Consider the following 55,553-nt stretch of genomic DNA (forward strand, 5'->3'; position numbering starts at 1 on the left):
ACCGCGGCCGCATCACCGACCTGATCGCCTCGAACCAGCTTTTTGACGATCTCGAGCAATCCGGCCTCGATATCGAGACCGACCGCATCATGCTGTGCGGCAGTCCCGCGATGCTGGAGGAGCTGCACGACATGTTCTCCGCACGCGGCTTCGCGGAAGGCAACCATAGCCAGCCCGGTCATTTCGTCATCGAAAAGGCCTTCGTCGAGCGCTGAGGCGCAAATCGCATCCCGGCGACAACTAATTGCTATCGCCGGAAAGCTCCCTGAACAAATCTAATGCAAAGGCGCCGGCTATCGGCGAACCAGGAGCAAGTGATGGCACTAGATCAGATCGTCGACGGACTTTCCGAGGTTTCCTGCGATGTGCTGGTGATCGGCGGCGGCACGGCCGGCCCGATGGCGGCGCTGAAGGCGAAGCTGAAGAACCCGAAGGCCAATGTCGTCCTGCTCGAGAAAGCCAACGTCAAGCGCTCCGGCGCGATCTCGATGGGTATGGATGGGCTCAACAACGCCGTCATCCCCGGTTACGCGACCCCGGAGCAGTACACCAAGGAAATCACCATCGCCAATGACGGCATCGTCGATCAGAAGGCGGTCTATAAGTACGCGCAGAACTGCTACAAGATCATCGAGGAACTGGACAGCTTCGGCATCCGCTTCCTGAAGAACGAGAACGGCGACTACGCCGTCAAGAAGGTGCACCACATCGGCACCTACGTTCTGCCGATGCCGAACGGCGAGACCGTGAAGAAGGCGCTGTACCGCCAACTTCGTCGGGCCCGCATCCTGATCTCCAACCGCTACATGGCGACGCGGCTGCTGAAGTCCGCCGATGGTCGCATCGCGGGGGCCGTCAGTGTCAATACCCGCACCGCCGAGATGCTGGTGATCAAGGCCAAGGCCGTGATCCTCTGCATGGGCGCCGCCGGCCGCCTGGGCCTGCCAACGTCGGGCTACATGTTCGGCACCTATGAGAACGCGGCCAATTCCGGCGACGGTTACGCCATGGCCTATCATGCCGGCGCCGCGCTCGCGAACCTCGAATGCTTCCAGATCAACCCGCTGATCAAGGACTATAACGGCCCGGCCTGCGCCTATGTCGCCGGCCCCTTCGGCGCATATACGGCGAACAACGAGGGCTCGCGCTTCATCGAATGCGACTACTGGTCGGGTCAGATGATGCTGGAGTTCTACAACGAGCTCCTGTCCGGCAAGGGCCCGGTGTTTCTCCAGCTCAAGCATCTCCATCCCGACACCATCTCCGAGATCGAGTCCACGCTGCACAAGGTGGAGCGACCGACGCGCGGCCTGTTCCAGCAGGGGCGCGGCGTCGACTACCGCAGCGAGTCGATCGAGATGCACATCTCCGAAATCGGCTTCTGCTCCGGCCACAGCGCCTCCGGCGTGTTCGTCGACGACAATGCCCGCACCACCGTGCCCGGCCTCTACGCCGCCGGCGACATGGCGAGCGTGCCGCACAATTACATGCTGGGCGCCTTCACCAACGGCTCGGTCGCCGGTATCGATGCGATGGAGTTCGCCGACAGCCATGACTTCGCGGAGTTCGACGCCGCCGACGTCGCGATGGAGCGCGAGCGCGTGATGGCGCCGACCAAGCGCGAGGACGGCATTCCGCCGAACCAGATCGAGTACAAGACCCGGCGCCTGGTCAACGACTATCTCCAGCCGCCGAAGGTCACGCGCAAATACGAGCTCGGGATGCGCCGCCTCGCCGAGGCGCGGGAGGACATGCAGGAGCGCATGATCGCGCGCAACGCGCACGAGCTGCTCCGCGCCCTCGAAGTGCAGTCGATCATGGATTGCGCCGACATGGCTGCGCACGCTTCGCTCTACCGCGAGGAGAGCCGCTGGGGCCTCTATCACTGGCGCACGGATTTCCCGGAGAAGGACAACGAGAACTGGTTCTGCCACACCCTGCTGTCCAAGCGCGACGGCAAGATGACCAGCGAGAAGCGCGCCGTGGAGCCTTATGTCGTGCCGATCGCCGACGACGAAAAGGATCTCTACGACAAGCAGCGCATCCGCGCCTCGGCCTGACACACCAGAACACAGCAACAGGAGACATCATATGCCTCTCGCGTCCTATCAGACATCGGTTCCAGTGGTCGTCGACGACGCCAAATGCATCGCTGACAAGGGTTGCACCGTCTGCGTCGACGTATGCCCGCTCGACGTCCTGCGCATCAGCGACATGACCAACAAGGCCTACATGGCCTATGACGAGTGTTGGTATTGCATGCCCTGCGAAGCCGATTGCCCGACCGGTGCCGTCACCGTCAACATTCCCTATCTGTTGAGGTGATCATGTCGAGCCCGTTCGAGTCCTATGACGACCTCGAAGACGCTGACGAGCGGCTGCAGGCGGCCGATCCCGCCGAGCGTCGGGTCGCCATCATCGCGCTCGGCCATTCCGGCGATCCCGCCGCGGTCGCGCATCTCGCCAAGATGGTTGCCGATCCCGACAGCGGCGTGCGCCAGCAGGTCGCGATGGCGCTCGGCGAGTTCGACGGGCCGGAGGCGGCGAGCGCGCTGGTGAAGCTGCTGGTCGACCCAGAGCGGATCGTTGCGGCGGCGGCGGCCGACAGCATGGCCGAGTTCAAGGATCCGGCCTGCGCCGGGATCATCCTGCCGCTGGTCAAGCACGCGCACGCCTTCGTCCGCATGGGCGCGCTGCGCGCGCTGAAGGAATTGCGCTGCAAGGATACGCTCAAGCCGGCGCTGGAAGCACTCCAGGACACTGACGCCGCCGTGCGCGTGCAGGCGATCGGCGTGATCGGATTCTTGAAGCTTGAGGAATCGATCCCGGCGCTGACCGCGCTGATCAACGATCCCGACGCCCATGTCCGCCGCGCCGCGGTCAGCGCGTTGGCTTTCTCGCAGATGAAGCCCGCGGCAGAGACGATCACGCGCGCGCTGAAAGACCCGGACTGGATGGTCCGCGAGATGGCTGCGGAAACGCTGGGTCTCAACGCCAACGGTTCGCTCGCGGCCGATCAGCTCGTCAGCTCGCTCGCCGACGAATTCTGGCAGGTGCGGCTCAAGGCCATTCGCAGCCTCGGCAAGATGAAGGTCGAGCGCGCGGTGCGCCCGATTGGCAATTGCGTCAACCATGACCAGGCGAACCTGCGCAAGGAGGCGGCCGCCGCGCTCGGCGAGATCGCCCATCCCGACGGCGAGGCGTTCCTGGCCGTGATCGCCGACGATACCGATCCCGATGTCCGCAAGAACGCACGCTGGGCGCTGCAGCAGATCGCGGCCCGCAAGGCGCGGGCAGGGGCATAGCGGCCTCGTTGCCGCTCTGGACTTCCCCCGCCAGACGTTTATTGGTCTTCGCCAATGCGATCGGCCGTCTTCGAGCGCGGCCGGTCCTTAGAAACAGCGAGGACGCCGGCCATGACGACATTGACTGTGAAGGGTCTTCTCCCCGAGGATGGCACGCGGGGAACATTGGCCGGCCGCGTCTGGCTGCCGCAGGTCAATGGTCCGGCCGTGGTCGCCGTGCGCGGCGACGGCGTGTTCGATGTCACCGCCAGATTCCCGACCATCAGCGCGCTCTGCGAAGAAGACAATCCCGCCCAGGCGCTTGCTGCGGCCAAGGGTGAACGCATCGGCGATCTCGAAGCAATTGTTGCCAACACGGCACCGGACGGGCGTGACCCGAAAAAGCCTTGGTTGCTTGCACCGGTCGATCTCCAGACATTGAAGGCTGCGGGCGTCACCTTCGCCATCTCGATGCTCGAACGCGTCATCGAGGAGCGCGCCAAGGGCAACCCGGCCTCCGCCGAGGCGATCCGCAAAGAAGTCACACGGCTGATCGGCGACGATCTGTCCAAGCTCAAGCCGGGCTCGGACCAGGCGATGCACTTGAAGCAGGTGCTGATCGATCAGAACGCCTGGAGCCAGTATCTCGAGGTCGGTATCGGCCCCGACGCCGAAGTCTTCACCAAGGCGCCGACGCTGTCGTCGGTCGGCACCGGCATGGATGCCGGCCTGCATCCGAAATCGACCTGGAATAATCCGGAGCCCGAACTGGTGCTGTTCGTCTCCAGCCGTGGCAAGATCGTCGGCGGAGCGCTCGGCAACGACGTGAATCTGCGCGATTTCGAAGGCCGTTCGGCGCTGCTGCTGTCGAAGGCCAAGGACAACAACGCGTCCTGCGCAATCGGTCCGCTGCTGCGCCTGTTCGACGACAGTTTTACGCTCGACGACGCGCGCAAGCTGGAGATCAGCCTGAATGTCACGGGCACGGACGGCTTCGTCCTCGACGGCCATTCCTCGATCAGCAAGATCAGCCGCGATCCGACTGATCTGGTCGCGCAGACCATCGGCAAGATCCATCAATACCCTGACGGCTTCGTGCTGTTCCTGGGAACGATGTTCGCACCGGTCAAGGATCGCGATGCGCCAGGGCAGGGGTTCACCCACAAGCGGGACGACATCGTCACGATCTCCGCGCCGCAACTGGGCAAGCTCGTCAATCGCATGCGCACCAGTGACGAGTGCGAGCCCTGGACGTTTGGCATCGGCGCGCTGATGAAGAATCTGGCGCAACGGAAGCTGATCTAGTTTCATCGCCTCTCCCCGCACGCGGGGAAAGGCCGACACGCGAAGCGTGGCGGGAGAGGGGACTCTCCACGAGTCGATCTGGTCGATAGGCGCAGAACTCTTCCCATGCGGAGGAGATTGCGAGGCTGTCGGTCACCGTTCTCGCGGACTCCCTCATCCTGGCCGCCCATAATTTTCATCTCCCCGTTGCAGCGCTGGAACAAAATCGCTCTGAGCGTGTCGTAAGACCGTCCATCCCGCCGATCTCTGTCTTCCGTCGAATAGTCAAATAATATGACTAGTCGGAACCCATCTTCCGTGAAATAGTGCCTTCCGCCGCCCCAAAGGCTGGCCTGTGGGTGCCATGATACCAATCGGCATCTCAGATAAACATCTTGGGAGACACGCCTGATGACCCCTAAAGTCCTCTTTGCGGCCAGCGCCGCGGCCGCCTTGTTGCTCGCGCTACCAGCCAGCGCTGCCCAGCTCACCATCGGCTTCTCGCAGATCGGATCGGAATCCGGCTGGCGCGCGGCCGAGACTTCGGTCTCCAAGCAGGAAGCCGCTAAGCGCAAAGTCAATCTCAAGATTGCCGACGCGCAGCAGAAGCAGGAGAACCAGATCAAGGCGATCCGCTCTTTCATCGCGCAAAACGTCGATGCCATCTTCCTTGCGCCCGTCGTCTCGACCGGCTGGGAGTCGGTGCTGAAGGAAGCCAAGGAAGCCAAGATCCCGGTCGTGCTGCTCGACCGCGACATCGACCCTTCCGGCAAGGACCTCTATCTCACCGCCGTCACCTCCGACAGCGTGCATGAAGGCGCCGTCGCCGGCGACTGGCTCGCCAAGACGGTCGGGACGAAGGCCTGCAACATCGTCGAGTTGCAGGGCACGGTCGGCGCCAGCGTCGCGGCCAACCGCAAGAAGGGTTTCGACACCGCCATCGCCAAACATGCGAACCTGAAGGTGGTGCGCAGCCAGACCGGCGACTTCACCCGCGCCAAGGGCAAGGAGGTGATGGAAAGCTTCATCAAGGCCGAAGGCGGCGGCAAGTCGATCTGCGCGGTCTACGCCCACAACGATGACATGATGGTCGGCGCGATCCAGGCCATGAAGGAAGCCGGTCTCAAACCCGGCAAGGAGATCCTCACGGTCTCGATCGACGCGGTCCCCGACATCTTCAAGGCGATGGCCGCCGGCGAAGCCAACGCAACGGTCGAGCTGACCCCGAACATGGCCGGCCCAGCGCTCGATGCCATTGCGGCGTTCAAGGAGAAGGGCACGGTTCCGCCCAAATGGATCCAGACCGAGTCCAAGCTCTATACCGCCGCCGACGATCCGCAGAAGATCTACGACAGCAAGAAGGGCCTCGGTTACTGAGGCGGGCAATGCGCCGGGCTGCTTCCAGCGGTCCGGCCCCCTTCGAAACCGCTGCGCGAACGAATAGGCTGGGCATCCGCATCATAAGCGGACGCCGGTGGGAGTGACGTCGCGATGGAAAACAGTTCCGATCCTGCTTCGCCGCTGCTGGAGGTGCGCGGGATCAGCAAGAGCTTTGGTGCGGTGCGCGCGTTGCAGGAGGTCGACTTCACGCTGCGTGCCGGCGAGATCCATGCGCTGCTCGGCGAGAACGGCGCCGGCAAGTCCACGCTGATCAAGGTGATCACCGGCGTATTCCCGCGCGATGCCGGCATCGTCAGGATCGGTGGTGAAGAGGTCGCGCCGCGCTCGGCCAAGGCGGCGCTTGGGGCCGGCATCGCCACCGTCTACCAGGAAGTCAACCTGGTGCCGAACCTGTCGGTGGCGCAGAACCTGTTTCTCGACCGGCAGCCGATGCGCTTCGGCATCGTGCGAGAAAGCGAGATGCGCCGCCGTGCCAAGGCGCTGCTAGCGGATTTCGGCCTCGATATCGATGTCGCCGCGTCGCTCGGCAACTATTCGGTGGCGATCCAGCACGTCACCGCGATCGCGCGCGCCGTCGATCTCTCCGCGCGCGTGCTGATCCTGGACGAGCCGACCGCCAGCCTGGACCGCCATGAGGTCGAGATTCTCTTCGGCATCATGCGCCAGCTCGCTCAGCGCGGCATCGGCATCGTCTTCGTCAGCCACTTCCTCGACCAGGTCTACGAGATCTCCGACCGCATCACGGTGCTACGCAACGGCCGCCTGGTCGGCGAGCGTGAGACAGTCTCGCTGCCGCGCCTCGACCTGATCCGCATGATGCTCGGTCGCGAGCTTGCAGAGACCACCAGCGCGCGGGCTTCCGTCACCGAGCACAAGGCGCGCGAGATCTGCGCGAGCTTCGAAGGTTACGGCAAGGCCGGTTACATCGCGCCGTTCAATCTCGAGCTGCGCCATGGCGAGGTCGTCGGCCTTGCCGGATTGCTCGGCTCGGGCCGGACCGAAACCGCACGGCTGGTGTTCGGCGCCGAACGCGCCGATCGCGGGCAGGCGACGGTGGAAGGCGCGCCGGTGCGGCTGCAGTCGCCGCGCGACGGCGTGCGCCACGGTTTTGGCTATTGCCCGGAGGAGCGCAAGACCGACGGCATTGTTGCCGAACTCAGCGTGCGCGAGAATATCGTGCTCGCGCTCCAGGCCAAGCGCGGCCTGCATCGTCCGCTGTCGCGCCGCGAGCAGGACGAGATCGCGCGCCGCTACGTCAAGATGCTCGACATCCGTCCCGCCGATCCGGAACGGCCGGTGGGCCTGCTCTCCGGCGGCAATCAACAGAAAGTGCTGCTGGCGCGCTGGCTCGCGACCTCGCCGCGGCTTCTCGTGCTGGACGAGCCGACCCGCGGCATCGATGTCGGTGCGCATGCCGAAATCATCCGCCTGATCCGCGAACTGTGCGACGAGGGCCTGGCGCTGCTGGTGATCTCCTCCGAGCTCGACGAGATCGTGACCTATTCGGACCGCGTCGTGGTGCTGCGCGACCGCGCCCATGTCGAGGAGCTCGCTGGAGAGGCGATCGACGTTGGCAACATTCTCGCGGCGATCGCCGCCGATGGCGCCGCGACTGCGCATGAGGGTCGGGCATGACAGCGCTGCTGCCGCGCCGCGGCCTTGCCCAGGTCCTGGCGTTGATCGTCATCCTGGCGATCGATCGCATCGTATCACCTCAGTTCTTCGACCTGCGCCTGCAGGACGGGCGGCTGTTCGGCAGCCTGATCGACGTGCTCAATCGCGGCACGCCCGTGGCGCTGCTCACGCTCGGCATGGTGCTGGTGATCGCGACGCGCGGTATTGATCTCTCAGTCGGCGCCGTCATGGCGATCTCGGGCGCCATCGCGGCGAGCCTTGCCGACAGCCACGGGCTGCCGATCGTGCTGGCGGCCGCGCTTGGCGCCGGACTCGTCTGCGGTCTGTGGAACGGCTTCCTCGTCGCCGTGCTCGGCATGCAGCCGATCGTGGCGACGCTGATCCTGATGGTGGCGGGACGCGGCATTGCCCAGCTGATCACCGAGGGGCGCATCGTCACCTTTTCCTCACCGGACCTGGTCTGGCTCGGCAATGGCTCGGTACTCGGCCTGCCGGTGCCGGTCGTGATTGCCTTGGGCATGCTGATCCTCACCGCCGCAGTGGTGCGCGGCTCGGCGCTCGGCCTCCTGATCGAGGCCACCGGCGGCAATGCCCGGGCGAGCGAGCTCGCCGGCGTCGGCACGCGCGCCATGATCCTTTCTGTCTACGTCTGGTGCGGCGTGTGCGCCGCGCTCGCCGGCGTGATCGCGGCGGCCGACATCATGGGTGCCGATGCCAACAATGCCGGTCTCTGGCTCGAGCTCGATGCCATCCTCGCCGTCGTGATAGGCGGTACCTCGTTGTTCGGAGGCCGTTTCAGCCTCGTGCTGGCCGTGCTGGGGGCGCTCATCATCCAGACCATGAATACCGGCATCCTGCTGTCGGGCTATCCGCCGGAGTTCAATCTGCTGGTCAAGGCGGTGGTGGTGCTGGCGGTGTTGCTGCTTCAATCACCGAAACTGTCGGGGTTCGCCGGCATTGCCATGCGGCTGCGGAGGACCAAGGCATGAAAGGCCTGCCGCCCGTCCTCATCACGGCCATCGTGCTCGTTGCGGGCTTCGCGCTCTGCGCGATGCAGTTTCCAAATATTGCGTCGACGCGCGTGGTAGGAAACCTCCTCACCGACAACGCCTTCCTCGGCATCGTCGCGACCGGCATGACATTTGTGATCATCTCCGGCGGCATAGATCTTTCGGTCGGATCGGTGATCGGCTTCACCACCGTGTTCGTTGCACTTGCGATCGAGCGCTGGGGCGTGCCGCCACTGGTCGCCTTCGTCGCCATTCTCGCGCTCTCGGCAGCCTTTGGTGCGGCGATGGGTGCGGTGATCCATGTCTTCGACCTGCCGCCCTTCATCGTCACGCTGGCCGGCATGTTCCTGGCGCGCGGCGCGAGCTTCCTGCTCTCGACCGAATCGGTGCCGATCACCGCGCCGGTCTATTCCACCGTGTCGGACTTCGCGCTGCGGATGCCCGGCGGGGGGCGGCTGACCGCGATCGCGATCATCATGCTCGTGATCGTGATCGGCGGCGCCTTGCTTCTGCGTCTCACCCGGTTCGGCGCCAACGTCTATGCGCTCGGCGGCAGCCGGACCACCGCAAGCCTGATGGGCGTTGCCGTCGGCAAGATGACGATCAAGATCTACATGCTGTCGAGCATGCTCGCTGGCATCGCAGGCATCGTCTTCTCATTCTACACCAGCGCCGGCTATTCGCTCTCCGCTGTCGGTGTCGAGCTCGACAGCATCGCCGCCGTCGTGATCGGCGGCACGCTGCTCACGGGCGGCCAGGGCTCGGTGATCGGCACCTTCCTCGGCGTGCTGATCCAGGGCTTGATCCAGACCTACATCAATTTCGACGGCACATTGTCGAGCTGGTGGACCAAGATCGCGACCGGCGTGCTACTGTTCGCTTTCATCGCCTTGCAGCAGGGGCTGGTCGCGCTGGCGCGCCGGCCGGTGGTCAAGAGCGCAGGAGCGGCGTCATGACCTCTCGCATCCTCGTCATCCCGACGCGGCGGGCTCACTCCAACCATGCGGAGGTGGCCCGTTCGATCGGCGTCGACATCATCGCCGGCCGGTATGCGGAAGGCACGCGTCTGCCGGGCGATGCCGAGATGATCGCGATGTTCGGTGTGTCGCGGCCGGTGCTGCGGGAGAGCGTGAAGACGCTGGTCGCCAAGGGTCTGCTCACCACCAAGGCGCGGGTCGGGACCGTCGTGCGCGAGCGTGGCGCCTGGAACATGTTCGATGCGGATGTGCTGGCCTGGCACCTCGACGCCGGCATCGACAAGCGCTTCCTCAACGATCTCGCCGAAATCCGCCTCGCGGTCGAGCCGCGTGCGGCCATGCTCGCGGCGGCGCGGCGGTCGGAGGAGGATCTCGCCGAACTTCGGCGCAGCATGGAGCGCATGCGGCGTGAGGCGTCCGACTCGGCGGGCTTTGCCGATGCCGATCTCGCGCTTCACGTGGCCGTGGCGCGTGCCTCGGGCAATTTGTTCATGCGCTCGATTGGGCACGTCATCGAGGCCGCCCTGCGCGCATCGTTCCTGCTCAGCGCCCCGGTCGAGCCGGAGGATCGCGACACTGTGCTGTTGTGGCACCAGAAGATCGTCGATGCCATCGCGGTCGGCGATGCCGATGCTGCCGCCGAAGCGATGGTCTTCGTGATTCACAACGGAATGCATCGCCATGAGGGTGCCGCGATCGAGACCGCGCCGGCCGGGGCGATGCCGTCGGCGGATACTGGAGAACGAGCGTGACAGACCTTCGCATCGCCATCGTCGGGTTCGGCAAGATCGCGCGTGACCAGCATGTCGGCGCGATCGACGCGGTGCCGGGCGCGACACTGGCGGCCGTCGCCAGCCGCAACGCGTCGCTGCCGGAATTGCCGCATTTTGCCACCATCGAGGAACTGCTGGAGAAAGGGCCGCCGATCGATGCCGTGTCGCTCTGTACGCCGCCACAGGTGCGCCGGGCCCAGGCCGCCGCGGCGCTCGCTGCCGGCAAGCATGTCATGCTGGAGAAGCCGCCGGGCACCGGCGTTGCCGAGCTCGATCCGCTGATCGCAATGGCGGCGGAGGCAAAGCGCACGCTGTTTGCGACCTGGCATTCGCGCCATGCACCGGCGGTCGAGCCGGCGCGGCAATGGCTCGCCGAGCGCCGCATCGCCTCCGTGCAGATCAGCTGGAAGGAAGACGTCCGCGTCTGGCATCCCGGCCAGGCCTGGATCTGGGAGCCGGGCGGCCTCGGCGTGTTCGATCCCGGCATCAATGCGCTGTCTATCCTCACCAGGATTCTGCCGAAGCCCGTGTTCGTCACCGCCGCCGAGCTGGCCTTCCCAGCCAATTGCCAGGCCCCGATCGCGGCGAACCTGATACTGACTGATATCAGCGGTCTGCCCGTGACCGCCGAGTTCGATTTCCGCCAGACCGGGCCGCAAAGCTGGGATATTGTCGTCGAAACGGATCAGGGCCGGATGACTCTGTCCAGCGGCGGCGCGCGCATGTCCGTCGAGGGCAAGGTGCTTGCCGAGGCGCCCGATGAGGAATATCGCGGCCTCTACCGGCGCTTCGTCGAACTCGCTGCGACCGGCGCAAGCGACATGGACCTGACGCCGCTGCGTCTCGTCGCCGACGCCTTCCTGCTGGGCAAGCGCACGATCGTGGAGCCGTTTGTGGATTGAACATGGCCGCATCAAAAATCACCAGAGACGACTTTGGGACGCTGCCGGACGGCCGCAAGGTCGAACGCATCGTACTGCGCGGGCAGGGCGGCTTCGAGGCGCGGATCATCACCCATGGCGCCGTGCTTCAGGCGTTGTTCGCCCCGGACGTGCAGGGCGGCCACGACGACGTGGTGCTCGGCCATGACACATTCGCCGGCTATCTCGCCGAACGAAAGTTCTTCGGCGCAACCGTCGGCCGCTACGCCAATCGCATTGCCAAGGGGCAGTTTTCGCTCGACGGTGAGACGGTACAGCTTGCCGTCAACAACGGCCCCAATGCGCTGCACGGCGGCCTCGACGGATTCGACCGCAAGCTCTGGGAAATTGCGGACCTCGACGAGGGCGCCGAACCCGCGGTGACGCTTATCTGTGTCAGCCCGCATGGCGAGGAGAACTATCCCGGCCGGCTCGACGTGCGGCTGACCTATCGCATCACGGGCCCGGCCGAACTCTCGCTCATCATGGAGGCGCGGACGGACTGGCCGACCATCGTCAATCTCACCAACCACAGCTTCTTCAATCTCGAGGGCGCGACGTCGGGTACGTCCGTCCTCGATCATAAGCTGATGGTCGCCGCCGACCATTTCCTCGCGATCGATCCTGCCGCCATTCCGCTGCCGGAGCCGCCACGGCCGGTGGGGGGCACGCCGTTCGACTTCCGCGAGCCGCGACCGGTCGGCGAGCGCATCCGCGAGAGCGATCAGCAATTGCAGAGCGGCAGAGGCTATGACCACACTTATTGCCTCAGACGCGACGGCAAGCTCGAGCTCGCGGCGCGGCTGGAGGCGCCGCGCTCGGGACGGATCATGGAACTGCTCACCGACCAGCCTGGGCTCCAGGTCTATTCCGGCAATTATCTCGATGGCACGATCTCGGGGAAGGGCGGCAAGCTCATTCGTCAATCGGACGCCATGTGCCTGGAGCCTCACATCTGGCCGGACGCGCCGAACCGGCCGGACTTTCCGAGCCCGCGTCTCGACCCCGGCGAAGTCTACCGCCATCATACGGTCTATCGTTTTTCAGTGAGGTCACCATGATGGAACAGGTGCCCACGACTGTGCTCTCGGACCATCCCTGTCATCTGGGCGAAGGGCCGACTTATGACGTGACCACCGACACTGCCTGGTGGTTCGACATCCGCGAAGGGCTGCTGTTCGAGGCGCGGCTCGACAGCGGGAGCATCCGCGTCCACGCGCTCGGCCGGATGGCGAGCGCGCTCGGACGCATCGATGCGGCGCGCCAATTGATCGTCGCGGAGGACGGTCTCTACATCCGCAAGCTCGCCGATGGCGCGATGACGCTGCTCTGTCCGCTCGAAGCCGACAATCCCGGGACCCGCTCCAACGACGCGCGGGTGCATCAATCCGGCACGTTCTGGATCGGCACCATGGGACGCCGGGCGGAAGCAGGCGCGGGCGCGATCTATGCGTTCCATCGCGGCAAGATCTCGACGCTGTTTTCCGGCATCAGCATTCCCAATTCGATCTGTTTCGCGCCCGATGGCGCGACCGGCTATTTCGCCGACAGCGCACGCGCCGTGCTCTACGCGGTGCCGCTCAATCCTGCGACGGGTCTGCCGCGCGGCGAGCCGGAGGTGTTGTTGCGCCACAGCGGCATCGGCGGCCTTGATGGCTCAGTGTGCGATGCCGACGGAATGATCTGGAATGCCTGCTGGGGCGCGGGCCGGATCGATGTCTATTCGCCGCAAGGCGAGCGTCTGCGCTCACTGAGCGTGCCGGCAAAGCAGGCGAGCTGCCCCGCCTTTGTCGGCCCGGATCTGTCGCGCCTGCTCGTCACCTCGGCCTGGCAGGACATGGACGCGACTGCGCGCGCCGCCGATCCGCAAGCCGGTTGCACTTTCTTGCTGGAGGCATCCGCGCGCGGACGCGCGGAGCCCGACGTCAAGCTCGCATAGGAGACCAGAGACATTCCACGACCACGTTCTCGACGTCACGAAGAAACAGTCTGACACCCAAGGGAGTGAAACATGCTGAAACTGAAGACGACATTCCTCGCGCTGGCGCTGGCCGGCGCTGCCACGATGGCCTCAGGCGTCACCGCGTTCGCCCAAAAGGCGACCGTCGGCATCGCCATGCCGACGAAGTCGTCGGCGCGCTGGATCGACGACGGCAACAACATGGTCAAGGTGCTGAAGGAGCGCGGCTACAATACCGACCTGCAATATGCCGAGGACGACATTCCGAACCAGCTCTCGCAGGTCGAGAACATGGTGACCAAGGGCGCCAAGGCGCTGGTGATCGCCGCGATCGACGGCACCACGCTGTCCGACGTGCTCAAGCAGGCAAAAGCAAAAGGCATCACGGTAATCGCCTATGACCGCCTGATCCGCGGCACGCCGAACGTCGACTATTATGCGACCTTCGACAATTTCCAGGTCGGCGTGCTCCAGGCGCAATCGATCGAAAAAGGCCTCGGTCTCAAGGAAGGCAAGGGTCCTTTCAACATCGAGCTGTTCGGCGGCTCGCCCGACGACAACAACGCCTACTTCTTCTATAACGGCGCGATGAGCGTGCTGAAGCCCTATATCGATAGCGGCAAGCTCGTCGTCGGCTCGGGCCAGATGGGCATGGACAAGGTCGCAACCCTGCGCTGGGACGGTGCCACCGCGCAGGCGCGCATGGACAATCTGCTCAGCGCCTACTACGGCAACAAGAAGCTAAACGCCGTGCTGTCGCCCTATGACGGCATCTCGATCGGCATCATCTCCTCGCTGAAGGGCGTCGGCTACGGCAGCGCCGACCAGCCGATGCCTGTTATCTCTGGCCAGGATGCCGAAGTGCCGTCGATCAAGGCCATGCTGCGCGGCGACCAGTATTCGACCATCTTCAAGGACACCCGCGACCTCGCCAAGGTGACAGCCGACATGGTCGACGCCGCGCTGGCCGGCAAGGAGGTCACCGTCAACGACACCAAGACCTACGAGAACGGCGTCAAGACCGTCCCGTCCTATCTGCTCAAGCCGGTGGTGGTCTACAAGGACAATTGGGAGAAGGTGCTGGTCGACAGCGGCTATTACAAGAAGTCGCAGTTCCAGTAAATTTCTTGCTCCGTCATTCCGGGGCGATGCGAAGCATCGAACTATGGTGCGCAATTGCGCACCTGAGAATCTCGAGGTTCCGGGTTCGCCCTACGGGCGCCCCGGAACGACGGTGATCTAGGGACACTAAAGCCATGACCGCCATGTTGGAGATGCGCAACGTCAGCAAGAGCTTTGCCGGTGTGCAGGCGCTGCGCGACGTCAACTTCTCGGTTCACGCCGGGCAGATCCATGCGCTCGTCGGCGAGAACGGCGCCGGCAAATCGACGCTGATGAAGGTGCTCAGCGGGGTCTATCCGTATGGCAGCTACGAGGGCACCATCGTCTTCGAAGGCGAGGAGCGGCGCTTCCGCGACATCAACGATTCTGAGGCGCTCGGCATCATCATCATTCATCAGGAGCTGGCGCTGATCCCGCTGATGTCGATCGCGGAGAATATCTTCCTGTCGCATCCGCCGTCGAAGCTAGGGGTGATCGACCGCGACGAGGTCTACCGGCGCACGCGCGAGCTGCTGGCGCAGGTCGGCCTCAATGAGTCCCCCGATACGCTGATCACCGATCTCGGCGTCGGCAAGCAGCAGTTGGTCGAGATCGCCAAGGCGCTGTCCAAGCGGGTGCGCATGCTGATCCTGGACGAGCCGACGGCGAGCCTCAACGAGGCCGACAGCGCCGCGCTGCTCGAACGTCTGATGGCCTTCCGCGAGCAGGGCATCGGCTCGATCCTGATCTCGCACAAGCTCAACGAGGTTGCCAAGGTCGCCGACCACATCACGGTGCTGCGCGACGGCCGCACCGTCGACAGCATCGACTGTCATGCTGAGCCGATCCAGGAAGACCGCATCATCCGCAGCATGGTCAATCGCGATCTCGCGCACCGCTTCCCGGAGCGCAACGCGAAGATCGGCGAACCAGTCCTCACCGTCGAGAACTGGTCGGTCTATCACCCCATCCATCCCGAGCGGCAGGTGATCAAGAACGTCAATTTCAACGTCAGGCGAGGCGAGGTCGTGGGCATCGCCGGCCTGATGGGGGCCGGCCGCACCGAATTCGCCATGAGCCTGTTCGGCCGCTCCTGGGGCACCAATGTCAGCGGCTCTCTCCGGCTCGAAGGCAGAGAGATGGTGTTGCCGAGCGTCGCGGCCGCGATCGACGCCGGCCTCGCCTATGTCACCGAGGACCGCAAGCAACTCGGCCTGATCCTCGCCGACGACGTCCGCAAGAACATCACGCTCGCCAGCCTCGACCAGATCGCACCCAGGAGGGTGATCGACGACATCGCCGAGCTGAAGGTCGCCAGCGACTACCGCAGCCGCATGCGCATCCGCTGCTCGGACGTCTACCAGGAGACCGGCCAGCTCTCCGGCGGCAACCAGCAGAAGGTGGTGCTGTCGAAATGGCTGATGACCGACCCCAAGGTGCTGATCCTGGACGAGCCGACAAGGGGCATCGACGTCGGTGCCAAATACGAGATTTACTGTATCATCAACGAGCTGGCGGAGGCCGGCCGCGGCGTCGTGGTGATCTCCTCGGAAATGCCCGAGCTGCTCGGCATCTGCGACCGCATCTGCGTGATGAACGACGGAGCGTTCGTCGGGGAGTTCAAGGGCGCTGAGGCGACGCAGGAAAAAATCATGCGCGCCATCATGCGCAACGAACGAAGCATTGGGAACGCCGCGCCAGCGGCCGCGGAGATGGGAGGATCGCAGCCATGACCGACAAGACGGTGTCGCTGCCGGAGGAGCGCCGGCACGGCAGCTTCATCAAGAACAATTTGCGCAATTACGGCATGCTGATGTCGCTGATCGCGATCATGCTGTTCTTCCAGGTCGTGACTGGCGGCACGCTGCTGCAGCCGCTCAACCTCACCAATCTGGTGCTGCAGAACAGCTACATCGTCATCATGGCGCTCGGCATGCTGCTGGTGATCGTCACCGGCCATATCGACCTCTCGGTCGGTTCGGTCGCAGGCTTCATCGGCGCCGTGGCCGCGGTGCTGATGGTGACCTACAAGGTCGACTACACGCTTGCGTTCATCGCCTGCCTTCTGGTCGGCGCCGCCATCGGCGCCGCGCAGGGCTATTGGGTGGCCTATTTCAAGATCCCGTCCTTCATCGTCACCTTGGCGGGGATGCTGGTGTTCAAGGGCCTGGCGCTCGCGGTGTTGCAGGGCCAGTCGCTCGGGCCGTTCCCTGCGACCTTCCAGAAACTGTCGTCGGGGTTCATTCCCGAACTGCTGCCCGAAGCCGGCACGCTGCATCCGACATCCATGCTGATCGGCGCCGTGCTTGCGCTCGGCCTCGTCTACGCCAGCGCCAAGGGGAGGTCGCGCGAGCAGTCGCACGGTATCGAGGTCGAGCCCTACGCGTTCTTCCTCGGCAAGAGCATCCTGCTGGCCTGTGCCGTGCTCTATTTCACCTATCTGATCGCCTCGCATCGCGGCCTGCCCAACGTGCTGGTGATCATGACCGCGCTGATCGCGCTCTACGGCTTCGTCACCCGCCGCACCGTGATCGGGCGGCAGATCTACGCAGTCGGCGGCAACGCCAAGGCGGCAAGCCTGTCGGGCATCAAGACCGAGCGGCTGACCTTCCTGACCTTCGTCAACATGGGCGTGCTCGCCGCGCTCGCCGGCCTCGTCTTCGCCGCGCGCCTCAACACCGCGACGCCCAAAGCGGGTCTCGGCTTCGAGCTCGACGTCATCGCCGCCTGCTTCATCGGCGGCGCCTCGGCCTATGGCGGCGTCGGGCGCGTCGGCGGTGCCGTTGTCGGCGCCATGATCATGGGCGTGATGAACAACGGCATGTCCATCCTCGGCATCGGGATCGACTACCAGCAGGTGATCAAGGGCCTGGTGCTGCTGGGGGCGGTGTGCATCGACGTGTATAATCAGCGGCGGTAGTATAACTGCTTGTGTCCCGGCTCTGCAGCGCATCACGCCGCAGGAGCGGCGCGCTGCATTGCGTCCGGAATACGAGAGTTCTCCCACGCGCTACTGGGTCGTGAACAGCACCGCCGCGATCGCGACGGAGAGGCCTACCGCCGATACGGTGGCCACCGTCGACAATACCCCTATTCGCCGGAGCGCGATGGCGAAGGCGATGATGATGGGTGTGGCGGTCATCAACCCGATCTGTGCATCACTCATGTGATCATTGGCCATTCCGTGCAACTCTGAGCTGGTTCGTACTGCGATCCGGCCGGTCGGACGTTGCGTCGGCGCAAACAAGCGCACCGCAATTCCCCAGTTTGTCCGGCGACAAACTCGGAACCGGGCGGCCGGGCTAAGTCTGGCCGGTGTCCTGATCCGGAAAGACGATGTCGACGGCCGAGTGCGAACAACACGAAAGCGGCTGGGGAATTCTGGAAGATCTCCCCGGCGATCCCATGATCTGGGTGCTGATCTTCAGCGAGCTCGTCGCCTTCGGCTCGTTCCTCGGCGCCTTTTCGGTCACCCGGGCGATCCACCCCGCGCTGTTCGCGGCCGGGCAGGCCACGCTCGATTCGAATCTCGCCGGCCTCAATACCGTCGTGCTGGTCACCAGCGGCTGGGCGGCGGCAAAGGCGACGAAGGCAGCGCGTGCCGGAGAGCGGCCGGTGGCGCGATGCTGGATTTTCGGCGCGATGGCGCTCGGCGGTCTCTTCATCGCGATCAAGCTCGCCGAATATGCGGACGAAATCGGGCGAGGCGTCGGACTCGAAACCAGTCCGTTCTTCACGCTCTACTTCCTCCTGACCGGCTTTCATCTTCTGCATGTCGGCCTCGGCATCGTCATCCTCGCCGTGGTCTGCCGCCGAGCCGGGATATCAGGCGTCGAGACGGCGACGGCGTTCTGGCACATGGTCGATCTGGTCTGGATCGTCATGTTCCCGATTCTCTATCTGGTGAAATGACGATGCCGGATCGTCTCGATATCACCTGGATCGTGCTGATCGGCCTCGCGCTCGCGACCATCCTGCTGCCACCGCTGGTGCCGCGGCCGCTGCTCGGCAACGCACTGCTGCTCGCCTTCGCCGCCCTCAAGGGCCACCGGATCGCGCTCGACTTCATGGATCTACGCGCCGTGCCCGCACTCTGGCGTGGTCTCGTCGCGAGCTGGATCCAGATCGTCCTGCTGCTTGCCTGGCTCGCCTCGGCCATCGTCGCCCTGATCTGATGCGCTCATTGCGCCCTGACAAAGAACGGGCCGGGCAAAGCGGCAATAAATCACACCATCGCAGTTTCGCAGGAATCAACGGAAAGGATTGGCAATGGCTGAACGCCTGACCAAGTCGGCCGCTCGAAATGTCTTCTACGGCGGCTCGGCCTTCTTCTTCGCCATCTTCATAGGACTGACGGCGCACAGCCATTACTATATGGCCACGACCTCTACGGACACGACGATGCTGACGTCGTCGGTCGCCCGCGGCAAGCATGTCTGGGAAAAGAACTCCTGCATCAATTGCCACACCCTGCTCGGTGAGGGCGCCTATTTCGCGCCTGAGGTCGGCAATGTCTGGGATCGCTGGGGCGGCAACGAGGACCCCGCCGCCGCGCGCGAGACACTGAAGGCCTGGATGCAATCGCAGCCCTCGGGCGCGCCGGGCCGGCGGCAGATGCCACAGTTCAACCTCACCGACCAGGAGCTCGACGATCTCGCCGACTTCCTGCAATGGACCAGCAAGATCAAGCGCCAGGAATGGCCGCCGAACAAGGCCGGTTGAGCACGCTGTTTCCTCTTCCAAGACAGAGAGATCCGAGATGAAATATCAGACCCAGAAAGTCGCGATGCTGTACTTCTACGGCGCGCTGACTCTGTTCCTCGCGCAGGTCCTGTTCGGCCTCGTCGCCGGAACCATCTACGTCCTGCCCAACACGCTGTCGACACTCCTGCCGTTCAACATCGTCAGGATGATCCACACCAACGCGCTGATCGTGTGGTCGCTGATCGGCTTCATGGGAGCGACCTATTTCTTGCTGCCTGAAGAAACCGAGACCGAGCTGTACAGCCCGCTGCTGGCCAAGATCCAGTTCTGGATGTTCTTCGGCGCGGCAGGCGTGGCCGTGGTCGGCTATCTCTTCCACTATCACGAAGGACGCGAGTTCCTCGAGCAGCCCTTCATCATCAAGGTCGGAATCGTCGTCGTCTGCCTGATGTTCTTGTTCAACGTCACCATGACGGCACTGAAGGGCCGCAAGACCACGATCACGAACATCCTGCTGTTCGGCTTGTGGGGCGTTGCGATCTTCTTCCTGTTCGCCTTCTACAATCCTGCGAATCTCGCGCTCGACAAGATGTACTGGTGGTACGTCGTCCATCTCTGGGTCGAGGGCGTCTGGGAGCTGATCATGGCCTCGGTGCTGGCCTATCTCATGATTAAGCTCAACGGGATCGACCGCGAGGTCGTGGAGAAGTGGCTCTACGTCATCATCGGCCTTGCGCTGTTCTCCGGCATCCTCGGCACCGGCCATCACTTCTACTGGATCGGCGCGCCCGGCTACTGGCAATGGATCGGATCGTTGTTCTCCACGCTCGAGGTGGCACCGTTCTTCACGATGGTGATCTTCACTGTGCAGATGACATGGAAGGCCGGCCGCAAGCATCCGAACCGCGCTGCGCTGCTGTGGTCGGTCGGCTGCTCGGTGATGGCCTTCCTCGGCGCCGGCGTCTGGGGCTTCCTGCACACGCTGTCCTCGGTGAACTACTACACCCACGGCACCCAGGTCACCGCGGCGCACGGCCATCTCGCCTTCTTCGGCGCCTATGTGATGCTCAATCTGTCCGTCATGGCCTATGCGATCCCGCAGATCAGGGGACGCGCGCCCTACAACCAGTGGCTCTCCATGGCGAGCTTCTGGATCATGTGCACGGCCATGATGGTGATGACCTTCGCGCTGACCTTCGCCGGCGTGGTCCAGGTTCACCTCCAGCGCGTGCTCGGCCAGGGCTACATGGACGTGCAGGACCAGCTCGCGATGTTCTACTGGGTCCGGCTCGGCTCCGGCGTGTTCGTCGCGATCTCCGCACTGATGTTCGTCTGGGCGGTGCTGGTGCCCGGTCGCGCCAAGCAGGCGGTCATCCCCGGCGCATTGCAGCCGGCTGAGTGAACACAGGGGCGGCCGCGGCCCGCTGCGGCCGCCCTCATCATGTGAATTCCGGAGAAAGACCATGAACGCAGCACTTCTCGCCGTGGCGAAGCCCGAACCCCAGCTGCCGGCCTATGTTGCTAGCGGCAACGAATGCACGCTGTTCGAACACGCCTGGCGCAATCAGCTGCCGGTCCTGCTGAAGGGGCCGACCGGCTGCGGCAAGACGCGCTTCGTCGCGCATATGGCTGCACGGCTTGGACTGCCGCTCCACACCGTCGCCTGCCACGACGATCTCACCGCCGCCGATCTCACCGGTCGCTATCTCTTGCGGGGCGGCGACACGGTATGGACCGACGGTCCGCTGACGCGCGCGGTGCGCGAGGGCGGCATCTGTTATCTCGACGAAGTCGTGGAAGCGCGCAAGGACGTCACCGTGGTGCTGCATCCCCTGACCGATGACCGCCGCATCCTGCCGCTGGAGCGCACCGGCGAGGAGCTTGCGGCACCGACGAGCTTCATGCTCGTGGTCTCCTACAATCCCGGTTATCAGACGCTGCTGAAGGCGCTGAAACCGTCGACGCGGCAGCGCTTCGTCGCCGTCGAATTCGGCTTCCTGCCGTCCGAGCAGGAAATCGCCGTCGTCTCCGCCGAAAGCGGACTGCCACCGGAGCGTGTGCGGCCGCTGGTCGGGCTGGCTGGCCGGCTGCGCGCACTGAGGGGACACGACCTGGAGGAGGGCGTCTCGACCCGGCTCGTGGTCTATTCCGCGACCCTGATCGCCGCCGGCACGCCGATCGCCGATGCAGTGCTTGCCGGCATGATCGAGCCGCTGACGGACGATGCCGACGTCAAGGCGGCGCTGCTCGACGTCGCGCGCGCCATGATCGGGTGAGGCCCATGCTCGACTTCCTCGAACTGGAGGAAACGGTCGGTCGCGCCTGGCATCGGATGGTCGGCGACACTTCGAGCTATCCGATTCACGGCGATCACGCCGTCACGCTCGCAGAGGTGAGGAGCCGGCTCGCCGTGATGTTCCGCGCGCTTGGCGGCGAGGCCGGCGTGCAGATCGCGAGCGCAGGCGCACGCCGGGCAGGCCATCGTCTCGGCTGGCGGCAGCGTATCGGCCTCGGAGACGAGCGGCTCGAGCAGCCGGGCCGCGACGCCGCAACCATCTTCCTGCCCGATCGCATCGCGATCTTTCCCGACCGCAACCTGAACGCAGCGCTCTATCGCTGGCTTGCGGCATGGTTCGCGGCCGCGCCGATCGAGGCGATCGCGGAAGTCAATCCGCTGCGGCGGGACCTTTTGGTGTTGCGGCGGGCGAGCGAGACCGCGGTCTGGGTGCTCACGCAATTCCCAGGGCTCGTCGCCGATTACACGCAGCTTGCCGCGGCCACCGCCGAGGCCCGGCCCCGTCGTCCTTTGCCGCGCATCGAGCAAGAGATCGAGCAGATCGTCTTGGCCCTGCTCGGAACCGGAAGAGCGCCCGCAGGCAGGGCGTGGCCGGCGATGATGGGGACGGGCCCGCTGCCGGAAAGAGCGCCGCCGGGCTATCGCTCGATGCTGCCGTGTCCGCTCTGGGGCGATTGCTGGGCGCGCGAGCTCTCGCCCGCACATGCGGGCGAAGACGAATGCGCACCGGGCGCGGAGGCCGCGGCGAAGGACGACCGCAAGCGCTTCGCCGTCCGCGAACGCGAAGACAACGCAAATCGTCGCGATCCCTTCGTGCTCAACCGGTTCGAGAAGATCCTCGCGATGGCCGAGATGGTCAATGTCGACCGCCCGGCTGATGACAGCGAGGACGAGGATGCGCAGAAGGCAGCCGACGATCTCGAGGAGATCACGCTCAGCCGCCGCAGCGGCAAGCCGGCGAGCCGGTTCAAGTTCGATCTCGACCTGCCGCCGGAGGCCCTCGACGCCTCGCAGCTGAATGCGGACCGGACCTATCCCGAATGGGACTATCGCAGCAACTCCTACCTGCCGGATCATTGCCGGGTGCTCGGGGCTGTGGCGTCCGAGGAAGGCGAGAGCTGGACGGCGGATGACGCCATGCGCCGACACATTCGCCAGGTGCGCCGCCGCTTTGAGGTCCTGCGTCCGCGTCACGAAATGATGCGCGCCCAGAGCGACGGACATGATCTCGACCTCGACGCGCTGGTGCGCGCGCGGTGCGACCTCAGTGCCGGGAGTGGCGGCGGTCTCGATCGCATCCATGTCGCGATGCGCCCCCAAGGGCACGATCTCGCCGTCACGCTGCTGGTCGACGTCTCGCTGTCGACCGATGCCTGGGTCGACGGCTATCGCGTGCTCGATGTCGAAAAGGAATCGCTGCTCGTGCTCGCGCACGGGCTGTCGGCTTGCGGCGATCATCACAGCATCCTGACTTTCACCTCGCGTCGACGTTCCTGGATACGGCTCGAGACTGTCAAGGCGTTCGGCGAACCCATGAGCGGAGTCGTCGAGCGCCGCATCGGGGCGCTCAAGCCCGGCTATTACACGCGGATCGGCGCCGCGGTACGCCACGCCTCGGCCGAACTCGCGCGCCAGCCGCAGCGCAAGAAGCTGCTGCTCGTTCTTACCGACGGCAAGCCGAACGACGTCGACCACTATGAGGGGCGCTTTGCGGTCGAAGACACCAGGAAATCCGTGCAGGAAGCGCGTCGGCTCGGCATCGCGGTCTTCGGCGTGACGATCGACGCGGCGGCACAAACCTACTTTCCGACGCTGTTCGGGCGCGGTGGCTACGCCATCGTCGGCAACATCAGGCGCTTGCCGGCGGCGCTGCCGGCGATCTACCGTCAGGTGGCGCATTGACCCGGACGAACTGAACCACGGGTCGTCTTGTGTGAGCTATTGCTCAGAGATTGGGTATATGATCGAATGGCTGGATGACCGAAGGCCAGCGGCAACCCGATCTGATCATCTTCGACTGCGACGGCGTGCTCGTCGACAGCGAGCTATTGAGCTGCCGTTGTCTGTCCGAAGCGCTGGCCGGGGTCGGTCTCGCGCTCAGCGAGGCGCAGGCGCTGGATTTGTTTCTCGGACGCAGCACCAAGGCGATCGAGCAGCATTATCGTGGTCTCGGGCAGTCGCTGCCGGACAGCTTCCTGCCGGGATTGAAGTCACGCGTTCTGGAGACGTTTGCCACATCGCTCGAGACGATTCCGGGGGTAGGGGCGGTGATCTCGCGGCTAACCGTGCCGGTCTGCGTGGCCTCATCGAGCGACATCGATCGCGTCTCGCTGTCGCTCGACGTCACTGGTCTGCGGGCACATTTTGGCGATCGGATCTACACCGCGCAGATGGTCGAGCGCGGCAAGCCGGCGCCCGATCTCTTCCTCTACGCGGCAGAGAAAATGGGGGCGCAACCTCGGCGCACGCTGGTGATCGAGGACAGTGTCAGCGGCGTGCAGGCGGGCAAGGCGGCCGGCATGACCGTCTGGGGATTTGTCGGCGGCAGCCATTATCGTGCTCGCGACGGCCGCGCTATATTGTCCGCCGCCGGGGCCGATCGGGTCTTCGCACACATGAGCGATTTCTGGGAGGCGTGAGGCCCGCATGGCCGCCGAGAACGACAGGTCGAGACTCGACGATGCCGCCCGCGCCGGCTGGCTCTATTTCATCGCCGGCCATACCCAGGACGAGATCGCAAAGATGCTACAGGTCTCTCGCGCCTCGGCGCAGCGGCTCGTCTCGCTGTGCCTGGCCGAGCGGCTCATCACCTTCCGGCTCGAGCATCCCATCGCCGCCTGCATGGAACTGGCGGCGCGCCTGAAGGAGCGGTTCGACCTCGTCCATTGCGAGGTGGTGCCGGCCGATGCCGCCGCGCCGCAGGCGACCGCAGGCATCGCCGAACGCTGCGCCAACCTGCTCGATGCGACGCTGCGCTCGGAAATGCCCGTCATCGTTGCGCTCGGCACCGGCCGGGCAGTACGTGCCGCGGTCGAGCGCGTCACGCCGATCGACCGGCCCAATCACCAGATCGTCTCGCTGGTCGGCAACATCTCCGCCGACGGTTCGGCGAGCTTTTACGACACCGTTGGCCGGCTCGCCGACCGCACCGGTGCGCGTCACTATCCGATGCCGCTGCCGTTCCTGATGTCGTCGGAAGACGAACGCAACAGGATGGTGCGCATTGAACCGATCGCCAGGGTAAAGGCGGTGGCGGCCAAGGCGGATTTGCGTCTCGTCGGTATCGGCCAGATGGACCAGAAAGCGCAGGTCCACATCGACGGCTTCGTCACCCGCGACGAATTGTTCGAGATGATGCGCCTCGGCGCCATCGGCGAGATCACCGGCTGGGCCTATGATTCCAAGGGCCGCCTGCTCAAGGTCGGCACCAACAAGCGCCTGACCAGCATCCCGCCGGAAGTGCCGGCGAAGACCACGACCATTGGGGCAGCTGTCGGTGCAGCCAAGGTCGCGGCAATCGCGGCGGCGCTGAGTGGTCGGCTAATCAACGGGCTCATCACCGACGAGACGACGGCAAGGGCGATTCTGGAGCGGTAGGGCGGAGCTGCGCGGCAATGCGACTCCCCAGCCCTCTCCCCGCTTGCGGGAGAGGGCTGGGGAGAGGGTCTCTCCGCTGGCAAGACTCCCCCAGAGGAGAAGGCCCTCACCCGCATCGCATCCGTCGATGCGATGCGACCTCTCCCGCAAGCGGGAGAGGTGCCGCTGCGCTTACTCCTAACAATTGCGATCGCCTCTGCACCGCAACCACCATCCCTCCCGCACCGCAGCACCCATAAGTTGCGCGGACACCCTCTCGGCTGCTTGACAACGCGCCGTCGTTGCGTTGAACATACGCCCAACGCGTGGGCATATGCTCAAAACGCGAGTTGAGGGGAGGTCACCGTGAAACATGTCCTCGGCGCCGTTTGCGGCGCGTCTTGCTTGCTGCTGGCCGTCCCGGTGATGGCCGAAACGACCCTGACCATCGCCACCGTCAACAACGGCGACATGATCCGCATGCAGGGGCTCACGAGCGAATTCACCAAGAAGAATCCTGATATCACCGTGAAGTGGGTGACGCTGGAGGAGAACGTGCTGCGCCAGCGCGTCACCACCGACATCGCTACCAAGGGTGGTCAGTTCGACGTGCTCACCATCGGCACCTATGAGGTGCCGATCTGGGCGAAGAAGGGCTGGCTGGTGCCGCTCGCCAATCTCGGCGCCGATTACGACATCGCCGACCTCCTGCCCAAGATCAAGGACGCGGTCTCCTCCGAGGGCAAGCTCTATGCCGCTCCGTTCTACGGTGAGAGCTCCATGGTGATGTATCGCACCGATCTGTTCGAGAAGGCCGGCCTGAAGATGCCGGAAAAGCCGACCTGGGATTTCGTCGTCGATGCCGCCAAGAAGCTCACCGATAAGAGCGCCGGCACCTACGGCATCTGCCTGCGCGGCAAGGCCGGCTGGGGCGAGAACATGGCGTTCCTCTCGGCGATGGCCAATTCCTACGGCGCACGCTGGTTCGACGAGAAGTGGGAGCCGCAGTTCAATACGCCGGAATGGAAGGCGACGCTGACGACCTACGTCAATCTCATGAAGGAGGCCGGCCCTCCGGGCGCAAGCTCCAACGGCTTCAACGAGAACCTGGCGCTGTTCAACGCCGGCAAATGCGCGATGTGGATCGACGCCACAGTCGCGGCATCCTTCGTCACCAATCCGAAGGACTCCAAGGTCGCCGACAAGGTCGGCTTTGCGCTCGCGCCCAACACCGGACTTGGCAAGAACGCCAACTGGCTGTGGGCCTGGAATCTCGCAATCCCTGCCGGCTCCAAGAAGACGGACGCGGCCGAGAAATTCATCGCCTGGGCAACGAGCAAGGACTACACCAAGCTGGTGGCCGCGAAAGAGGGCTGGGCCAACGTGCCGCCAGGCACGCGCGCCTCGCTCTACCAGAACCCGGACTACCTCAAGGTCGCGCCCTTCGCCAAGCTGACGCTGGCCTCGATCGACGCCGCCGATCCCAACAAGCCGACGGTGAAGCCGGTGCCTTACGTCGGCGTGCAATACGCCGCGATCCCTGAATTCCAGGGTATCGGCACGCAGGTGGGCCAGCAGTTCTCAGCCGCGCTTGCAGGATCGATGACGGTCGATGCGGCCCTGACCGCCGCGCAATCCGCGACCGAGCGCGAGATGAAGCGCGCCGGCTACATCAAGTGAACCCGGGCTCTTCCTCCTGAGCTCAGACTGGCGGCCATCCACCCCATCCCCGGATGGATGGCCGCCTTCTTCCCCCGAAAAGGAGAAGCCAGGGATGGCGACCCGGCAGACGCAGCTTCTTGCGCGCTCGCTCCTGACGCCGGCGGTCGGGCTGCTGTTCATCTGGATGATCGTCCCGCTCGCGCTGACGCTCTACTTCTCGACGCTGCATTACAGCCTGCTCGATCCCGGCTCGGAATCCTTCGTCGGGCTGGAGAATTTCCGCTACTTCCTCACCGATCCCGCATTCCTTGCCTCGCTCCGGAACACGCTGGTGCTGGTCGGCTCGGTTCTGGCGTTGACCATCCTGCTCGGCATTCCGCTGGCGCTGCTGATGGACCAGCCCGTGATCGGGCGCAATTTCGTCCGGCTGATGGTGATCGCGCCATTCTTCGTGATGCCGACCGTGAGCGCGCTGGTCTGGAAGAACCTGCTGATGCATCCGGTGTCCGGCCTGTTCGCCTGGCTCGCCCAGTTGTTTCACCTGACGCCGATCGACTGGTTCAACGATGTGCCGCTGTTTGCGGTGATCCTGATCGTAACGTGGCAATGGCTGCCCTTCGCGACGCTGATCCTGCTTACCGCGCTGCAATCGCTCGACGAGGAGCAGAAGGAGGCCGCGGAGATGGACGGCGCCAGCGCGGTCTCGACCTTCATCTACATCACTCTACCGCACCTCGCGCGTCCCATCACCGTGGTGATCCTGATCGAGACCATCTTCCTGCTGACTGTATTCGCCGAGATCTTCGTCACGACCGGCGGCGGGCCGGGCCTGCAAACCACCAATATCGCGTTCCTGATCTATTCGCAGGCGCTGATCCAGTTCGACGTCGGCAGTGCCTCCGCGGGCGGCCTCGTCGCGGTGGTCATCGCCAATATCGTCGCCTTCTTCCTGGTCCGCATCGTCGGACGCAATCTGGAGGCCTGAAGCATGGCGCGGATGGCGACGACACGGCGGGTGGTGGTCTCGACGGCGGCAGCCTGGCTGTTCGGCTTCCTGATCTTCTTCCCGATCCTCTGGATGGTGCTGGCGAGCTTCAAGACCGAGCTCGAGGCCTTCGCCATCCCGCCATCGTTCCTGTTCTTCCATTGGACCACGGAAAACTACGCGACCGTCCAGGAGCGCAGCGACTATTTCCACCACGCGATGAACTCGATCATCATCGCGGGCGGCTCGACCCTGATAGCGCTGTTGATCGCCATTCCCGCGGCCTGGTCGATGGCGTTCTCGCCGACCAGGCGCACCAAGGACATCCTGCTCTGGATGCTCTCGACCAAGATGATGCCACCGGTCGGCGTGCTGGTGCCGATCTACCTGATCTACAAGAGCTTCGGCCTGCTCGATTCCCGCATCGGCCTCGTCTTGATTCTCTGTCTCGGCAATTTGCCGATCGTGATCTGGATGCTGTTCACCTATTTCAAGGAGATCCCGCGCGACATCCTGGAGGCCGCGCGCATGGACGGCGCCACGATCGGCCGCGAACTGGTCTATGTCCTGACCCCGATGGCGATTCCGGGGCTCGCATCGACCTTGTTGCTCAACCTGATCCTGGCCTGGAACGAGGCGTTCTGGACGCTCAATCTGTCGACTTCGAACGCCGCGCCGCTCACCACGTTCATCGCGTCCTATTCGAGCCCGGAAGGGCTGTTCTGGGCGAAGCTATCGGCGGCGTCCACGCTGGCGATCGCGCCCATTCTCGTCCTCGGTTGGTTCAGCCAGAAGCAGCTCGTGCGCGGGCTCACCTTTGGCGCGGTGAAGTAGAGGGGCTGCCGGATCATGGGTCAGATCACACTCCAGGGCGTGCAAAAATCCTTCGGCCCCGTGCACATCATCAAGGGCGCCGACCTGGACATCGCCGACGGCTCCTTCGTGGTGTTCGTCGGTCCCTCCGGCTGCGGCAAGACCACGCTGCTGCGGCTGATCGCGGGGCTCGAGGACGTCAGTGGCGGCAAGATCCTGATCGACGGCAGGAACGTCGTCGATACGCCCCCGGCCAAGCGCGGACTGTCGATGGTGTTCCAGTCTTACGCGCTCTATCCGCATATGAGCGTGCGCGGCAATATCGGCTTCGGCCTCAAGATGGCGGGGCTGCCAAAGGACGAGATCAATCGCAAGGTCGAGGCGGCCGCCTCTACCTTGAATCTCACGCCCTATCTCGACCGCAAGCCGCGCGAGCTCTCCGGCGGCCAGCGCCAGCGCGTCGCGATCGGCCGCGCCATCGTGCGCGAGCCCAAGGCGTTCCTCTTCGATGAGCCGTTGTCCAACCTCGACGCGGCGCTGCGCGTGCAGATGCGGATCGAGGTGACGCGGCTGCAGAAGCAGCTCGGCACCACCGCGATCTACGTCACCCACGATCAGGTCGAGGCCATGACCATGGCTGACAAGATCGTCGTGCTCAATAGCGGCAAGATCGAGCAATATGGGTCGCCGCTGGAGCTCTACGAGCGGCCGGCCAACCTTTTCGTCGCCGGGTTCATCGGCTCGCCCAAGATGAACTTCGTCACCGGAGAGCATGCCAAACAGCAGGGGGCGGCCACGATCGGCGTGCGTCCGGAGCACCTCAAGATCGAGCGCGACGGCGGAAGCGGCTGGCAAGGGACGATCGCGGTCGCCGAGCATCTCGGCAGCGACACGTTTCTCTACGTCGATGCCGGTCCGCTCGGCATGCTCACCGCGCGCTACATCGGCGAGTTGAGCCTGCATGCCGGCGACCGCGTGTCGCTGCTGCCGGACCCTGCCCGTATCCACCGCTTCGACGAGAGCGGCAACGCTCTTCGGCGCTGACAAGAAACGCAAGAAGACGGAAAGACGATCATGTATCTGGAGAGATTCAAGCTGAACGGAAAGACCGCGTTCATCACCGGCGGCGGGCAGGGCATTGGCCTCGCCTGCGCCGAAGCGCTGGCCGAGGCCGGCGCCAGGGTCGTGATCGGAGACCGCGACAGCAAGGTCGCCGACAGCGCCAAAGCCGGCCTGAAGGCGAAGGGCTTTGACATCGAGACCGCCATCATGGACGTCACCGACACCAGGCGCGTGGCGGAGGTCGCGAACGACCTCGTCGCCCGCCATGGCAAGGTCGATATCCTCGTCAACAATGCCGGTATCGCGCGCAGCGAGACCCCGGCTGAGACCGTGCCCGACGAGCACTGGCTCAACGTCATCGACGTCAACCTCAATGGCACCTTCTGGTGTTGTCGCGAATTCGGCAAGCACATGCTGAAGGCTGGAAGCGGCGCCATCGTCAACGTCGGCTCGATGTCCGGCTTCATCGTCAACAAGCCGCAGGAACAGTGCTTCTACAACGCCTCCAAGGCCGGCGTGCACCATCTGACCAAGTCGCTCGCCGCCGAATGGGGCGCGCGCGGCATCCGCGTCAATGCGGTGGCGCCGACCTATATCGAAACGCCGCTGAATGCCTTTGTGAAGAGCAATCCGAAGATGTACGACGCGTGGATCGGCGGAACCCCGATGGCGCGGATGGGGCAGGTCGAGGAGATCGCCTCCGTCGTGCTGTTCCTCTCGTCCGAGGCCGCGAGCCTGATGACCGGCAGCATCGTGCTGGTGGATGGCGGCTACACTTGCTGGTAGGCTTGCGTCAAAGCTGGCGAAAAGCGACCGGGAGCGACAATGCCGCGAGTGTATATCGGCGTCGACGTGGGGACCACGAGCACGCGGGCAGGGGTGTTTGACGAGGGCGGCACTCTGCTTGCGGCTGCGCGGCATCCGATCAATATCTGGCACGAGGCCGGCGACATCGTCGAGCAGTCATCCCACGATATCTGGAAGGCCTGCGTGACGTCGGTGCGGGCGGCGATGACGGAAGCTGCGATCGCGCCCGACAGTGTCGGCGGGATCGGTTTTGACGCCACCTGTTCGCTGGCGGTCCTCGATAGGCAGGGCGAGCCGCTCACCGTCAGCGCTTCCGGCGACCCGCAGCGCAACGTCATCGTCTGGATGGATCACCGCGCCACCGCCGAGGCGCGGCTGATCAATGAGACCGAGGATGCAGTGTTGCGCTATGTCGGCGGCTCGATCTCGCCGGAGATGGAGATGCCGAAGCTGTTGTGGCTGAAGCGCCATCTGCGCGCGAGTTTTGACGCCGCAGGTCACTTCTTCGATCTGGCGGACTACCTGACGTGGCGCGCCACCGGCTCGCTGCAGCGCTCGACCTGCACCGTCACCTGCAAGTGGAACTACCTCGCCCATGATGGCGGCGGCTGGAGCGCGCCGTTCTTCAGACGCATTGGTCTGTCCGACTTCGTCGCCGAGAAATACGCGCGCATCGGCACCGAGATCGTCGCACCCGGCACGCGGGTCGGCGCAGGCCTCACGCGCGCTGCCGCGGCCGAGTTCGGCCTCGCCCCGGGCACCCCGGTCGGCGCTTCGCTGATCGACGCGCATGCCGGCGGTATCGGCGCGATCGGCGGCCGAGATGGAGCCGGCGGGGCGAGCGACGTCAGCGACCGTCTGGCCTATATCATGGGAACGTCGGCCTGCATCATGGCGACGACGAAGGAGCCGTGCTTCGTTCCCGGCGTGTGGGGACCTTATTACTCCGGCATGGTCCCCGACTTCTGGCTCAACGAGGGCGGCCAGTCGGCCGCGGGCGCGGCGATCGACCATCTCCTCAAGTCGCATCCCGGTTTCGGCGAGGCGAGCGTGGCGGCACGCAGCGAGGGCCTCGACCTCATCGACTTCCTCGAGCGCCGTATCATCGCGCGCGCCGGCGATGCCAGTCGCGCCGCGCTGCTGGCGCGTGACGTCCACGTCCTGCCCGAATTCATCGGCAACCGCTCGCCTCATGCGGACCCTGATACGCGCGCGGTGATCGCCGGGCTCGATCTCGACACCGACATCGGTTCGATGGAGCGGCTGTTCGTCGCCGGACTCTGCGGACTTGCTTATGGGCTCGCCGAGGTGATCGAGACCTTTGCCGTGCATGGCGTGCGGTCCAGCCTCATGATCATGGGCGGCGGCGCCAGCCGCAGCCCGCTGGTGCGGCAGATCATGGCAGATACGACCGGTCTCACCGTCGCGCTGCCGCAGACGAAGGAGCCGGTGCTGCTGGGCGCCGCGATGCTGGGCGCAGTGGCCGGCGGCGCCTATGCCACCATCGGCGAGACCATGGCCGGGATGTCGGCGCTGGGACGCAAGAGCGAGCCGACTGCGACCGACATGGCCGCGTTTCACGCCCGCAAGCGCGAGGTCTACAAGCTGCTGCGCGCGGTCGATCGCGGCAGCCGCGCCGCGATGCGCAGCGTCGCGCGAGGTTGAAGACATGCTGATTGCCTGCGGCGATGCGCTGATCGATTTCGTACCGACGCGAAACGTCGACGGGCGCGAGGCCGTGATGCCGGCGGTTGGCGGTTCCTGCCTCAATGTCGCGATTGGAATGGCGCGGCTGGGCGCGCCGACCGGTTTCGTCGGCGGCATCTCGACCGATTTGTTCGGGCGGATGATCGCCGATCATGCCGGTGGCTCCAACGTCGACCTCAGCCTCGCCACCCGCAGCGATCACCAGACCACGCTCGCCTTCGTCCGCATCGTCGCCGGCGAGTCGCATTACGCGTTCTACGATGCCGAGACCGCAACGCGGAACTGGACCTACCGGCGCAGGTCCATTCCATTCGCAAGCGTCGAAGCCGTCCATGTCGGCTCGACCACGCTGGTCAACGACCAGGGCGCGGCCGAGACCAGGGCGCTGATCGCAGACGCGCGGGCGTCGTCCACGATCTCCTTCGATCCGAACTGTCGCCCCAACCTGGTCAGCGACAAGCCGGCCTATCTCGCCCGCATGGCCGAGTTCGCGGGAAGCGCCGATCTCATCAAGATGTCGGACGTCGATTTCGCCTATCTCTTCGGCGACGAGCCGTATCGTCAGCGTGCGAGCACGCTGCTCGAACAGGGGGCAAGCCTCATCGTCATCACCCGCGGCAACAATGGCGCGATTGCGTGGCATGCGGGGGCAGGGCAGATCGAAGTCGCCGCGCCGAAGGTTGAGGTCGCCGACACCATTGGCGCCGGCGACAGTTTTCAGGCGGCGCTGCTCGTCGCTCTGCACAGGCAGGGCGCGCTGGCACGCGACAGACTGAGCGAGATCGGAGCGGAAGAGCTCCGCCGCGCACTGTCCTTTGCCGCCAATTGCGCGGGCCTGACCTGCACCCGCCCAGGCGCCGATCCACCCTGGAGCCACGAGATCAGCTGGAATTGAGAGACCGCACGTCATGGCCTCGCGATGTCCGGAATGCCCCGGCGGAGTGCGGCCATGCGCCTGCTGAAATGGACAGCTGCTGCTGTCTAGCCTATGCCTATGAGCAGGCCTTCAACGCGCGCAAGGCCGCCGCCCGGCTTGCCCGCGCTTTAGAGTTCTACCTGCTCTCCTCGCGTGCCTGCCGACGAGCAGGTGCGCCCCCATAGGGGTGCACCAATGTGCGGATGTCCGCTTACGGAGCTAAAGCGCATATACGGCTCCGCCGCCGGGAATGTCGCGCCGTGACCCCACGGAGGCGTTGCGCGAGGCACGTTCACTACTTCGGATCGACGCGCGCTTCCAGGCCACGGAACTGTGTTGCGACAGTCAAATCGCCAATCTTCCCGCCCATTTCCTTGCCGACTTCCGTCGAGAAGCGGTAGTGGAAGCCAGCATAGATCCGTGAATTTGCGACCTCGTCGCTATAGTCCTGGAGCCGCGTCCACTTGCGGGTCACACCGGGCGCGGTAGGGCTGGTCATCGAGAACTCGCCGAACTCGTCACCTACGATACGCCGGAGAACTGTGGAAACCGAAGCAGACACGATGCAATGGGCACACGGGTATTCCGGATGCGGGGGTGTCTCACCGAGCGGCAACCAGGACGATTCGCGTGGCGTCGCCGGGTTCTGCGTGATGTCCGCATTGCGTATGGCCGTCATCGGTCGCCAGAAATTATAATGGTACTTCGCATCGAAGACTGCAACGATCGCATCGTTCGCGGAGATCTCGGCAAGGGCGAAGAGGCGAGCGCAGTCAACCACGTCCATCTGTCTTGCCAATGCTGCTTGCCGGATGATTGGATTAAAGCTGGGAGGCCCTACCAAGAACCAGAATCGTCCTATCGTCGTCTGCTCTGCCGTTCGAATGGCGCTGCTGCGAGCCCCGATCGCGCGAATTTCATTGACGTCCCGGCTCCATGTCTCTGAATCGAGCGCAGGTGGCGGCGCTGGGCGGAATTGCGAGGCCGACGTCATGACCCAGGGGGTCGTCGTTCCAGCCGTCGAAGCGATCGGCACTACGGTAGGCACGTAAACGCCCGCCGTTGTGTAGGGGCGATAGTTCTCCTGAGCGTCACTGCCGTCATCCGCCCGAAACGCGATTACGCCCGCGGCGGCCGTTCTGCCAAGCTCGATTCCGTTTGCCCTTCCTTCCGTGTCCGGGATTCCGGAGAGCGTATTCATCAGCGCCGTATCGAGCGCGTCCTTTTGATCCGGATAGATCGCGACGAGAATGTTGTAGGCTGCTGCTGCCGCCGCCGCCTCCCTCGAGGTAGAACGGTCGGCAACGAGATCCAGCTTGTATGGAGTGTATCGTCTTTCAATCGCATTGACCGCCTCGAACATGGCGACGTGCAGCATCGACATCGTGCGAGCCTGAGGCGCTGGTAGAATCTTCTTGTCAGCGGCAATCGCGTCGGCCTTTGCGTTCCAGTCCATAATCACATCAGCACGGGCCGCACCGATAGAGGCGGCAAGAGCGACGATGGCCAATAGTGGAGATCTGATCTTTAGAAGCGTCTTCATTTTCATGCTCCTCGCTATCAAGGGAGGGTGATGCCTTGCGAAAACGCAAGGACCGTGCAGAACGAAGAAGTGCAGGACGATTCTAAGTGTACAGCACATGAGCGATTGTGAATGATCTTACAATATGCATCTGCTTCTGCCGAAAAAATGCAAAGCGTGGTCCGGCAGAAGAGTAAGTTTGATTGTCTTACCTACCCGCAAGCTCATTCCCGAATGGAGCCGCAACTCAAGCGCATTTGATGTCGAGCTCAGGAGTGCGTTTTCCTGCGACCCTCCATCGCGCGAAGCGCACCGCGCGACGGACACAGCAAAGTCTGTTCGAGCAAGACTGAAGCGTCCCAGTAAGCGAGTGGTTGAGGCCGACGCGGGGAGGATGCCGTCTATCGGAGGAGCAGCTATGCGGCCTGCCTCCGAATGCAACCGAGCGCATTGCAGATGATCCGCGAGATAGCAATCGCTCCGAGATTTTGCACATCGCGCTCGGGAACGAACTCTACGATGTCCAGCCCGACTATTCTGCATTTTGACGCGACACCCCGCATTAATTCAATAACGTCAAAATAGGAGAGGCCCCCTGGCTGTGGTATGAGCACGCCCGGGATGACCGACGGATCGAGACCGTCGCAATCGATGGTGATCAAGCACTCGCCGTCTTCCTCTATCTCTTCGAGAACGCTTGTGATGCCGTGAAGCTGGACATGTCTTGCCGTGAGGATCTTTGCGCCCCACGCCTTTGCATAATCAAATTCGGCAAGGCCAGAGCCGCCGATGCCGCGCAAACCGACCTGCACAATGCGTTTTACCCAGGGCAATTCGCTGGCTCGCCGCATTGTGCTGGAGAATGTGTATCCTGATCCATCTCGCTGATCACGCCAATCGAGATGGGCGTCAATCTGCAGGATCGTCAGTCCTTTGGTTTCGCCGAATGCCTCGAAGAAAGGTATCGGAACCGAGTCATCACCGCCTAGCAGGATCGGAACCGCGCCGACCGAAAGGACGGCTTGCGTGGCTGTTCTGATCGCATCACGGTTGCTCTCGGGTGTCATCGGGTCCGTCACCAAGTTTCCACCGTCCAAGACCCTCATTTTGGTCGGACTGAGCAGCTCGGCTTCTTGATCAAAATCCCAGCGGGTGAGATCACTCTCATAGTGACGCAGAGCGCGACGAATGAGGTCCGGCGCCTTGGCGGCATGGCTCGTCTGACCGACGATGTGCGGCGTGGCATCTGAAGCGCCGAACAAGATCGCATCGGCCGCAGGCAGTGCGGCAGCCAAGTCACAGGCCTCAACACCCAGAAAAGTCGCCATCTCGGGATGCACAACAAACGTCCGTGAATCACCTGCGCGTCTGCTTCAACGTGGATTGCTTGACCGTGTTCCGATCAGGTATCGACGATGTCCTGCGACGCCAGACCGGACGTTGCGGAGAACGCGGCCAGAACAACGCGATTGACCGTGGCAGACGACGGCCGTGTGCTCACTTACCGCTAGCGTAAGTTCGGAGGGCCGGGCGCGAGAATTGGAATGTCGGGGACGCAGATGGAAAGCAAGTGGCCCCAGCCCTTGGCAAACGCTGCAGCCGCTGCTCGCTAAGAGTCCTTGCCGTCGCCGCAAGGGTATTGAACGTTTGGAACCATCATGCGTTAGTCGGCGGATGATGGCCGGATGCACTATCCGGCATGACGATGCGGTCGCGGAGACGGTTCTTGCTCAAGCTGTACAGGTGGCCGTTCGACGACTGGCACGGAATCGGCGCGGAAATGCCCTCGGAGATCATCTGGGCCGATCTCTTGAACGCGACTGACGAGGAAAAGCAGTTCGTCGAACGAGTGCTCGGTATCCGCATTCCCTCGCAAGAGTCCCTCAGCGAGATCGAGGCGTCGAGCCGCCTGATCTTCGAGCACGGCACGCTCTATCTCAGCTCGCCGGCGGTTCGGCTCACCGAGGACGGCGAGGCCGAGATCACGCCCGTGGGATTCGTCATCGGCCCGCGCGTGCTGGTGACGGTGCGCTTTGCGGAGCTGCCGATCTTCGACGACATCGGCAAGCGCATCGGCTCCGACGACAGTCTGGAGAACGGCATGTGCGTGTTCGCCAGCCTGCTCGAGGCCATGATCGATCGCGGCGCCGATGTCCTGGAGCATCTCGGCACCAAGGTCGATCAGCTTTCGCGGGTTGTTTTCAAGGGAGGGCTCGTACACACCCGACGTGCGGTGCGCTCCAGCCGCAGGATGCGCGAGGCCCTGGAGAATCTTGGCGAGCTGGCCGACCGGCTCGCCAAGGCGCGCGATGTTCTGCTTGGGGTCGGTCGCATCGCCTCGTTTGCCGGTGATGTCGGCAGCGAATGGATCACGGCTTCGTCGAAGAAGCGCCTCGAGGCCGTGTCAAAGGACGTCGTCTCGCTCAGCGATTACGAGACGCGATTGTCCGACAAGATCCAGCTGCTGCTCGATGCGGTGCTCGGCTTCATCAACATCCAGCAGAACGAGCTGTTCAAGATCCTGACGATCGTGTCCGTCGTCGGCGTGCCGCCGACGATCCTGGTCGGCATCTGGGGCATGAACTTCAAGCACATGCCCGAGCTGGACTGGACCTTCGGCTATCCGCTGGCCTGGCTCGCCGTCATCGCCAGCGGCGTGCTGCCGCTGATCTGGTTCAAGCGGCGCGGCTGGTTCGACTAAAGTGCGATGAGATCAGGACGAATCGTCATCGCGCTTTAGGTTATTGTTTCAGCGTGATCTTTTCGGAAAACCGCTGCGCACTTTTCCGGATCAAGCTTTAAGCAGCGGCGCACCGATCGAAGGCGATGCGCCGCTGTTTGATCATGCGGCCCTGGCGTCGACGTGGCCGATCCAGTCGCGCGCCAGCGACACGTCGGCCTGCGACAATTGATGGCCTGCCGGCAGGACCTCGTGGGTCACGCTCGCTCCTGCTTGCGACAGCAGCGCAGCGAGCCGTGCCGAATTGCTCGCCGGCACGATCGGATCGGCCTGCCCGGAGAGCAGCAGGACAGGTTTGCCGCCGAGCTGCGCCTTCAGCTGATTGGCCTCGGGCGGATGCGACAGCGGCACCATGGCGCGCAACAGGATCGCGCCCGCGAGCGCCTCCGGCTTCAGCAGCAACAGCGCGGCCGCGATGTTGGCGCCATTTGAGAAGCCGACCGCGACCGGCGCGGCGATGCCATGGCGCTGCTGCGCCTCCGCGACGAAGTCGCCGAGCTCGTGCGCGCGACGGCGCACGTCGTCCTCGTCGAACACGCCCTCGGCGAGCCGGCGGAAGAAGCGCGGCATACCGTGCTCGAGCACGCGGCCGCGCGGCGAGAGCAGGGCGGAGCCGGGCGAGATCATCTTGCCGAGCCCGAGCAGGTCGTTCTCGTCGCCGCCGGTGCCGTGCAGCAGCAGGAGCGGAGGGGAGCCCGCGCCGGTCGCGGGCTCGAAGCGATGGATGAATGCACTTGCGGTCATGACAGGCTCTCCTCCAGGCTCGGCAGCACGTCCTCGATCTGCTTGCGATGCTGTTCGAGGAAAACAGGTAGCTTCAGCTCACGGCCCAGCGTCGCGACGGGCTCGTCGACGGCGAAGCCGGGGATGTCAGTCGCGATCTCGAACAGCACGCCGCCGGGCTCGCGGAAGTAGATCGACCGGAAGTAGTTGCGGTCGCGCTGCTCGGTCGGATGCAGGCCGTGATTGCTCACGAGCTTCTGCGCCATCTTGCCCTGTTCGGCGTCGTCGGCCGCGCGGAAGGCGATGTGATGCACCGAGCCACCGCCCTGATGCCCGCGCAAGAATCCCTTGGCCTCGTAGATGTCGACGATGCTGCCTTCGGCATCGCCCGATGCCTTGAAGCGGATCACCGAGCCTTCGCGTCCGGTCTCCTTGAAGCCGAACACGTCGGTGAGGACGGCGGCCGTCTTCGCCGCGCTGTCGAGCAACAAGGTGACGCCGTGGAAGCCGCGGATCGCATGCTCGGCCGGCACGTCGCCATTGCTCCAGCCGGGCTCGTTCTCGGCACCGGGGACGCCAACCAGAGCCAGGGCCATGCCATCTGGATCGGTGAACGGCAGCACGGACTCGCCGAAGCGCTTCTCCAGCGCCTCGTAGGCAATGCCCTTCTCGGTGAAGCGCTGCGTCCAGTAGCCGAGCGAGCGCTGCGGCACGCGGAAGGCGGTCTGATGGGTCTCGCCGACGCCGCGGCGCCCGGCCGGAACGCCGGCCCAGGGAAAGAAGGTCAGGATGGTGCCGGGGCGCCCGGTCTCATCGCCATAATAGAAATGGTAGGTGCCGGGATCGTCGAAATTGACCGTCTTCTTGACGAAGCGCAGGCCGAGATCCCGGGTGTAGAAGCCGAAATTCCTGATGGGATCGCCGGCAATCGCGGTGACATGGTGCAGTCCAGACATTGTCGTCCTCCAAGATTGGGGAGCGGGCTTGCTCTGGCCGGAAATATCGTTCTGCTTGGGATTGGAGACAATCCATGCAATTATGACGGCTATGTCTACGATTTGGAAACAATCGCCGAGGCGAGCCCTTGGATAAGCTCGGCAGCCTCCGGGCCTTCGTGAAGGTGGTCGAAAGTGGGAGCTTTGCCGAGGCCGGCCGGCAGCTGCGGTTGTCGCGCTCGGCGATCAGCAAATACATCGCCGACCTCGAGGAAAGCCTCGGCGTCCAGCTGTTGAACCGGACCACGCGCCACGCCAGCCCGACCGAGAACGGCCAGCGCTATTTCGAGCGCGCGGTCGTGATCCTCTCGGAGATCGAGGCCGCCGACCAGGCCGTGACGCAGGCGCAGTCGGCGCCGCGCGGCCTGTTGCGGGTCAACGCGCCGATGTCGTTCGGCACCATGCGGCTCGGGCCGGCGCTCGCCGATTTCATGGCGCGCCATGGCGAGCTTCAGCTCCAGATCGTGCTCAGCGACGATCTGCTCGATCCCGTGCAGGACGGTTTCGACGTGACGTTGCGGATCGCGGAGCTGGAATCCTCCAGCCTGATCGCGCGCAGGATCATGCCGGTGGCGCGCATGGTCTGCGCTTCGCCTGATTATCTCGCGCGCCACGGCACGCCTCGACATCCGCAGGATCTGCGCGAACATGTTTCGCTGACCTACGGCTTCCTGCTCACCGGCAACCAGTGGAAGCTCACCGGCGCCGATGGCGATCACTGGATCCAGCCGGCCTGGTCGCTCTGCGTCAACAATGCCGAGGTGCTGCGCGACGTCGCCATCAAGGGCAGGGGGCTCGCGCTCATCCCTGAGTTCATCGCGGCAGATGCCGTGCGGAAAGGCGAGCTGCGCGTCGTGCTCCAGGACTATTCTGCACCGCCACTCGCGCTGTACGCAGTCTATCCGCCGACGCGGCATCTGTCGGTGAAGGTGCGGCTGTTCATCGATTTTCTGGTCGAGCGGTTTGGCCGGAACGACGAAGCGGGTGTGCGGACGCGCTGAGACTTGAGGCCTGAAACGCAGCGGCCAGCGGGCCGATGTCCGTTTGGCCCGGTTGGTGGACTTCGGGCAGCAGCTTCGCGCTCGACCGGCGTTGATCGTCCAGTACCTAATCGGGTGGGAACCCGATCGGGTGCAGCCATGGCCTCCAGTCAATCGGTGAGGGAATAGCTTGCACGAGGTCGTTGCTCGGGCAATGCGCCCGGACGAGCCAAGTCGTTGCAGCAATGGCTCCGCATGCCACGGCAGCGCCGCCAATGACGTCCACTGCATAATGCGCGCCGCAGAGGGGCGTCCCGGCGATGAGAAGGAGATTCAGGGGAACGAGGAAGAAACGCAAGATACGGATCGGCCAAAGAGCCCAAACAAACAAGATGGCATTGGCCGTGTGAAAGCTCGGGAACGAGATCAGCCCCTCCACGGACCGAAAATCGATGACGCGTAGCGTTCCGTTGCGAAGCCCTTCGAGGATAGGGAAATAGCTGTGCCCGCCGCCCGGCAAGATTGATAATTCAGTAGGAGCTTTGTCCAGGTAGATTATCGCGTTTGCGGCCGGAATGAAGCATGCAATCGCGGCGGTTGCCGTTACAGCAACCGCAAATGCGATGATGTAGAACTGCAGTCGGTCAAGCCGTCGGGTCAGAATGGCGGCGGCCAACACCAGGATGTTTTGCGACATCATGGAGTTGTAGGCGAAGGAAAGTACGTTGCGGAGTGCATCGTGCCTGTTCAAGACAGCGAGATAGCTGGCACGATCGAATCCAAGCCATTGATCCACAGCGTGGAGATGCGCGTCGCGGTAAGGCAGCGGCACTGTGGATGCGGCGTAGCTCAGCACGATTCCCATGAGGATCACGACAACGAGCTGACCAAAGCAGATGAGAACGCGCGCGATTTTCGAATTTGGCCGGACGAAACTGAAATAAATCGCGAAGAACGCATAGACCGACATCAAGACGAGGGTCTCGGCTGACACGTCAATGTTGCAGCTTAAACCCACAAGGCTGAGCGAGAGCGCCGCCAAGAGAGCGATCGCCAAGGTGGCCTGCCACGTAATGGTGCACAGCAGTCGGTCATCCGTGTTCGACGGGGCGTGCATTTTTCATTTTCCACATCCTAAGATTGCTGGAGGTGGAGAGCTACCTATCGCCGCACAAAGGAATCCTTAACGCGTCGCCAGCGGAGCAGCTGCCTTTGTAGGAAGGTCAATGAATGATGACCTGCACTGCTTGAAAGTGATGCGGCCAGCTCCGCGCCTGAACCGGAAGCGCTCTTCCTGCCGAGAAGTGCGCCCTGATCTGTTTGGCGCCGAGATGAGGGCGGCTTGGGCACGCTGGCTTTGAAGGGGGAAGCAGGGCGGCGTTGGATTTACCAAAGTGTCCTTGGAGCTCGGATCTCCGGCAGTCCGGCGCTGGGAGGCTGGGCCGCCCCGCTTTTCGTGAAGGTTAGGGTGTAGTCAGCTTGGTGTTGACGCTCGTGAACACGCCGCTCACTGCCGTGCCGGCGTTCTTGACCGCAGCAATGATAGCAAGCGCAATGCCTGCAGCGATCAGGCCATACTCGATCGCCGTAGCGCCGCTTTCGTCAGCCAGGAACCTCTTGAACGTATGCAAGTTCGTCTCCTTATGGTTGTCAGATAGGCGTGTAGCAATTGGTTGTAACAACTTGTTTCTACTCGTGAAGGAATTAAGGAGGCTTGAATCCGAACCGTTAATTTGAGTCCAACTCGAATGTTTCACACGGTTGCTGGAATCCGCGTCAGTGGGATCGCGGCCATCCGCTGCGCAAGATCGTATGTCGGGAACGGCTGTCTTCAGTTTGTCCGGCGAACCGAAGATCGCAGGGAGATCGAGGCGGAAGTCGACGCTTTCGACCCAGCCACGCTGTGGCTCGAGCCGAAGATGAGGCCGCCCGGGCGGGCGGTCGTGCTGTCCCAAAGTGCGATGCGATGAGGATGAATCGTCATCGCGCTTTAGGTTTGTTTAAGCATGATCTTTTCGGAAAACCGCTGAGCACTTTTCCAGATCATGCTTTAGCGCCGCAGCGTGAACTCGTCCGCACCGCGCCGGTGCTCCCATTTCGCCTGCTCCAGCTCGGGCCGGTCGCATTCGATCTCCGGATAGCCGATGCAGAGATAAGCGATGAATTTCCAGGAGCCGGGCACGTCGAGAACGGTGTGGATCCGATCCGGGCTCAAGATTGACACCCAGCCGAGACCGATGCCCTCGGCGCGCGCCGCGAGCCACATTGCGGTGATCGCCGCGACCACGGAATATTCCGTGGTCTCCGGCATCGTCGCGCGACCGAGACCATGCCCGATGTCGCTGGCCTTGTCCGCGAACACCGCGAGGTGACCGGGGGCCTGTTCGAGACCCGAGAGCTTCAGCGCGGCATAGCGCGCGGCGCGCTCGCCGGAATAGCAATTCAACGCGTCGGCGTTGCACGCCTTGAAATCGTCGGTCACGGCCCGGCGTCGCGCGTCGTCGTCGACGGTGACGAAGCGCCAGGGCTGGCTGAGGCCGACCGAGGGCGAAAGGCAGGCCGTCTCGATCAGGCGATCGATGGCGCCGGCCGGCAATGGATCGCTGCGAAAGCGGCGCACGTCGCGGCGCCACACGAACAGCTCGCGCAAGTGCCTGCGGAAGGCGTCGTCGAACTCGACCATGAGGTCAATGTCCCATCTGGAAGGACGCGGCAACCAGCAGGATCAGGATCTCGCCAGTCTGCTCGAACGCCCCGAGGATGTCGCCGGTCTGCCCGCCGATCTGCCGGATGGCAAGCCGCGCCAGCATCAGGCCGGCGAGCGACAGCGAGACCAGGCCGACCAGCGCCTCGCCCGGCCCCAACGCCAGGGCAAGTGCGAGCGTTCCCACAGCGAAGGCAATGGCGACGCTGCGGCCCGGCGGCGATCCGGCGCTGGCCGACAGACCGTCAGGCCGCGCCGGCGCGACCAGCGACATGAAGGCCGGCACGCCGGCACGGGCAGCGGTGTGCGCAGCGCACAGCGCGAGCGTGACGGCCCACGGATCGGCGATCGCCGCAAGGGCGCTCCAGCGCAGGCCGAACGACAGGATCAGTGCGCAAACGCCATAGGTCCCGATCCGGCTGTCGCGCATGATATCGAGCTTGCGCTCGCGCGTCCGGCCGCCGCCGAGTCCGTCCGCGGTATCGGCCAGTCCGTCCTCGTGCAGCGCGCCGGTGATGAGGGTGGTCGTGGCCAGCACGAGCAGGGCGGCAAGGCTCGGTGTCAGTCCGAAGCGAATGGAGATCTTGTAGATCAACGCGCCCGCAAGGCCGACCAGCAATCCCGCGACGGGCAGGGCCCAGGTCGCGCGCGCGATCGCGCCGTCGCCGGCGGGCTTCGACGATGCGACAGGCAGGATGGTGACGAACGACGCTGCGATTCTGAGATCGGCGACGACCTCTCGCAAGAGCTCGGCGCGCGGGATCATTTCAGCTTCATCGGCAGGCCGGCGACGATGAACTCGACCTCGTCGGCGACATCGGCAATGATCTGATTCATGATCCCGGCGGCGTCGCGGAAGCTGCGCGCCAGCGCGTTGTCGGGCACGATGCCGAGGCCGACCTCGTTGGTCACAAGGATGACGGGGCTGCCAAGACGGGGCAGGGCGCCGGCGAGCTCTCGCACGTCCCGCTCCCAGTCGCGCGCCGCATGCATCAGATTGGAGAGCCACAGCGTCAGGCAATCCACGAGCCTCGCGCCGCCGCCCTCGGTCGAGAGCAGCGCCGGCACGAGATCGAGCGGGACCTCGCGCTCGGTCCAATCGGTTCCGCGCCGCGCGCGGTGTCGTGCGATGCGTTCCTGCATTTCACCATCGAGCGCCTCGGCGGTTGCGATGTAGACGGGCTGGCCGGGAAAGCTGCGCGCGCGCGCTTCCGCCCGGGTGCTCTTGCCCGATCGCGCTCCGCCGGTGATCAAGATGACGGCCATGAAGGTCTCCTATCGCCAGCACTAATCATCAAACGCGCCCAAAGACAAAGCCGAAATCAGGCAGCGAGGGGCTTGCACTCGGCCGCCGTCTTGCGCAACAGGGGCGGGACAGGAGCTAGATGTGGGCTTTGCGGGCGCGATGGTGGTGGCGATGGCGGTGGATGCCCTTCTGGGCTGGCCGGCCTGGCTGTTCGCGCGGATCGGCCATCCCGTCACCTGGCTCGGCGGGCTCATTGCGGCCATCGACACCGCCTGGAATCGCGCGTCCGATCCGCCGGCATTGCGCCGGGCCGCGGGCGTCGCCGGCGCGCTTGCGGTGGTCGCGCTCTCTGTAGCGCTCGGCTGGGCGCTGCAATCACTGCTTCCTTCGGGCTGGATCCAGATCGTGCTGATTGGCATCCTGGCCTGGCCATTGGTCGCGCTGCGCTCGCTGCATGATCATGTGGCTGCCGTCGCCACGCCCTTGCTGGCCGGCGACGTTGCCGCGGCGCGCGATGCGGTCTCGCGCATCGTCGGCCGCGATCCCGCAAGCCTCGATGAGGCCGGCATCGCACGCGCGGCGATCGAGAGCCTTGCCGAAAACACCTCCGACGGCATCGTCGCGCCGGTGTTCTGGGGCGCGCTGTTGGGCTTGCCCGGTATCCTCGGCTACAAGGCGATCAACACGCTGGACTCCATGATCGGCCATCGCAGCGAACGGCACGAAGCCTTTGGATGGGCGGCGGCGCGCATCGACGATGTCGCCAATTTCATCCCGGCGCGGCTGACCGGATTTCTGTTCGTGCTGCTGGCACCGCAGCGGTCGGAAGCATTGGCCTGCATGACGCGCGATGCGCGCCGTCATCGCTCGCCGAACGCCGGCTGGCCGGAAGCGGCCATGGCGGGCGGGCTCGGCGTGCGGCTGAGCGGCCCCCGCATCTATCATGGCAGCGCGACCGACGAGCCCTGGCTGAACGAAGGCGCGCGCGATCCGCGTGCTGCCGACATCGCGGAGGCGCTGACCGTCTACCGTCGCGCCATGTCGCTGGTCGCAGGCCTGCTTGCGATCCTGGCCTTCGCGTGACAGAACGGGGCATGCGCGAGCATGGTGGAAATCTGGACCAAGCCCAGCAGCGTTTTGGCGGACGCGTGGAGGACTGGATCGATCTGTCGACCGGGATCAACCGGGTGCCCTATCCCGTGGGTGAGGTGAGCGCGCGCGCGTGGACTGCACTGCCGTCGCGTGCCGAGATCGAGGCCCTGCATCGGGCCGCGCAGCAGGCCTATGCGACGACCGCGCACATTGCAGCTACGGCAGGTGCGCAGGCCGTCATTGAGCTCTTGCCGCGCCTTGCGCCGCGTGGTCGAGCCCGCATTCTCGCTCCGACCTACAATGAATACGCTGCGGTTCTGTCGGGCTCGGGCTGGGAGGTTACCGAAGTCTCGGCCCTCGACGAACTTGCCGGAGCGGATCTAGCCGTAGTCGTCAATCCCAACAATCCCGATGGGCGGCACTATAAGCAGGCTGAACTGCTCGCGCTGATGCCGCGTCTCGGTCGGCTGGTCGTCGACGAGAGCTTCTGTGACGCAATTCCGGAGCTTTCGTTGGCGCCCGGGGCGGGCAGGCGCGATCTCCTGATCCTGCGCTCCTTCGGAAAGTTCTATGGACTTGCGGGATTGCGGCTCGGTTTCGCTATTGGTGGGGATAGGGACATCGCTGGAATATCTGCGATGTCAGGTCCGTGGCCGGTGTCGGGTGCCGCGATTGCAATTGGCTGCCGTGCCCTGCGCGATGACGCATGGGCCAAGGCAACATCGGCGCGGCTAGCGAGGGACAGTGCTCGCCTCGACGACATGGTGCAGTCGCAGGACTGGCGACTGGTCGGCGGCACGCCGTTGTTTCGTCTCTACGAAACGCCTGACGGACTCGCCGCGCAGGAGAAATTGGCGCGCAGCCACATCTGGTCCCGCGTCTTCGCGCAACAGCCGACATGGCTGCGCCTCGGGCTTCCCGGCAGCGAAGCCGAATGGACGCGCCTTGCCGAGGCCCTAGCGCGCTAGCGCGAGCAGGCCTTCGACGTCGAGATGCTTTTCGATGTGATCGGCCAGCGCTTCGAGCGCGCTCTCGACCCTGGCGTGATAGGGCTCGTCGCCCGCGGGAATGTCGAGCTTGGCGAGGTAGGCCTTGCGGAAATCATCCGATGTGAACAGGCCGTGCAGATAGCTGCCTTGCACGCGGCCATCCTGCGAGATCGCGCCTTCCGGCTCGCCGTTCAGTTTCGCGAACGGGCGGGCGCGATCGGGGCCGTCGGTGTGGCCGATATGGATTTCGTAGGCTTCGATCGGCTGCTCCGTGACGGCATGCACGGCCGCAACCCGCGTCAGCGTCTTCTGCGGGCTCATCACCGTCTCGACATCGAGAAGCCCGAGGCCCGGCGTGTCGCCCGCAGGTCCCTCGATGCCTTCGGGGTCGGCGACGCTGCGTCCCAGCATCTGATAGCCGCCGCAGAGGCCGAGCACATGGCCGCCCCTGCGGTGGTGGGCGAGCAGGTCGATGTCCCAGCCCTGCGCACGAAGGAAGGCGAGGTCGCCCCGGGTTGATTTCGACCCGGGAATGATGACGAGGCGCACGTCGCCCGGGATCGCCTCGCCCGGGCGCACCATCACGAGATCGACGCCCGGCTCGAGCTTGAGGGGATCGAGATCATCGAAATTGGCGATGCGCGATAGCGCGAGGCAGGCGATCTTGCATCGGCCCGGCTTTCGCGCGTCACTCAGGCCCAGCGCATCCTCGGCCGGCAGCTCGCCGGCGCGCGGAAACCAGGGCAGCACGCCAAGGCCGCGCCATGCGGTCTTTTGCTCGATCAGATTGTAGCCGTCGTCGAACAGGGTGGGGTCGCCGCGGAACTTGTTGATGACGAAGCCAGAGATCATCGCGGCATCGTCGGGGTCGATCACCGTCTTGATGCCGACCAGCTGGGCGATGACCCCGCCGCGATCGATGTCGCCGACCAGCACGACCGGCACATTCGCCTTGCGGGCAAAGCCCATGTTGGCGATGTCGGACTTGCGCAAATTCACCTCGGCGGGGCTGCCGGCGCCTTCGACCAGCACCAGGTCAGAGCGCGCCTTAAGCCGTTCAAAGCTCTCCAGCACCGCGCCCATCAGCGACGGCTTCATCTCCGCGTAGTCGCGCGCGCGTGCGGTCGCGATGCGCTTGCCATGGACCACGACCTGCGCGCCGACATCGGTCTCGGGCTTGAGCAGCACCGGGTTCATGTCGGTGTGCGGCTCGACGCCGGCGGCGAGCGCCTGTAGCGCCTGGGCCCGGCCGATCTCACCGCCGTCGACCGTGACCGCGGCGTTGTTCGACATGTTCTGCGGCTTGAAGGGCAGCACGCGCAGGCCGCGCCGCGTGAAGGCACGCGCAAGGCCGGCGACGATGAGCGACTTGCCCACGTCCGAGCCGGCTCCCTGGATCATCAATGCGCGCGTCATCGTCGAAGAGTCTCAGAACTCGACGCCGGCCTGTGCCTTGATGCCGGAACGGAACGGGTGCTTGACCAGCGTCATCTCGGTGACGAGGTCGGCGATCTCGATCAGCTCGTCCTTCGCGTTGCGACCGGTGAGCACGACATGCGTCATCGCAGGCTTCTGCGTGGTCAGGAATTCGACGACTTCGGCGATGTCGAGATAGTCATAGCGGAGCGCGATGTTGATCTCGTCGAGCACGACCATCCGCAGCCGCTCGTTGAGGATCAGCTCCTTGGCCTTCTCCCAGCCGGCGCGCGCGGCGGCGATGTCGCGGGCACGGTCCTGCGTCTCCCAGGTGAAGCCTTCGCCCATCGCGTGGAACTGGCAGAGATCGCCGAAATGGCTGGTGAGCAGGCGCCGTTCGCCCGTATCCCAGGCGCCCTTGATGAATTGCACCACCGCACAAGGGAAGCCATGGGCGACGCAGCGGACGATCATGCCGAAGGCCGAGGAGGATTTGCCCTTGCCGCTGCCGGTGTGGACGATGATCAGGCCCTTTTCGCCGCTCTTGGTCGCCATGATCTTGTCCCGGGCGGCTTTCTTCTTCGCCATCTTCTGGGCGTGCCGGGCGTCGGTTTCCTCGCCCGTTCGGGTGTCCGGTTCAGGCGTCATCGTACCAGTCCTTCGGCTTGACAAGTGGCAGTCACGGGCAAATGGTGGCCCGGCGTTGGTTCCTGTCCTATGACAGGCGAAGAGGGAATGCGATAGGGTCCGAATCGGCAAGATTTGGGTCCAAAATGCAGCCGCCCCCGCGACCGTGACCGGAGAGATGCCCGAAGCCACTGATTCCCGCGGGAATCGGGAAGGCGGGGATCGAAGGGCAAAGCCCTGCTCCGCAAGCCGGGAGACCTGCCAGCGCGAAGAGTTTTGGACCGGCGGACGGGGTGTTCCGCGACGGGGAAACGGGCCCTTTGAGCCAAGGTCCGTGTGCCTCTCGCCTCCCGCTGTTTATCCTGGAAGAGGCGATGACCGTCACACTTTACGTCTGCATCACCTGCCGCGCCGGCCAGACGCTTGGGGAGGGCGAGACAACGCCCGGCAAGCGCCTGCATGGCGCGATCCTCGAGGCCGGCGTGCCCGAGAGCGTCAGCGTGGTTCCCGTCGAATGCCTGTCGGCCTGCAGCCAGGGCTGCTCGGTCGCGCTCAGCGCGCCCGGCCGCTGGTCCTATGTCTATGGCCGCCTGTCGGAGACGAGTGCGCAGGACGTGGTCGCAGGTGCTGCGGCCTATGCGGCGGCGCCGGATGGCCTCGTGCCCTGGCGCAGCAGGCCGGAAATATTCCGCAAGCAGTCGCTTGCCCGCATTCCCCCCATTGCCGTCGTGCCGGAGGCCGCCGAATGAACTCGCTCGCCAAAATCCCCGTCACGGTGGTCACGGGGTTTCTCGGTTCCGGCAAGACCACGCTGATCCAACATCTGCTCGCCAATGCGAATGGCAAGAAGCTGGCCGTGCTCGTCAACGAGTTCGGCAGCGAGGGCGTCGACGGCGAAATCTTGAAATCCTGCGCCGACGCCAATTGTCCGGAGGAGAACATCGTCGAGCTCGCCAATGGCTGCATCTGCTGCACCGTGGCCGACGATTTCATTCCGACCATGGAGCAACTCTTGGCGCGCCCGGTGCGGCCCGATCACATCCTGATCGAAACCTCGGGCCTGGCGCTGCCAAAGCCGCTGCTGAAGGCGTTCGACTGGCCACAGATCCGCTCGCGCATCACGGTCGATGGCGTGATCGCGCTGGCCGATGCCGAGGCCGTCGCGGCCGGCCGCTTCGCGCCGGACCCGATTGCCGTCGAAGCGCAGCGCGCGGCGGACGACAATCTCGATCACGAGACGCCGCTGTCGGAAGTGTTCGAGGACCAGATCGCCTGTGCCGACATCGTGCTGCTGACCAAGGCTGATCTTGCAGGCAGCGCCGGGATCGAAGCCGCCAAGGCGGCGATCGCCGCCGAGATGCCGCGCCGCGTGCCGATGCTCCCTGTCACCGACGGTGCGATCGATGCGCGCGTCATTCTCGGCCTTGGCGCCGCCGCGGAGAACGATCTCGCCGCGCGTCCCTCGCATCATGACGGCGAAGAGGACCACGAGCACGATGATTTTGCCTCGGTCGTGATCGATCTGCCGGAGGTCGCCGACGTCGATGCGCTGGTCGCATCCGTGCAGCGTCTTGCGCGCGAGCAGAATGTGCTGCGTGCCAAGGGCTATATCGCGGTCGCGGGCAAGCCGATGCGCCTCCTGCTGCAGGCGGTCGGCGAGCGCGTGCGCCACCAGTTCGACAAGCCATGGGGCGCGGGTCACAGGCAGTCCAAGCTCGTCGTGATCGGCGAGCATGGCGATATCGACGAGGCCGCGATCAGGTCAGGGCTTGGTATCTGATGCACGTCGTCTTCCGCGAGAGCCGCGGTCTCGAGGAGACCGCGACGCCAAGAGACATCGGCCAGGACCCGGCCGATCTCGTGGTGCTCTCGTTTTCGGATTCCGATCTTGCGGCGTTCGCGGCCGGCTGGCGGCGTGGCCGGAACAGCCTGCCGTCGCTGCGGCTTGCCAATCTTTCCGAACTTCGTCATCCGCTGTCGGTCGACACCTATATCGAGCGCACGCTGTCGCAGGCGCGCGGCATCCTGGTGCGCCTGATCGGCGGCGAGTCCTACTGGCCGTACGGCCTCGCCGCCCTGCAACAGCTCGCCAAGGACCGCAACATCGCGCTGGCCGTGCTGCCGGCCGATGGTCGCGACGACACGCGGCTCGATTCGTATTCGACGTTGCCGGTTTCGACGCTGCGTCGGCTCAAGGTGCTCTGCGACACCGGCGGTCCGGTCGCGGCGCAAGCTGCGATCGCGCAGCTCGCGCTGGCCTCAGGCCTCTATGCCGGCCCGGTCGTCGGCGAGATGACCGTGCCCGAGATGGGCTTTTATGATCCTGCGCGTGGTGTCATTGCTGCGCCGGCCGGTGCCGAGGAGAAGCCGCGCGCGCTGGTGACGTTCTACCGCTCCTATCTCACCGCTACGGATACCGGCCCGGTCGATGCCCTCATTGCGGCGCTGCGCGAGAGGGGATTTGATGCTTTTGGCGTGTTCGTCACCTCGCTGAAGAGTGCAGGCGTCGCCGATTGGTTGCGCGCGCATTTCGCGCAGAATCCTCCCGCGGCGATCGTTAATGCGACGGCGTTCTCGGCAATGAGCGACGACGACAAGACGCCGTTCGATGCTGCACAATGTCCGGTATTTCAGGTCGCGCTTTCGACGGCGCGGCGCGAGGACTGGGCTGGCTCGCTGCGCGGCCTGTCGCCGGGCGACCTCGCCATGCATGTGGTGCTGCCCGAGGTCGACGGCCGCCTGTTCGCGGGCGTGGTGAGTTTCAAATCTGCCGCGACGCGCGATCCCGATCTGCAATTCTCGCATCTGGCGCACACGCCTGACGCGGAGCGTGTGAAGGCCGTCGCCGCGCGCGTCGCGGCCTGGCGGCGCCTTGCCGAGACGCCGGCCGGAGAGAAGCGGCTGGGGGTCGTGCTGTCGAACTATCCCGGCCGGCCGCACCAGATCGCGCATGCTGTTGGTCTCGATGCGCTCGCTTCGGTCGAGGCGTTGTTGTCCGATCTCGCCGAGGCGGGATACGCTGTTGTTCCGGTTCACGCGCTCGGGGAGACGCTGCTCAAGCAACGATTGATCTGGAATGTCGCCGAGTACCGGGCGGCGCTCTCGCGCCTGCCGCAAACCTTGCAAGACGATCTCGCGCAGGCCTGGGGCGTGCCTGAGGACGATCCGAGCTGCCGCGACGGCGCGTTCCATTTCGCCGCGATCCAATGTGGTCGGTCGATTGTCGCAATTCAGCCGGAACGCGGCGAAGCGGCCTCGCGCGATGCCGACTATCACGATCTCGCTCGCACGCCGCGCCATGCCTACGTCGCCTTCTATCTCTGGCTCAGGCAGCAGGGCTGTGATGCCGTCGTGCATATGGGCGCGCACGGCACGCTGGAGTGGCTGCCCGGGAAATCCGTGGCGCTGTCACCGAGCTGCTGGCCGGAGGCATTGATCGGCGATTTTCCGATCGTCTATCCCTTCATCGTGAACGATCCCGGCGAGGCCGCGCAGGCCAAGCGGCGCATCGGCGCGGTCACGATCGGCCATTTGCCGCCGCCGCTCGCAATGTCCGCGGTGCCGGAAGGCCTGCGCCGGCTCGAACGGCTGCTCGATGAATACTCGACCGCCGACGGTCTCGATCCCGCGCGCCGCCAGCGCCTCATCGCGGCGATCCGTGACGAGGCGCGTTCGGCAGGCCTCGAAGAGGATCTCGGCCTGGACGCAACGGCCGCACCTGCCGAAGCGATTCCGCGGATCGATCGCTTCGTCTGCGATCTCAAGGAAAGCCAGTTCGGGGACGGCCTGCACGTGTTCGGCCGCGGCGCCTGCGGCGAAGCGGAGCGGGATTCATTGCGTGCCGCGCTCGCGGGTCGGCGCGTTGCGCCGGGCCCATCAGGCTCGCCCTATCGTGGACGCCAGGACGTGCTGCCGACCGGGCGCAATCTGTTCGCCGTCGATCCGCGCGCGGTGCCGACGCCGTCTGCGCATGCGCAGGGCATCAAGCTCGCGGAAGAGCTGCTGCGCCGTCACTTGCAGGATCATGGCGACTGGCCGAGGGGACTCATCGTCGATCTCTGGGGCTCGGCGACGATGCGCACGGCGGGCGAGGAGTTCGCGATGGCGCTGCATCTGGCCGGCCTCGCGCCGCGCTGGGATCACGCCTCCGGCCGCGTCACCGGCTACGACATCATCGCGCCGGCCGAGCTGGGCCGTCCGCGCATCGACGTCACGCTGCGCGTGTCCGGCCTGTTCCGCGATGTCTTTTCGGGGCTGGCGCAATTGTTCGAGGCCGCTTCCGGCGCGCTCGCGGCGCGCGAGGACGAGGGCGACGAGAATCCGTATCGCAACCGCGCATCCCGCGTGTTCGCGCCGCGTCCCGGACACTATGGCGTCGGCCTCTCGGCGATCCCGGATGCCTTCACGCCGGAGACGCGCGAGGCGGCCGGCGAAGCCTGGCTGTCGGCATCGTCCTGGGCGTTCTCGGCGGATGGTACAATGCAGCCCGATCGTACTGGCATCGAGTCGCGTCTCGCGTCCGCAGACGCTTTTGTCCATATCCAGGACTTGCCCGAAACCGATCTGCTGCTTGCCGCCGACTATGCCGCGCATGAGGCAGCTATCGCAGCGGCAGCCGTGCATCTCGGGGCAGGCGCGCCGTGCCTCTATCACCTCGACGCGACGCGGCCCGACCAGCCCCATGCGCGCACGCTGACGGAGGAGATTTCACGTGTCGCCCGGGCGCGCGCGGCCAATCCGGCCTGGATCGCCGGCATGATGCGGCATGGCTTTCGCGGCGCCGCCGAGATCACCGCGACGCTGGAGCACATGGCTGCCTTCGCGCATCTCGCCGGCGCCGTGCCGCCGCATTTGTTCGACCTCTACTACGATGCCACGCTCGGCAACGACGAGGTCCGTGCTTTCATGGCACGTGAGAATCCCTCGGCTCTCGCCGCGATGGAAACCTGCTTTGCGCGCCTGCATGATGCGGCGCTCTGGCAAACGCGCCGCAATTCGATCGCCGCGGCGCTGCGGGAGGCCTCATGAGTGCGGCCCCAATCAAGGGTTGGTGCCCCGGCGCGCTGCGCCCTATGCTCTCGGGCGACGGGCTCGTGGTGCGCGTGCGCCCGTTCGGCGGGCGGCTCGAAGCCGCACAGATTGCCGGGCTTGCCGAGCTCGCCGGACGGCACGGCAATGGCCTGATTGATGTGACGAGCCGGGCCAATCTCCAGATCAGGGGCGTCAAGGAGGAGGGCCATCTTCCGCTGCTCGACGGTCTTGCGCAACTGGCGCTGCTCGACCCCGACGCCGAGATCGAAGCCCGGCGCAATGTTCTGGTGACGCCGTTCTGGAGCAGCGGCGACGAAACACAGTCGCTCGCCGCCGAGCTGGAGGAGGCGCTTGCCGATAGCGGCCTGGCGCTTCCCACCAAGTTCGGCTTCGCCATCGACGACGGAAGGTCGCGCGTTCTGGCTGGCGATTCCGCCGACATACGCATCGAGCGCGATCGCTTGGGTCGTCTCCTGGTGCGGGCCGATGGCGCAAGGCTCGGCCGCTCCGTCGCACGCGGACAGGCCGTGAGCACGGCGCTGGGCGCTCGCGAGCTGGTTCATCATCTCCGGCGGCGCGAGGGACGGGCGAGGGCGCATGGCGGCCCATATCGCGTCCGGCGCGGCGTTGCCTCAATCGTTGTGCGGCGAGACCGAGCCGGCGCCCGTCATGGCCGCGGCACGGCCCGGGCACTATCCGCAAGGCGCGATCGTCGGCGTCGCGTTCGGGCAGATCTTGCACGCCACGCTCCATCAGTTCTCCAGCTGCGGACACGCGCTGCGCATGACGCCATGGCGGATGGTGCTCAGCGAGGGCAAGCGCGAGATGCCGAGTGGGGCGGGCCTCATCACCGAGCCGTACGATCCGGCGCTGCGCGTCATCGCCTGCAGCGGCGCGCCGCGCTGCCGGGAAGCCCATGCCGATACGCGCACGCTCGCAGCGGCGCTGGCGCCGCGCATTGCCGCCGATACGCGACTTCACGTCTCCGGCTGCGGCAAGGGCTGCGCCCATTCGGGCGCGGCTGCGGTCACGCTGATTGCGACGCATGCCGGTTTCGATCTCGTCCGCGACGGCTCGATCCGCGACGAGCCGGTCCTGCGCGGGCTGAACGGAGCCGACATCGTCAGCGATCCCTCCATCCTGATCGGAGGGAACTGATGCCGCACACCTACGAGACCGACGGCGCGGCGATCTACCGGCAATCCTTTGCGACCATTCGGGCCGAGGCGGAGCTTGCGCGCTTCACGCCCGATGAAGAGCCGGTGGTGGTGCGCATGATCCACGCCGTCGGCATGGTCGGCCTCGAGGCGCATATCCGCTTCACGCCAGGCATGGCAACCCTCGCGCGCGCGGCCCTGCAGAAGGGCGCGCCGATCCTGTGCGACGCGCGCATGGTCTCGGAAGGCATCACGCGCGCAAGACTTCCCGCGGCCAATGCCGTCATCTGCACGTTAGGAGACGAGTCCGTTCCCGCGCTCGCGCAATCCATGCGCAACACCCGCTCGGCCGCGGCGCTGGAGCTGTGGCGGCCGCATCTCGATGGCGCCATCGTCGCGATCGGCAACGCGCCGACCGCGCTGTTTCATCTGCTCAATATGCTGGAAGACCCGGACTGCCCGCGTCCGGCGGCGATCATCGGCTGTCCCGTCGGCTTCGTTGGTGCCGCCGAGTCCAAGGCCGCGCTGATGGCCGATCCGCCGGTACCGGCGCTGACGGTCGAGGGCCGCCTCGGCGGCTCCGCGATCACGGTTGCTGCCGTGAACGCGCTGGCGAGCCGGAGCGAATAGCCATGGGACGCATCATCTGCTGTGGTCTCGGCCCCGGCGATCCCGATCTGATGAGCGTGCGCGCCGACCGGATGGTGCGTGCCGCGCAGCACGTCGCCTATTTCCGCAAGAAGGGCAGGCCGGGTCAGGCGCGCTGCATCGTCGAGGGCATGCTGGCGGCCGACGTCACCGAATATCCGATGGAATATCCTGTCACGACGGAGATCGCGTTCGACAGCGCGGAATACGTCCAGCTGCTTGCGGGCTTCTACGATGAATGGGCGGAGCGTCTGGCGCGGCTTGCGCGCGCCGTCGACGTCGTCGTGCTCTGCGAGGGCGATCCGTATTTCTACGGATCGTTCATGCATCTGCACATGCGCCTGCAAGGCCGCGTCGAGATCGAGGTGATCGCCGGCATTCCCGGCATGGTCGGCTGCTGGAACGGCGTCGGGCAGCCCATCGCGCTCGGCGACGACGTGACGACGGTGCTGATGGGGACGCTCCCCGAGGCCGAGCTCGAGCGCCGCATGCGCGATTCCGATGCGCTGGTCGTCATGAAGACCGGCCGCAATCTGGCAAAGGTGCGCCGCGCGCTTCGCTCCGCCGGCCGGTTAGACGATGCCTGGCTGGTCGAGCGCGGCACGATGCCGGGGGAGCGCGTGGTGCGGCTCGCCGAGATCGATGCCGCCGATTGCCCCTATTTTGCGATCGTGCTGGTGCACGGCAAGGGCCGGCATCTGGACGCTGCCGAATGACGGGCACGCTGACCATCGCGGGCCTCGGGCCCGGGAGCGACGCGCTGGTGACGCCGGAAGTCTCCGCCGCGCTCGCAGCCGCGACCGACATTCT

54 protein-coding genes, 1 pseudogene and 1 riboswitch (2 of these 56 running past the window's edge) are annotated in these 55,553 nt (G+C 64.9%); of the genes and pseudogenes, 43 read left to right on the forward strand and 12 right to left on the reverse strand.

The features are described from left to right. The 16 genes from ABIG06_RS25395 to mmsB all read left to right on the forward strand — a co-directional run. On the forward strand, positions 1 to 215 hold the 3' end of the coding sequence (locus tag ABIG06_RS25395; RefSeq protein ID WP_370139025.1) for a ferredoxin--NADP reductase. The gene continues 559 nt to the left of window position 1, outside the view; 215 of the gene's 774 nt are visible here — the last part of the coding sequence; its start codon lies off the left edge, out of view; its stop codon occupies positions 213 to 215. A gap of 102 nt (positions 216 to 317) precedes the next feature. Next, positions 318 to 2,060, forward strand: a complete 1,743-nt coding sequence (locus ABIG06_RS25400) for a fumarate reductase/succinate dehydrogenase flavoprotein subunit (protein WP_370139026.1) — start codon at positions 318 to 320, stop codon at positions 2,058 to 2,060. Positions 2,061 to 2,091: 31 nt separating this feature from the next. Further along, positions 2,092 to 2,325 (forward strand): 4Fe-4S dicluster domain-containing protein, encoded by a 234-nt coding sequence (locus ABIG06_RS25405; RefSeq protein WP_007593252.1) that lies wholly within the window; start codon positions 2,092 to 2,094, stop codon positions 2,323 to 2,325. 2 nt (positions 2,326 to 2,327) lie between these two features. Continuing rightward, on the forward strand, positions 2,328 to 3,305 hold the full coding sequence (locus ABIG06_RS25410) for a HEAT repeat domain-containing protein (protein ID WP_370139027.1): 978 nt from the start codon (positions 2,328 to 2,330) through the stop codon (positions 3,303 to 3,305). Between the two features lie 111 nt (positions 3,306 to 3,416). Further along, positions 3,417 to 4,589: a fumarylacetoacetate hydrolase family protein gene (locus tag ABIG06_RS25415; protein WP_370139028.1), complete on the forward strand. Its 1,173-nt coding sequence runs from the start codon at positions 3,417 to 3,419 to the stop codon at positions 4,587 to 4,589. 390 nt (positions 4,590 to 4,979) lie between these two features. Next, positions 4,980 to 5,945: a galactofuranose ABC transporter, galactofuranose-binding protein YtfQ gene (ytfQ, locus tag ABIG06_RS25420; protein WP_370139029.1), complete on the forward strand. Its 966-nt coding sequence runs from the start codon at positions 4,980 to 4,982 to the stop codon at positions 5,943 to 5,945. Between the two features lie 114 nt (positions 5,946 to 6,059). Continuing rightward, positions 6,060 to 7,604, forward strand: coding sequence for a sugar ABC transporter ATP-binding protein (locus tag ABIG06_RS25425; protein ID WP_370139030.1), 1,545 nt, complete (start codon positions 6,060 to 6,062; stop codon positions 7,602 to 7,604). Continuing rightward, entirely contained in the window at positions 7,601 to 8,593 is a 993-nt protein-coding gene (locus ABIG06_RS25430; RefSeq protein WP_370139031.1) for an ABC transporter permease, read from the forward strand. The genes ABIG06_RS25425 and ABIG06_RS25430 overlap by 4 nt, the downstream gene beginning before the upstream one ends. Then, positions 8,590 to 9,570, forward strand: a complete 981-nt coding sequence (gene yjfF, locus ABIG06_RS25435) for a galactofuranose ABC transporter, permease protein YjfF (protein ID WP_370139032.1) — start codon at positions 8,590 to 8,592, stop codon at positions 9,568 to 9,570. The genes ABIG06_RS25430 and yjfF overlap by 4 nt, the downstream gene beginning before the upstream one ends. Beyond that, on the forward strand, positions 9,567 to 10,343 hold the full coding sequence (locus tag ABIG06_RS25440) for a FadR/GntR family transcriptional regulator (protein WP_370139033.1): 777 nt from the start codon (positions 9,567 to 9,569) through the stop codon (positions 10,341 to 10,343). Before yjfF ends, ABIG06_RS25440 begins: the two co-directional genes overlap by 4 nt. After that, a complete protein-coding gene (locus ABIG06_RS25445) occupies positions 10,340 to 11,266 on the forward strand; it encodes a Gfo/Idh/MocA family protein (protein WP_370139034.1) in 927 nt (308 codons plus the stop codon). Before ABIG06_RS25440 ends, ABIG06_RS25445 begins: the two co-directional genes overlap by 4 nt. Positions 11,267 to 11,268: 2 nt before the next feature. Continuing rightward, complete coding sequence (locus tag ABIG06_RS25450; RefSeq protein ID WP_370139035.1) at positions 11,269 to 12,345, forward strand: aldose epimerase family protein; 1,077 nt, start codon at positions 11,269 to 11,271, stop codon at positions 12,343 to 12,345. Continuing rightward, positions 12,345 to 13,223: an SMP-30/gluconolactonase/LRE family protein gene (locus tag ABIG06_RS25455; RefSeq protein ID WP_370140906.1), complete on the forward strand. Its 879-nt coding sequence runs from the start codon at positions 12,345 to 12,347 to the stop codon at positions 13,221 to 13,223. The genes ABIG06_RS25450 and ABIG06_RS25455 overlap by 1 nt, the downstream gene beginning before the upstream one ends. Positions 13,224 to 13,295: 72 nt before the next feature. Continuing rightward, complete coding sequence (gene chvE, locus ABIG06_RS25460; protein WP_370139036.1) at positions 13,296 to 14,366, forward strand: multiple monosaccharide ABC transporter substrate-binding protein; 1,071 nt, start codon at positions 13,296 to 13,298, stop codon at positions 14,364 to 14,366. Positions 14,367 to 14,500: 134 nt separating this feature from the next. Beyond that, positions 14,501 to 16,078: a multiple monosaccharide ABC transporter ATP-binding protein gene (gene mmsA / locus ABIG06_RS25465; RefSeq protein WP_370139037.1), complete on the forward strand. Its 1,578-nt coding sequence runs from the start codon at positions 14,501 to 14,503 to the stop codon at positions 16,076 to 16,078. Then, the gene (gene mmsB, locus ABIG06_RS25470; protein WP_061883259.1) at positions 16,075 to 17,265 is read left to right on the forward strand and encodes a multiple monosaccharide ABC transporter permease; all 1,191 of its coding nucleotides are present in this window, start codon (positions 16,075 to 16,077) and stop codon (positions 17,263 to 17,265) included. Before mmsA ends, mmsB begins: the two co-directional genes overlap by 4 nt. Positions 17,266 to 17,355: 90 nt before the next feature. On the opposite strand, the gene ABIG06_RS25475 is transcribed toward mmsB, so the two are convergent. Then, positions 17,356 to 17,487: a hypothetical protein gene (locus ABIG06_RS25475; RefSeq protein ID WP_370141003.1), complete on the reverse strand. Its 132-nt coding sequence runs from the start codon at positions 17,485 to 17,487 to the stop codon at positions 17,356 to 17,358. 194 nt (positions 17,488 to 17,681) lie between these two features. Between ABIG06_RS25475 and ABIG06_RS25480 the strand changes: the two genes are divergently transcribed. From ABIG06_RS25480 to ABIG06_RS25550, 15 genes are all read left to right on the forward strand, one after another. Beyond that, positions 17,682 to 18,257, forward strand: a complete 576-nt coding sequence (locus tag ABIG06_RS25480; RefSeq protein ID WP_370139038.1) for a cytochrome c oxidase subunit 3 family protein — start codon at positions 17,682 to 17,684, stop codon at positions 18,255 to 18,257. A gap of 2 nt (positions 18,258 to 18,259) precedes the next feature. After that, positions 18,260 to 18,520, forward strand: a complete 261-nt coding sequence (locus tag ABIG06_RS25485) for a cytochrome C oxidase subunit IV family protein (RefSeq protein WP_370139039.1) — start codon at positions 18,260 to 18,262, stop codon at positions 18,518 to 18,520. Between the two features lie 94 nt (positions 18,521 to 18,614). Further along, positions 18,615 to 19,067, forward strand: coding sequence for a c-type cytochrome (locus tag ABIG06_RS25490; RefSeq protein ID WP_124161403.1), 453 nt, complete (start codon positions 18,615 to 18,617; stop codon positions 19,065 to 19,067). A gap of 37 nt (positions 19,068 to 19,104) precedes the next feature. Then, positions 19,105 to 20,451 (forward strand): cbb3-type cytochrome c oxidase subunit I, encoded by a 1,347-nt coding sequence (locus ABIG06_RS25495; RefSeq protein WP_239622561.1) that lies wholly within the window; start codon positions 19,105 to 19,107, stop codon positions 20,449 to 20,451. A gap of 61 nt (positions 20,452 to 20,512) precedes the next feature. After that, a complete protein-coding gene (locus tag ABIG06_RS25500; RefSeq protein ID WP_370139041.1) occupies positions 20,513 to 21,325 on the forward strand; it encodes a CbbQ/NirQ/NorQ/GpvN family protein in 813 nt (270 codons plus the stop codon). Positions 21,326 to 21,330: 5 nt separating this feature from the next. After that, positions 21,331 to 23,247 (forward strand): nitric oxide reductase activation protein NorD, encoded by a 1,917-nt coding sequence (locus ABIG06_RS25505; protein ID WP_370139042.1) that lies wholly within the window; start codon positions 21,331 to 21,333, stop codon positions 23,245 to 23,247. Between the two features lie 74 nt (positions 23,248 to 23,321). Beyond that, positions 23,322 to 23,984, forward strand: coding sequence for an HAD family hydrolase (locus ABIG06_RS25510; RefSeq protein ID WP_370139043.1), 663 nt, complete (start codon positions 23,322 to 23,324; stop codon positions 23,982 to 23,984). Between the two features lie 7 nt (positions 23,985 to 23,991). Then, positions 23,992 to 24,942, forward strand: coding sequence for a sugar-binding transcriptional regulator (locus ABIG06_RS25515; RefSeq protein WP_124161398.1), 951 nt, complete (start codon positions 23,992 to 23,994; stop codon positions 24,940 to 24,942). A 345-nt stretch (positions 24,943 to 25,287) separates the two neighbouring features. Further along, a complete protein-coding gene (locus ABIG06_RS25520; protein WP_124158355.1) occupies positions 25,288 to 26,601 on the forward strand; it encodes an ABC transporter substrate-binding protein in 1,314 nt (437 codons plus the stop codon). Positions 26,602 to 26,695: 94 nt separating this feature from the next. Further along, on the forward strand, positions 26,696 to 27,568 hold the full coding sequence (locus ABIG06_RS25525) for a carbohydrate ABC transporter permease (protein ID WP_124158356.1): 873 nt from the start codon (positions 26,696 to 26,698) through the stop codon (positions 27,566 to 27,568). A 3-nt stretch (positions 27,569 to 27,571) separates the two neighbouring features. After that, positions 27,572 to 28,402, forward strand: coding sequence for a carbohydrate ABC transporter permease (locus ABIG06_RS25530; protein WP_370139044.1), 831 nt, complete (start codon positions 27,572 to 27,574; stop codon positions 28,400 to 28,402). A gap of 15 nt (positions 28,403 to 28,417) precedes the next feature. After that, complete coding sequence (locus ABIG06_RS25535; protein WP_370139045.1) at positions 28,418 to 29,425, forward strand: ABC transporter ATP-binding protein; 1,008 nt, start codon at positions 28,418 to 28,420, stop codon at positions 29,423 to 29,425. A gap of 30 nt (positions 29,426 to 29,455) precedes the next feature. Further along, the gene (locus ABIG06_RS25540; protein WP_370139046.1) at positions 29,456 to 30,229 is read left to right on the forward strand and encodes an SDR family NAD(P)-dependent oxidoreductase; all 774 of its coding nucleotides are present in this window, start codon (positions 29,456 to 29,458) and stop codon (positions 30,227 to 30,229) included. A 39-nt stretch (positions 30,230 to 30,268) separates the two neighbouring features. Continuing rightward, complete coding sequence (locus tag ABIG06_RS25545; RefSeq protein WP_424578407.1) at positions 30,269 to 31,915, forward strand: FGGY-family carbohydrate kinase; 1,647 nt, start codon at positions 30,269 to 30,271, stop codon at positions 31,913 to 31,915. A 4-nt stretch (positions 31,916 to 31,919) separates the two neighbouring features. After that, complete coding sequence (locus ABIG06_RS25550) at positions 31,920 to 32,852, forward strand: carbohydrate kinase family protein (protein ID WP_370139047.1); 933 nt, start codon at positions 31,920 to 31,922, stop codon at positions 32,850 to 32,852. A 316-nt stretch (positions 32,853 to 33,168) separates the two neighbouring features. Here ABIG06_RS25550 and ABIG06_RS25555 read toward each other — a convergent pair whose 3' ends face one another. Continuing rightward, a complete protein-coding gene (locus ABIG06_RS25555; RefSeq protein WP_370139048.1) occupies positions 33,169 to 34,416 on the reverse strand; it encodes a vanadium-dependent haloperoxidase in 1,248 nt (415 codons plus the stop codon). A gap of 395 nt (positions 34,417 to 34,811) precedes the next feature. After that, complete coding sequence (locus tag ABIG06_RS25560) at positions 34,812 to 35,723, reverse strand: arginase family protein (RefSeq protein ID WP_370139049.1); 912 nt, start codon at positions 35,721 to 35,723, stop codon at positions 34,812 to 34,814. A 398-nt stretch (positions 35,724 to 36,121) separates the two neighbouring features. On the opposite strand from ABIG06_RS25560, the gene ABIG06_RS25565 reads away from it, so the two are divergent. Then, positions 36,122 to 37,096, forward strand: a complete 975-nt coding sequence (locus ABIG06_RS25565; protein ID WP_370139050.1) for a magnesium transporter CorA family protein — start codon at positions 36,122 to 36,124, stop codon at positions 37,094 to 37,096. 141 nt (positions 37,097 to 37,237) lie between these two features. Here ABIG06_RS25565 and ABIG06_RS25570 read toward each other — a convergent pair whose 3' ends face one another. Beyond that, entirely contained in the window at positions 37,238 to 37,879 is a 642-nt protein-coding gene (locus tag ABIG06_RS25570) for an alpha/beta hydrolase (protein WP_370139051.1), read from the reverse strand. Next, positions 37,876 to 38,814 (reverse strand): ring-cleaving dioxygenase, encoded by a 939-nt coding sequence (locus ABIG06_RS25575; protein WP_370139052.1) that lies wholly within the window; start codon positions 38,812 to 38,814, stop codon positions 37,876 to 37,878. Before ABIG06_RS25575 ends, ABIG06_RS25570 begins: the two co-directional genes overlap by 4 nt. Before the next feature lie 128 nt (positions 38,815 to 38,942). Between ABIG06_RS25575 and ABIG06_RS25580 the strand changes: the two genes are divergently transcribed. Beyond that, positions 38,943 to 39,854, forward strand: a complete 912-nt coding sequence (locus tag ABIG06_RS25580; protein ID WP_370139053.1) for a LysR family transcriptional regulator — start codon at positions 38,943 to 38,945, stop codon at positions 39,852 to 39,854. A gap of 106 nt (positions 39,855 to 39,960) precedes the next feature. Here ABIG06_RS25580 and ABIG06_RS25585 read toward each other — a convergent pair whose 3' ends face one another. From ABIG06_RS25585 to cobU, 5 genes are all read right to left on the reverse strand, one after another. After that, a complete protein-coding gene (locus tag ABIG06_RS25585) occupies positions 39,961 to 40,950 on the reverse strand; it encodes a phosphatase PAP2 family protein (RefSeq protein WP_370139054.1) in 990 nt (329 codons plus the stop codon). A gap of 346 nt (positions 40,951 to 41,296) precedes the next feature. Beyond that, positions 41,297 to 41,464, reverse strand: coding sequence for a Flp family type IVb pilin (locus ABIG06_RS25590; RefSeq protein ID WP_124158368.1), 168 nt, complete (start codon positions 41,462 to 41,464; stop codon positions 41,297 to 41,299). A gap of 419 nt (positions 41,465 to 41,883) precedes the next feature. Next, the gene (gene bluB / locus ABIG06_RS25595; RefSeq protein WP_370139055.1) at positions 41,884 to 42,516 is read right to left on the reverse strand and encodes a 5,6-dimethylbenzimidazole synthase; all 633 of its coding nucleotides are present in this window, start codon (positions 42,514 to 42,516) and stop codon (positions 41,884 to 41,886) included. A 4-nt stretch (positions 42,517 to 42,520) separates the two neighbouring features. Further along, positions 42,521 to 43,303 carry an adenosylcobinamide-GDP ribazoletransferase gene (gene cobS, locus ABIG06_RS25600; RefSeq protein ID WP_370139056.1) on the reverse strand — a complete coding sequence of 261 codons (783 nt, stop codon included), beginning with the start codon at positions 43,301 to 43,303 and terminating at the stop codon, positions 42,521 to 42,523. Then, positions 43,300 to 43,803 (reverse strand): bifunctional adenosylcobinamide kinase/adenosylcobinamide-phosphate guanylyltransferase, encoded by a 504-nt coding sequence (cobU, locus tag ABIG06_RS25605; protein WP_370139057.1) that lies wholly within the window; start codon positions 43,801 to 43,803, stop codon positions 43,300 to 43,302. Before cobU ends, cobS begins: the two co-directional genes overlap by 4 nt. 121 nt (positions 43,804 to 43,924) lie before the next feature. Between cobU and cbiB the strand changes: the two genes are divergently transcribed. Both cbiB and cobD read left to right on the forward strand, forming a co-directional pair. After that, positions 43,925 to 44,866 carry an adenosylcobinamide-phosphate synthase CbiB gene (cbiB, locus tag ABIG06_RS25610; RefSeq protein WP_245454393.1) on the forward strand — a complete coding sequence of 314 codons (942 nt, stop codon included), beginning with the start codon at positions 43,925 to 43,927 and terminating at the stop codon, positions 44,864 to 44,866. 11 nt (positions 44,867 to 44,877) lie between these two features. Continuing rightward, entirely contained in the window at positions 44,878 to 45,843 is a 966-nt protein-coding gene (gene cobD, locus ABIG06_RS25615) for a threonine-phosphate decarboxylase CobD (RefSeq protein ID WP_199751306.1), read from the forward strand. Here cobD and ABIG06_RS25620 read toward each other — a convergent pair. Together ABIG06_RS25620 and cobO are read right to left on the reverse strand one after the other, a co-directional pair. After that, on the reverse strand, positions 45,832 to 47,280 hold the full coding sequence (locus ABIG06_RS25620) for a cobyric acid synthase (RefSeq protein ID WP_370139058.1): 1,449 nt from the start codon (positions 47,278 to 47,280) through the stop codon (positions 45,832 to 45,834). The two genes, cobD and ABIG06_RS25620, sit on opposite strands and share 12 nt — an antisense overlap. A 12-nt stretch (positions 47,281 to 47,292) precedes the next feature. Next, positions 47,293 to 47,928, reverse strand: a complete 636-nt coding sequence (gene cobO, locus ABIG06_RS25625; RefSeq protein WP_370139059.1) for a cob(I)yrinic acid a,c-diamide adenosyltransferase — start codon at positions 47,926 to 47,928, stop codon at positions 47,293 to 47,295. A gap of 39 nt (positions 47,929 to 47,967) precedes the next feature. Beyond that, positions 47,968 to 48,187: riboswitch (cobalamin riboswitch) on the forward strand. 94 nt (positions 48,188 to 48,281) lie between these two features. Here cobO and ABIG06_RS25630 point away from each other — a divergent pair. From ABIG06_RS25630 to cobJ, 8 genes and pseudogenes are all read left to right on the forward strand, one after another. After that, a complete protein-coding gene (locus tag ABIG06_RS25630; RefSeq protein WP_370139060.1) occupies positions 48,282 to 48,656 on the forward strand; it encodes a DUF1636 family protein in 375 nt (124 codons plus the stop codon). Further along, positions 48,653 to 49,687 (forward strand): cobalamin biosynthesis protein CobW, encoded by a 1,035-nt coding sequence (gene cobW / locus ABIG06_RS25635; RefSeq protein WP_370139061.1) that lies wholly within the window; start codon positions 48,653 to 48,655, stop codon positions 49,685 to 49,687. The genes ABIG06_RS25630 and cobW overlap by 4 nt, the downstream gene beginning before the upstream one ends. Beyond that, complete coding sequence (cobN, locus tag ABIG06_RS25640) at positions 49,687 to 52,935, forward strand: cobaltochelatase subunit CobN (protein ID WP_370139062.1); 3,249 nt, start codon at positions 49,687 to 49,689, stop codon at positions 52,933 to 52,935. Before cobW ends, cobN begins: the two co-directional genes overlap by 1 nt. Before the next feature lie 44 nt (positions 52,936 to 52,979). Next, a pseudogene (locus ABIG06_RS25645) lies at positions 52,980 to 53,114 on the forward strand (precorrin-3B synthase); the annotation flags it as partial. Positions 53,115 to 53,535: 421 nt separating this feature from the next. Next, the gene (locus tag ABIG06_RS25650) at positions 53,536 to 54,096 is read left to right on the forward strand and encodes a hypothetical protein (RefSeq protein ID WP_424578594.1); all 561 of its coding nucleotides are present in this window, start codon (positions 53,536 to 53,538) and stop codon (positions 54,094 to 54,096) included. Beyond that, positions 54,096 to 54,725: a precorrin-8X methylmutase gene (locus tag ABIG06_RS25655; RefSeq protein WP_370139063.1), complete on the forward strand. Its 630-nt coding sequence runs from the start codon at positions 54,096 to 54,098 to the stop codon at positions 54,723 to 54,725. Before ABIG06_RS25650 ends, ABIG06_RS25655 begins: the two co-directional genes overlap by 1 nt. 2 nt (positions 54,726 to 54,727) lie before the next feature. Then, a complete protein-coding gene (locus ABIG06_RS25660) occupies positions 54,728 to 55,459 on the forward strand; it encodes a precorrin-2 C(20)-methyltransferase (protein ID WP_424578408.1) in 732 nt (243 codons plus the stop codon). Next, positions 55,456 to 55,553 carry the 5' portion of a precorrin-3B C(17)-methyltransferase gene (cobJ, locus tag ABIG06_RS25665; protein WP_124158381.1) on the forward strand. It continues 637 nt past the right edge of the window, so the window shows 98 of its 735 coding nt (coding positions 1–98); the start codon lies at positions 55,456 to 55,458; its stop codon lies beyond the right edge, outside the window. Before ABIG06_RS25660 ends, cobJ begins: the two co-directional genes overlap by 4 nt.

Source organism: Bradyrhizobium sp. USDA 326 (assembly GCF_049739485.1).
In the GTDB taxonomy this organism is placed as follows: domain Bacteria; phylum Pseudomonadota; class Alphaproteobacteria; order Rhizobiales; family Xanthobacteraceae; genus Bradyrhizobium.

What these genes read in the sequence shown, in the direction of transcription:
- ABIG06_RS25440 (WP_370139033.1), top strand. Translation starts at nt 9,567, where the DNA reads ATGACCTCTCGCATCCTCGTCATCCCGACGCGGCGGGCTCACTCCAAC.
- mmsA (WP_370139037.1), top strand. Translation starts at nt 14,501, where the DNA reads ATGACCGCCATGTTGGAGATGCGCAACGTCAGCAAGAGCTTTGCCGGT.
- ABIG06_RS25560 (WP_370139049.1), bottom strand. Translation starts at nt 35,723, where the DNA reads ATGGCGACTTTTCTGGGTGTTGAGGCCTGTGACTTGGCTGCCGCACTG.
- ABIG06_RS25450 (WP_370139035.1), top strand. Translation starts at nt 11,269, where the DNA reads ATGGCCGCATCAAAAATCACCAGAGACGACTTTGGGACGCTGCCGGAC.
- ABIG06_RS25455 (WP_370140906.1), top strand. Translation starts at nt 12,345, where the DNA reads ATGGAACAGGTGCCCACGACTGTGCTCTCGGACCATCCCTGTCATCTG.
- ABIG06_RS25475 (WP_370141003.1), bottom strand. Translation starts at nt 17,487, where the DNA reads ATGACCGCCACACCCATCATCATCGCCTTCGCCATCGCGCTCCGGCGA.
- ABIG06_RS25410 (WP_370139027.1), top strand. Translation starts at nt 2,328, where the DNA reads ATGTCGAGCCCGTTCGAGTCCTATGACGACCTCGAAGACGCTGACGAG.
- mmsB (WP_061883259.1), top strand. Translation starts at nt 16,075, where the DNA reads ATGACCGACAAGACGGTGTCGCTGCCGGAGGAGCGCCGGCACGGCAGC.
- cobS (WP_370139056.1), bottom strand. Translation starts at nt 43,303, where the DNA reads ATGATCCCGCGCGCCGAGCTCTTGCGAGAGGTCGTCGCCGATCTCAGA.
- ABIG06_RS25660 (WP_424578408.1), top strand. Translation starts at nt 54,728, where the DNA reads ATGGGACGCATCATCTGCTGTGGTCTCGGCCCCGGCGATCCCGATCTG.
- ABIG06_RS25505 (WP_370139042.1), top strand. Translation starts at nt 21,331, where the DNA reads ATGCTCGACTTCCTCGAACTGGAGGAAACGGTCGGTCGCGCCTGGCAT.
- ABIG06_RS25430 (WP_370139031.1), top strand. Translation starts at nt 7,601, where the DNA reads ATGACAGCGCTGCTGCCGCGCCGCGGCCTTGCCCAGGTCCTGGCGTTG.
- ytfQ (WP_370139029.1), top strand. Translation starts at nt 4,980, where the DNA reads ATGACCCCTAAAGTCCTCTTTGCGGCCAGCGCCGCGGCCGCCTTGTTG.
- ABIG06_RS25555 (WP_370139048.1), bottom strand. Translation starts at nt 34,416, where the DNA reads ATGAAGACGCTTCTAAAGATCAGATCTCCACTATTGGCCATCGTCGCT.
- yjfF (WP_370139032.1), top strand. Translation starts at nt 8,590, where the DNA reads ATGAAAGGCCTGCCGCCCGTCCTCATCACGGCCATCGTGCTCGTTGCG.
- ABIG06_RS25655 (WP_370139063.1), top strand. Translation starts at nt 54,096, where the DNA reads ATGCCGCACACCTACGAGACCGACGGCGCGGCGATCTACCGGCAATCC.
- ABIG06_RS25550 (WP_370139047.1), top strand. Translation starts at nt 31,920, where the DNA reads ATGCTGATTGCCTGCGGCGATGCGCTGATCGATTTCGTACCGACGCGA.
- ABIG06_RS25510 (WP_370139043.1), top strand. Translation starts at nt 23,322, where the DNA reads ATGACCGAAGGCCAGCGGCAACCCGATCTGATCATCTTCGACTGCGAC.
- ABIG06_RS25425 (WP_370139030.1), top strand. Translation starts at nt 6,060, where the DNA reads ATGGAAAACAGTTCCGATCCTGCTTCGCCGCTGCTGGAGGTGCGCGGG.
- ABIG06_RS25485 (WP_370139039.1), top strand. Translation starts at nt 18,260, where the DNA reads ATGCCGGATCGTCTCGATATCACCTGGATCGTGCTGATCGGCCTCGCG.
- ABIG06_RS25530 (WP_370139044.1), top strand. Translation starts at nt 27,572, where the DNA reads ATGGCGCGGATGGCGACGACACGGCGGGTGGTGGTCTCGACGGCGGCA.
- chvE (WP_370139036.1), top strand. Translation starts at nt 13,296, where the DNA reads ATGCTGAAACTGAAGACGACATTCCTCGCGCTGGCGCTGGCCGGCGCT.
- ABIG06_RS25535 (WP_370139045.1), top strand. Translation starts at nt 28,418, where the DNA reads ATGGGTCAGATCACACTCCAGGGCGTGCAAAAATCCTTCGGCCCCGTG.
- bluB (WP_370139055.1), bottom strand. Translation starts at nt 42,516, where the DNA reads ATGGTCGAGTTCGACGACGCCTTCCGCAGGCACTTGCGCGAGCTGTTC.
- ABIG06_RS25630 (WP_370139060.1), top strand. Translation starts at nt 48,282, where the DNA reads ATGACCGTCACACTTTACGTCTGCATCACCTGCCGCGCCGGCCAGACG.
- ABIG06_RS25545 (WP_424578407.1), top strand. Translation starts at nt 30,269, where the DNA reads ATGCCGCGAGTGTATATCGGCGTCGACGTGGGGACCACGAGCACGCGG.
- cobO (WP_370139059.1), bottom strand. Translation starts at nt 47,928, where the DNA reads ATGACGCCTGAACCGGACACCCGAACGGGCGAGGAAACCGACGCCCGG.
- ABIG06_RS25525 (WP_124158356.1), top strand. Translation starts at nt 26,696, where the DNA reads ATGGCGACCCGGCAGACGCAGCTTCTTGCGCGCTCGCTCCTGACGCCG.
- cobD (WP_199751306.1), top strand. Translation starts at nt 44,878, where the DNA reads ATGCGCGAGCATGGTGGAAATCTGGACCAAGCCCAGCAGCGTTTTGGC.
- cobU (WP_370139057.1), bottom strand. Translation starts at nt 43,803, where the DNA reads ATGGCCGTCATCTTGATCACCGGCGGAGCGCGATCGGGCAAGAGCACC.
- ABIG06_RS25585 (WP_370139054.1), bottom strand. Translation starts at nt 40,950, where the DNA reads ATGCACGCCCCGTCGAACACGGATGACCGACTGCTGTGCACCATTACG.
- ABIG06_RS25400 (WP_370139026.1), top strand. Translation starts at nt 318, where the DNA reads ATGGCACTAGATCAGATCGTCGACGGACTTTCCGAGGTTTCCTGCGAT.
- ABIG06_RS25650 (WP_424578594.1), top strand. Translation starts at nt 53,536, where the DNA reads ATGGCGGCCCATATCGCGTCCGGCGCGGCGTTGCCTCAATCGTTGTGC.
- ABIG06_RS25575 (WP_370139052.1), bottom strand. Translation starts at nt 38,814, where the DNA reads ATGTCTGGACTGCACCATGTCACCGCGATTGCCGGCGATCCCATCAGG.
- ABIG06_RS25495 (WP_239622561.1), top strand. Translation starts at nt 19,105, where the DNA reads ATGAAATATCAGACCCAGAAAGTCGCGATGCTGTACTTCTACGGCGCG.
- ABIG06_RS25500 (WP_370139041.1), top strand. Translation starts at nt 20,513, where the DNA reads ATGAACGCAGCACTTCTCGCCGTGGCGAAGCCCGAACCCCAGCTGCCG.
- cobW (WP_370139061.1), top strand. Translation starts at nt 48,653, where the DNA reads ATGAACTCGCTCGCCAAAATCCCCGTCACGGTGGTCACGGGGTTTCTC.
- ABIG06_RS25490 (WP_124161403.1), top strand. Translation starts at nt 18,615, where the DNA reads ATGGCTGAACGCCTGACCAAGTCGGCCGCTCGAAATGTCTTCTACGGC.
- ABIG06_RS25540 (WP_370139046.1), top strand. Translation starts at nt 29,456, where the DNA reads ATGTATCTGGAGAGATTCAAGCTGAACGGAAAGACCGCGTTCATCACC.
- ABIG06_RS25405 (WP_007593252.1), top strand. Translation starts at nt 2,092, where the DNA reads ATGCCTCTCGCGTCCTATCAGACATCGGTTCCAGTGGTCGTCGACGAC.
- ABIG06_RS25480 (WP_370139038.1), top strand. Translation starts at nt 17,682, where the DNA reads ATGTCGACGGCCGAGTGCGAACAACACGAAAGCGGCTGGGGAATTCTG.
- cobN (WP_370139062.1), top strand. Translation starts at nt 49,687, where the DNA reads ATGCACGTCGTCTTCCGCGAGAGCCGCGGTCTCGAGGAGACCGCGACG.
- ABIG06_RS25415 (WP_370139028.1), top strand. Translation starts at nt 3,417, where the DNA reads ATGACGACATTGACTGTGAAGGGTCTTCTCCCCGAGGATGGCACGCGG.
- ABIG06_RS25620 (WP_370139058.1), bottom strand. Translation starts at nt 47,280, where the DNA reads ATGACGCGCGCATTGATGATCCAGGGAGCCGGCTCGGACGTGGGCAAG.
- ABIG06_RS25570 (WP_370139051.1), bottom strand. Translation starts at nt 37,879, where the DNA reads ATGACCGCAAGTGCATTCATCCATCGCTTCGAGCCCGCGACCGGCGCG.
- ABIG06_RS25515 (WP_124161398.1), top strand. Translation starts at nt 23,992, where the DNA reads ATGGCCGCCGAGAACGACAGGTCGAGACTCGACGATGCCGCCCGCGCC.